43 protein-coding genes and 1 tRNA gene (1 of these 44 running past the window's edge) are annotated in these 57,671 nt (G+C 50.4%); 24 read left to right on the forward strand and 20 right to left on the reverse strand.

Annotated elements, in window-relative coordinates; genetic code table 11:
- The 7 genes from NT073_RS14600 to NT073_RS14630 all read right to left on the reverse strand — a co-directional run.
- Positions 1-723, reverse strand: a 723-nt coding sequence (locus tag NT073_RS14600) for a carboxypeptidase-like regulatory domain-containing protein (protein WP_297374799.1), incomplete at its 3' end; no start/stop codon positions are given.
- A 185-nt stretch (positions 724-908) separates the two neighbouring features.
- Complete coding sequence (gene recG / locus NT073_RS14605; RefSeq protein WP_297374802.1) at positions 909-3,017, reverse strand: ATP-dependent DNA helicase RecG; 2,109 nt, start codon at positions 3,015-3,017, stop codon at positions 909-911.
- A gap of 62 nt (positions 3,018-3,079) precedes the next feature.
- Positions 3,080-4,501: a DUF5723 family protein gene (locus NT073_RS14610; RefSeq protein ID WP_297374806.1), complete on the reverse strand. Its 1,422-nt coding sequence runs from the start codon at positions 4,499-4,501 to the stop codon at positions 3,080-3,082.
- A gap of 162 nt (positions 4,502-4,663) precedes the next feature.
- A complete protein-coding gene (locus NT073_RS14615) occupies positions 4,664-5,266 on the reverse strand; it encodes a NifU family protein (protein WP_012927033.1) in 603 nt (200 codons plus the stop codon).
- A 143-nt stretch (positions 5,267-5,409) separates the two neighbouring features.
- Positions 5,410-5,712, reverse strand: coding sequence for a 50S ribosomal protein L27 (gene rpmA / locus NT073_RS14620; protein ID WP_297374809.1), 303 nt, complete (start codon positions 5,710-5,712; stop codon positions 5,410-5,412).
- Positions 5,713-5,810: 98 nt separating this feature from the next.
- Positions 5,811-6,128, reverse strand: coding sequence for a 50S ribosomal protein L21 (rplU, locus tag NT073_RS14625; protein ID WP_012927035.1), 318 nt, complete (start codon positions 6,126-6,128; stop codon positions 5,811-5,813).
- Positions 6,129-6,218: 90 nt separating this feature from the next.
- Positions 6,219-6,983 carry an aldolase/citrate lyase family protein gene (locus tag NT073_RS14630; protein WP_012927036.1) on the reverse strand — a complete coding sequence of 255 codons (765 nt, stop codon included), beginning with the start codon at positions 6,981-6,983 and terminating at the stop codon, positions 6,219-6,221.
- A 211-nt stretch (positions 6,984-7,194) separates the two neighbouring features.
- Between NT073_RS14630 and NT073_RS14635 the strand changes: the two genes are divergently transcribed.
- Together NT073_RS14635 and NT073_RS14640 are read left to right on the forward strand one after the other, a co-directional pair.
- Complete coding sequence (locus NT073_RS14635; RefSeq protein ID WP_297374812.1) at positions 7,195-10,305, forward strand: sensor histidine kinase; 3,111 nt, start codon at positions 7,195-7,197, stop codon at positions 10,303-10,305.
- Positions 10,286-10,933, forward strand: coding sequence for a response regulator transcription factor (locus NT073_RS14640; protein ID WP_297374815.1), 648 nt, complete (start codon positions 10,286-10,288; stop codon positions 10,931-10,933). The genes NT073_RS14635 and NT073_RS14640 overlap by 20 nt, the downstream gene beginning before the upstream one ends.
- 150 nt (positions 10,934-11,083) lie before the next feature.
- Here NT073_RS14640 and NT073_RS14645 read toward each other — a convergent pair whose 3' ends face one another.
- Complete coding sequence (locus NT073_RS14645; RefSeq protein WP_297374818.1) at positions 11,084-11,986, reverse strand: histone deacetylase; 903 nt, start codon at positions 11,984-11,986, stop codon at positions 11,084-11,086.
- Between the two features lie 116 nt (positions 11,987-12,102).
- On the opposite strand from NT073_RS14645, the gene NT073_RS14650 reads away from it, so the two are divergent.
- From NT073_RS14650 to NT073_RS14660, 3 genes are all read left to right on the forward strand, one after another.
- The gene (locus tag NT073_RS14650; RefSeq protein WP_297374821.1) at positions 12,103-12,852 is read left to right on the forward strand and encodes an SDR family oxidoreductase; all 750 of its coding nucleotides are present in this window, start codon (positions 12,103-12,105) and stop codon (positions 12,850-12,852) included.
- 149 nt (positions 12,853-13,001) lie between these two features.
- Complete coding sequence (locus tag NT073_RS14655) at positions 13,002-13,439, forward strand: hypothetical protein (RefSeq protein ID WP_297374824.1); 438 nt, start codon at positions 13,002-13,004, stop codon at positions 13,437-13,439.
- Between the two features lie 62 nt (positions 13,440-13,501).
- On the forward strand, positions 13,502-13,822 hold the full coding sequence (locus NT073_RS14660) for a hypothetical protein (RefSeq protein ID WP_297374826.1): 321 nt from the start codon (positions 13,502-13,504) through the stop codon (positions 13,820-13,822).
- Between the two features lie 105 nt (positions 13,823-13,927).
- Here NT073_RS14660 and NT073_RS14665 read toward each other — a convergent pair whose 3' ends face one another.
- A complete protein-coding gene (locus tag NT073_RS14665; RefSeq protein WP_297374829.1) occupies positions 13,928-14,671 on the reverse strand; it encodes a ferritin-like domain-containing protein in 744 nt (247 codons plus the stop codon).
- Positions 14,672-15,012: 341 nt separating this feature from the next.
- On the opposite strand from NT073_RS14665, the gene NT073_RS14670 reads away from it, so the two are divergent.
- Positions 15,013-16,245 (forward strand): PQQ-dependent sugar dehydrogenase, encoded by a 1,233-nt coding sequence (locus NT073_RS14670; RefSeq protein WP_297374832.1) that lies wholly within the window; start codon positions 15,013-15,015, stop codon positions 16,243-16,245.
- A 45-nt stretch (positions 16,246-16,290) separates the two neighbouring features.
- Here NT073_RS14670 and NT073_RS14675 read toward each other — a convergent pair.
- Positions 16,291-16,362 (reverse strand) — tRNA-Glu (locus NT073_RS14675).
- Between the two features lie 181 nt (positions 16,363-16,543).
- Between NT073_RS14675 and NT073_RS14680 the strand changes: the two genes are divergently transcribed.
- From NT073_RS14680 to NT073_RS14690, 3 genes are all read left to right on the forward strand, one after another.
- Positions 16,544-19,126, forward strand: coding sequence for a M14 family metallopeptidase (locus NT073_RS14680; RefSeq protein WP_297374835.1), 2,583 nt, complete (start codon positions 16,544-16,546; stop codon positions 19,124-19,126).
- A 129-nt stretch (positions 19,127-19,255) separates the two neighbouring features.
- Complete coding sequence (locus NT073_RS14685; RefSeq protein WP_297374838.1) at positions 19,256-21,481, forward strand: DUF5916 domain-containing protein; 2,226 nt, start codon at positions 19,256-19,258, stop codon at positions 21,479-21,481.
- Between the two features lie 91 nt (positions 21,482-21,572).
- Positions 21,573-21,773: a hypothetical protein gene (locus NT073_RS14690; RefSeq protein WP_297374841.1), complete on the forward strand. Its 201-nt coding sequence runs from the start codon at positions 21,573-21,575 to the stop codon at positions 21,771-21,773.
- 81 nt (positions 21,774-21,854) lie between these two features.
- Here NT073_RS14690 and dapA read toward each other — a convergent pair whose 3' ends face one another.
- Both dapA and ligA read right to left on the reverse strand, forming a co-directional pair.
- Complete coding sequence (gene dapA / locus NT073_RS14695; protein WP_297374843.1) at positions 21,855-22,751, reverse strand: 4-hydroxy-tetrahydrodipicolinate synthase; 897 nt, start codon at positions 22,749-22,751, stop codon at positions 21,855-21,857.
- Between the two features lie 148 nt (positions 22,752-22,899).
- A complete protein-coding gene (gene ligA, locus NT073_RS14700; RefSeq protein WP_297374846.1) occupies positions 22,900-24,990 on the reverse strand; it encodes an NAD-dependent DNA ligase LigA in 2,091 nt (696 codons plus the stop codon).
- A 250-nt stretch (positions 24,991-25,240) separates the two neighbouring features.
- On the opposite strand from ligA, the gene rpe reads away from it, so the two are divergent.
- The 9 genes from rpe (at position 25,241) to NT073_RS14745 (ending at position 39,346) form a co-directional block, all read left to right on the forward strand.
- Positions 25,241-25,912 (forward strand): ribulose-phosphate 3-epimerase, encoded by a 672-nt coding sequence (gene rpe, locus NT073_RS14705; RefSeq protein ID WP_297374849.1) that lies wholly within the window; start codon positions 25,241-25,243, stop codon positions 25,910-25,912.
- A gap of 42 nt (positions 25,913-25,954) precedes the next feature.
- Complete coding sequence (locus NT073_RS14710; protein WP_297374852.1) at positions 25,955-27,358, forward strand: alpha-amylase family glycosyl hydrolase; 1,404 nt, start codon at positions 25,955-25,957, stop codon at positions 27,356-27,358.
- 110 nt (positions 27,359-27,468) lie between these two features.
- On the forward strand, positions 27,469-29,583 hold the full coding sequence (locus tag NT073_RS14715) for an OmpA family protein (RefSeq protein ID WP_297374855.1): 2,115 nt from the start codon (positions 27,469-27,471) through the stop codon (positions 29,581-29,583).
- A 60-nt stretch (positions 29,584-29,643) separates the two neighbouring features.
- Positions 29,644-31,440, forward strand: coding sequence for a glycosyltransferase family 39 protein (locus NT073_RS14720; protein ID WP_297374858.1), 1,797 nt, complete (start codon positions 29,644-29,646; stop codon positions 31,438-31,440).
- A gap of 2 nt (positions 31,441-31,442) precedes the next feature.
- Positions 31,443-33,236 (forward strand): hypothetical protein, encoded by a 1,794-nt coding sequence (locus NT073_RS14725; RefSeq protein WP_297374862.1) that lies wholly within the window; start codon positions 31,443-31,445, stop codon positions 33,234-33,236.
- Positions 33,237-33,316: 80 nt separating this feature from the next.
- Positions 33,317-34,477: an acyltransferase gene (locus NT073_RS14730; RefSeq protein WP_297375060.1), complete on the forward strand. Its 1,161-nt coding sequence runs from the start codon at positions 33,317-33,319 to the stop codon at positions 34,475-34,477.
- Between the two features lie 234 nt (positions 34,478-34,711).
- The gene (locus NT073_RS14735) at positions 34,712-35,473 is read left to right on the forward strand and encodes a glycosyltransferase family 2 protein (protein ID WP_012927099.1); all 762 of its coding nucleotides are present in this window, start codon (positions 34,712-34,714) and stop codon (positions 35,471-35,473) included.
- Positions 35,474-35,590: 117 nt separating this feature from the next.
- A complete protein-coding gene (locus tag NT073_RS14740; protein ID WP_297374866.1) occupies positions 35,591-38,308 on the forward strand; it encodes a hypothetical protein in 2,718 nt (905 codons plus the stop codon).
- Positions 38,309-38,344: 36 nt separating this feature from the next.
- Positions 38,345-39,346 (forward strand): hypothetical protein, encoded by a 1,002-nt coding sequence (locus tag NT073_RS14745; protein WP_297374867.1) that lies wholly within the window; start codon positions 38,345-38,347, stop codon positions 39,344-39,346.
- A gap of 145 nt (positions 39,347-39,491) precedes the next feature.
- Here NT073_RS14745 and NT073_RS14750 read toward each other — a convergent pair whose 3' ends face one another.
- From NT073_RS14750 to NT073_RS14785, 8 genes are all read right to left on the reverse strand, one after another.
- A complete protein-coding gene (locus NT073_RS14750; RefSeq protein WP_297374869.1) occupies positions 39,492-42,632 on the reverse strand; it encodes a CusA/CzcA family heavy metal efflux RND transporter in 3,141 nt (1,046 codons plus the stop codon).
- A 3-nt stretch (positions 42,633-42,635) separates the two neighbouring features.
- Entirely contained in the window at positions 42,636-43,715 is a 1,080-nt protein-coding gene (locus NT073_RS14755) for an efflux RND transporter periplasmic adaptor subunit (RefSeq protein ID WP_297374871.1), read from the reverse strand.
- A gap of 29 nt (positions 43,716-43,744) precedes the next feature.
- A complete protein-coding gene (locus NT073_RS14760) occupies positions 43,745-45,013 on the reverse strand; it encodes a TolC family protein (RefSeq protein WP_297374873.1) in 1,269 nt (422 codons plus the stop codon).
- A 127-nt stretch (positions 45,014-45,140) separates the two neighbouring features.
- The gene (locus NT073_RS14765) at positions 45,141-45,833 is read right to left on the reverse strand and encodes a response regulator transcription factor (RefSeq protein WP_297374875.1); all 693 of its coding nucleotides are present in this window, start codon (positions 45,831-45,833) and stop codon (positions 45,141-45,143) included.
- Positions 45,834-46,062: 229 nt separating this feature from the next.
- Positions 46,063-46,293: a hypothetical protein gene (locus NT073_RS14770; RefSeq protein ID WP_297374879.1), complete on the reverse strand. Its 231-nt coding sequence runs from the start codon at positions 46,291-46,293 to the stop codon at positions 46,063-46,065.
- Positions 46,294-46,472: 179 nt separating this feature from the next.
- Positions 46,473-47,570: a Gfo/Idh/MocA family oxidoreductase gene (locus tag NT073_RS14775; RefSeq protein ID WP_297374882.1), complete on the reverse strand. Its 1,098-nt coding sequence runs from the start codon at positions 47,568-47,570 to the stop codon at positions 46,473-46,475.
- Between the two features lie 80 nt (positions 47,571-47,650).
- On the reverse strand, positions 47,651-48,445 hold the full coding sequence (locus NT073_RS14780; protein ID WP_297374885.1) for a sialate O-acetylesterase: 795 nt from the start codon (positions 48,443-48,445) through the stop codon (positions 47,651-47,653).
- A 148-nt stretch (positions 48,446-48,593) separates the two neighbouring features.
- Complete coding sequence (locus NT073_RS14785) at positions 48,594-49,220, reverse strand: TetR/AcrR family transcriptional regulator (protein ID WP_297374888.1); 627 nt, start codon at positions 49,218-49,220, stop codon at positions 48,594-48,596.
- Positions 49,221-49,383: 163 nt separating this feature from the next.
- Between NT073_RS14785 and NT073_RS14790 the strand changes: the two genes are divergently transcribed.
- From NT073_RS14790 to NT073_RS14815, 6 genes are all read left to right on the forward strand, one after another.
- Entirely contained in the window at positions 49,384-50,454 is a 1,071-nt protein-coding gene (locus NT073_RS14790) for an efflux RND transporter periplasmic adaptor subunit (protein WP_297374890.1), read from the forward strand.
- A complete protein-coding gene (locus NT073_RS14795; protein WP_297374893.1) occupies positions 50,451-53,558 on the forward strand; it encodes an efflux RND transporter permease subunit in 3,108 nt (1,035 codons plus the stop codon). The genes NT073_RS14790 and NT073_RS14795 overlap by 4 nt, the downstream gene beginning before the upstream one ends.
- Before the next feature lie 2 nt (positions 53,559-53,560).
- Positions 53,561-54,898 (forward strand): TolC family protein, encoded by a 1,338-nt coding sequence (locus tag NT073_RS14800; protein ID WP_297374896.1) that lies wholly within the window; start codon positions 53,561-53,563, stop codon positions 54,896-54,898.
- A 96-nt stretch (positions 54,899-54,994) separates the two neighbouring features.
- Positions 54,995-55,870 (forward strand): carbon-nitrogen hydrolase, encoded by an 876-nt coding sequence (locus NT073_RS14805; RefSeq protein WP_297374899.1) that lies wholly within the window; start codon positions 54,995-54,997, stop codon positions 55,868-55,870.
- Between the two features lie 58 nt (positions 55,871-55,928).
- Positions 55,929-57,551, forward strand: a complete 1,623-nt coding sequence (locus NT073_RS14810) for a hypothetical protein (RefSeq protein WP_297374902.1) — start codon at positions 55,929-55,931, stop codon at positions 57,549-57,551.
- A gap of 91 nt (positions 57,552-57,642) precedes the next feature.
- On the forward strand, positions 57,643-57,671 hold the 5' end (the start) of the coding sequence (locus tag NT073_RS14815) for an ROK family protein (protein WP_297374904.1). 916 nt of this gene lie beyond the right edge of the window; only the first 29 of its 945 coding nucleotides appear in the window; the start codon lies at positions 57,643-57,645; its stop codon lies beyond the right edge, outside the window.

The following is a 57,671-nucleotide window of genomic DNA, read 5'->3' on the forward strand; positions in this document are numbered from 1 at the left end:
CCGTGAGCCGTAGATAGCGGCCGAAGCATCTTTCAGCACCGACATGCTTTCGATATCGGCCGGGTTCAACCGGTCGATCCCCCCGGCCCGGGCCGGTACGCCGTCGATAACGATCAGCGCGTCGTTGTTTCCCAGCGTGTTGGAACCCCGAATTCGAATAGTAGCCCCATCCGCCCCAGGCTCACCGCTGGCGTTGGTGGCAATAACGCCCGGCATCCGGCCCGCAATGGAGTTGGAGAGGTTAACGGCTGGCGACTTAACCAGATCGGTGCCCTTTACCGTGGCTACAGCCCCCGTAACGGTTTCTTTCTTCTGCTCACCGTAGCCGACTACAACCACCTCGCTCAGCATCTTATCGTCTGAAGCCAGGGTAATGTTAATACTACTGCGGTTATTGAGCGCTACTTCCTGCGTCAGGAAGCCGATGTAAGAAAAGACCAGCGTCTCATTACCTCTGGCTACGTTAAGGGTAAAATCACCCTCACTACCCGAAACCGTACCCGTTGTCGTGCCCTTCACGACGATACTCACCCCTGGCAGAGCCAGCCCCTGCGCATCGACCACCTTACCCGAAACTTTCGTCTGAGCATAAGCACCTACTGAGACCAGGAGACCCAGTAGGAATAACGAACAAAAAGCGACCTGTCGACTGACGGTCGCATAAAATGGAAAAGCATCATCCCGTTGAAAGGAGGCTTCCTGTTGAGTAAATTGTTTGTACATGTGTGCTTATGATTAAGCCTATATTGATTGTAGGCTAAAGTACCACACACAAATAATTATACTCAGCAATTCTTGACCAAATTTTAGTCTATTTTACCATTAAATAATAATATTATACAGTTTATGCACGTATTTAAATTTATAAATATACTCTTATTTTATTATGTTTACTTAAGACTATTTGCCTATGAAATTCTACCCCAATTATTCTCCGACTGTTTGATGGAGTCGACATGGTTTCGAATAGGTCCATGTTGGGGTAAAAGGAGTTCCGGGTCCTCAGCCAAAATGGCCTGAGCCGACTCTCGGGCAGCCGATAAAATGGCTCCGTCTTTGGCGAGATCGGCGATCATTAGGTCCATCACACCACTCTGCTGCGTGCCTGTTAGATCGCCGGGACCACGTAGTTGAAGATCTACATCAGCGATTTCGAACCCATTATTGGTACGTACCATTGTTTCGAGCCGGGTGCGGGTGTCGGTGCTTAATTTATAGCCGGTCATCATGATACAATAGGACTGGTCAGCTCCCCGTCCTACCCTACCCCGTAGCTGGTGAAGCTGTGATAGCCCAAAGCGTTCGGCGCTCTCAATGACCATCACACTGGCGTTCGGCACGTTCACGCCAACTTCAATAACCGTTGTGGCTACCAGTATCTGTGTTTCCTTCTTCAGAAACCGCTTCATTTCGTCGTCTTTCTCATACGGAAGCATCTTGCCGTGCAGCATTCCGATTTCGTATGTTGGTCGGGGAAACGCCCGCTGCATGCTCTCGAAACCATCCATCAAGTCTTTATAATCCAGCTTTTCTGATTCTTCAATGAGCGGATACACCACGTACACCTGCCGACCCAATTCAATCTGCTGCCGGATAAACCCGAATACTTCTGACCGATGTTTGTCGTACTTATGAACCGTTTTGATAGGTTTTCGGCCTTTGGGCAACTCGTCGATAGTAGATACGTCGAGATTACCGTACAGTGTCATCGCCAGCGTACGCGGGATGGGCGTTGCCGTCATGACCAAAATATGGGGCGGCACCGTTTCGTTTTTACGCCACAGTTTAGCGCGTTGGGCAACGCCAAAGCGGTGCTGTTCGTCAATGATGCAGAGGCCGAGATTTTTGTACTGAACGGCATCTTCCAGCAGGGCGTGTGTTCCAACCAGAATGTGCATTTTACCCGATTGCAATTCTTCGTGAAGTACAACCCGGCGCTTTTTATTAGTCGAACCGGTCAGAATACCCAGGTTCAGCCCCATAGCATCGGCAAAGGGTTTGAGCCCATTATAGTGCTGATCGGCCAGAATTTCTGTAGGTGCCATCAGGCAAGCCTGTGCGCCATTGCCAATGGCGATCAGGCAGGTGATAAACGCGACTATAGTCTTTCCGCTGCCCACATCGCCCTGCAACAACCGGTTCATTTGCTTGCCGCTCAAGAAGTCGGCGTAGATTTCTTTAATGACGCGCTGCTGCGCCCCCGTCAGTTCGAAGGGCAGCAGTTCATTATAGAAATGCTTCATGAGTGAGGTATCCCGAAATACCTGACCAGGAAACTCTTCTTTTTGCAGGAGTTTATTCTTAATGAGTCGTAGCTGGTTGTAGAACAGCTCCTCAAACTTCAACCGGCGTTGCGCCTGCTTAAGCCAGCCCTGATTCTGCGGCAGATGGATATTCCACATAGCCTCCCGTTTGCCAATGAGCCGATACTGCTGAATCAATGAGTCGGGCAGGGTTTCGCGGATGTGTGTCCAGGACTGTTCCAGCAGCACACGCATGGCTTTGCCCAGCACTTTACTATCAAGATGCCGCTTGCGAAGCTTATCCGTTAAGTTATAAACCGGAAAGAAGCCCGGTTCATTTTCCGAGGCCGCATTGGCGTTTTCCAGCTCCGGATGCACGATGCTAAACTGCCCGTTAAACGACTGCGGTTTGCCATAGGCGATGTATTCCCCTTCCCGCCGGAGTGTTTTCTCGATAAAGGTAATCCCCTGAAACCAGACAAGACTTATGGAACCAGTGCCATCGGAAAAGGTAGCGACCAGCCTTTTTTTGGGTCCTTCGCCTTCCAGGTACCAATCACGCAGCCGCCCGCGAATCTGAGCGGAGGGCATCGAATCCATCAATTCACTGATGGTATAGTACCGGGAACGGTCGTCGTATCGAAATGGATAGTACTGAATCAGGTCACCGTACGTAAACAGATTCAACTCTTTATTGAGCAGTTCCGTACGCTGCGGCCCCAAACCTTTAAGATAGGCAAGCGGGGTATCAAAAAAAGTAGCTCGTTCGGTCATAACAGACCCGGTAAATCCCGGTTTATAGGCAGGATTAGACCAAAATTACGCATTTCTGCCGATTACTCCTCCACTCGTCCAATACCAAACGCAACCCCCAGATAGATATCCAGTCCGCGCGGATTGATGCCATTGGAGCTGTTTCCCATCAACCCCAGCAGATTGTCGGTGCCGAGCCAGCCCGGTCCTACCCGAACGGCGGCTCCGGCAGTAAGGCTACCATTCAGGTACGTAATGGGCGTCGACAAACTAAGCCAGCGGGCATCGTACCGGGGTGTTATGGCAACAACAGTGGGTTGGTGAATAGCCCTTGCCTGTACCGATCGCATATCCTGCAGGTAGGTCAGATTGATGCCTAATCCACCAGGAAGTTGATAATCAGCCGTGAAATTAAAAGACGTTGGCAGACCAGCGTTGAATCTGTTTTTATCGGCAGCCCGACCCGTGTTTAGCTTCTCCTGAATAACCTGCGCAATGGCTTGTGGACGGCTGTTTCCATTAAAGTCGCTGGCGGCAAACCGCACCGGATTAACTCCAATGTCGGTAAAGCTATACTCTCCGCCCGTGTAACTAATCCCGCCAATATCTGTAATGGCCATTCCTACCCGCAGGGCAGGGCTGTCGTTATCATACTGATCGATATAGGTAAACCCAACATCAATACCCAAGCCTTTGCCAGGTGCGGATGTACTGAATAAAGTTTGCGGATTCAGGCTCCTGTCTTGCAAAAAAGTCGTATAGGCCAGTGTAGCATCAAGGTCAGTGACTTCCAGCAACGCGTTGTTAAGATTAGACGGATCGGTGATAATTCGGTAGTCTAACCCCCTGTTTATCAATTGCTGCGTATTATAGCCCAACAGAAATTTACCGGTGGCTCCTAACAAAAGCTTTCGCCCGTCGTTTTCCCAAATGGTCCCGGCATAGGTAACGCCTAGTTCGGCATAGGTATTTGTGTTGGCACTAAACTTATTGTCGCTGCTTGGAATACTATAAAACCCACCATTATTCAGGCTGGCGCGCAGGGCAGACAGAATGGATTCTGATGCCCCAATGACTTGACCTACTGCCCGGAAACGCGTTGTTACGGCGATGGCGGCCCGTTCGCCGGTACGCATTAAAAAGGATGGCCCCCGAACCTCGCCCCAGATCGTCCCGTTTTTAGGTCGTCCGTTCAGCGTTTCACGCGTATAGTCCGTTTCGAACCGAATAGAACCATCCGCACTTTTGTACTGAGCAGGTACATTGTCGGTAATTAGACGCAGTAATGAAAATGGAGCCTGATAACGAACGTAATTATTATCAACATGCCCGTTGCCCGTAGCGATATTCAGGTAAAATTTAGAAGGAGAATCGGCCGCTAATGCGGGATTGATATATAACCGATTAGTACCACCATAGCGGCTCGTCGAAATACCAAGGAGATTTTGAGAAAAGCCTGCTGTTGTATACAGAAAAAACAAACTAAAAATAAACGGGTACTTCATGCAGTGAACAGATGAATAAGATAGCATACTGCAAAAGAAACGCAAATCCGCCACCGGAGTTAACCGATAGCGGATTTATTTTTACAAAAATCAGCAGACTATCTAAATAAATAAGACTATAGGCAAGTTAACAGATTCTGAAAAAGGTGTTGACTAATTGATTTATACACCCTCAGCTTCAACCAGTTTTACTTCAGGCACTAAGCGGGTCAATAGATTTTCGATACCCGCTTTCAGAGTTAATGTAGACGATGGGCAACCGCTGCATGATCCCTGTAGCAGCACTTTTACCGTGCCGCTGGGCTCGTCGAACGAATAAAAACTAATGGCTCCCCCATCCGATTCTACGGCAGGCTTGATATACTGTTCCAGCACTGCCTTGATTTTCTGAACGGTTTCAGAATCCATATCCAGCTTCGTCGTATTTGTATCTACGGTCCGCTGCGAGAAAACGGGTTTCTGCTCGCCAAAATAATCCTTTAGAAATAGCTTCACTTCAAGCAGCACCTCATCCCAATCGGTTTCATCGTCCTTGGTTACGGTCACGAAGTTGGCCGAAATAAACACCCGCCGAACAAACTCAAATCCGAACAGCGCGACAGCCAAAGGCGATGCTTTTCCATCGAGAAGGGCATCGCCCGGTGTGGCATAGTCGAAGGAAAGACCAGTTGGTACGAGTTCGAAGTTAACGACGAACTTCATGGAGTTCGGATTGGGGCTTCCTTCCGTAAAGATGGATACGGGACGGTCTAGCGTAGGGTTCATTGTCGCAAAATTTTAGTTCACCGAAACGTTCGGTCTGTTTTCGTACTGACGTAACAGCCGACTCGTTTTTTTAGTTTTTGTACCCAAAAAAACCCGTTCAACGAATGTCGAACGGGTTTTTCCAGAAACCTATAAGGATTTACTTAAGCCGCAGCGACTTCAGCTACAGGTGCTGTTTCTACTGCCGATGGACCAGCAGGGATAATGTCTACGTAAGACCGGCTATCCCGACCTGGACGAAACTTCACCGTACCGGCTACCAGTGCAAACAGGGTATAATCTTTACCCAGACCGACGTTTTTACCGGGGTGATGTTTCGTACCACGCTGACGGACGATGATGTTGCCGGCAATTGCCGACTGGCCGCCGAAGAGTTTCACACCCAGGCGTTTGCTGTGTGAATCGCGGCCGTTTTTGGAACTACCTACACCTTTCTTGTGTGCCATTTTTTTGAGAAGTCAGGAGTTAGGAGTCAGGAGCGAGGAGTTTCTGGTACACTTGCGTCAGCCATTCTCACTCCTCGCTTCTCATTCCTACCTACTAGTTATAAAGTTATGTCTTCAATCATGACCTTAGTCAGATACTGACGGTGGCCGTTCTTCTTTTTGTAACCTTTCCGACGCTTTTTCTTGAAGATGATTACTTTCTCACCTTTCAAGTGTTCGACGATTTTGGCTGATACTGTCGCTCCAGCGACGGTTGGGGCACCGATGGTGATGCTCCCTTCGTTGTCAACAAGGAGAACTTTCACCTTGTCGGAGGCAAGTGCAGCGTCCACATCGCCCTCTAACCGGTGGGTATAGATGAAGCGACCTTTTTGGATCTTGAATTGCTGCCCTGCGATCTCTACGATTGCGTACATGTGTGATGTATGAAATTGAAAATTAGGGTGCAAAGGTAAGAAAAAAATTTACGATCTGCGAATGAAACCCAACGATTTTCTTATTCCTCTTCAGGCCGCCCTTCCTTTCATAAAATCACCGGCGGCCGATTTGAGCAGACCGGCAAAAGAGTTCAGACAAAATAAAACGCCCCGGTCGATCAATGCTCTGGCCTGGTCGCCGGTAGCGGCTGTGGTTCCGGCAATCAGACCAGCCTTTCTGATTTTTTCTACAACTCCGGCAATGGTTCGCTTTACTTCGTCATGGCCCGGCCCATCGTAATAGCCCATACTCATAGCCAGGTCGCGGGGGCCGATCACGAAGCCATCAATGCCTTCCACAGTCAACAGATCATCCAGGTTGTCGATGGCTTCTTTATCTTCCAGCTGGGGCAAAATCAGAATCTGTTCGTTGGCAAACGCAACGGCTTCTCCCTGGTTCATAGTGCCCAGCAGGTAGTCGTTGGCCCGCACGGGTCCGAAACCGCGAGTGCCCAGCGGTGGGTATTTTACGGCTTGCACTAATGCTTCGGCATCGGCAACGGTACTAATGGCGGGCATCATAATGCCCATGACGCCCGCATCCAGAAACTGTAAAATAAGCTTTTGGTCATTGCTGCGAACACGAGCCAGGGGTGTAATACCGGTTAGCTCACAGGCGCGTACGATGTCCTGAACCTGAGCCGTTGTGACGGGGCTATGTTCACCATCGATCATGTAAAAATCCAGCCCCGAAAAGCCACAAAGTTCGGCAACGGTCGGATCGCTGCTATTGGACAGAACACCCAGAACGGGTTGGCCGTTTTTAAGCCGGGTTTTAACGATATTTTGCTTCATAGTATAAGCAAAACGGGCACCTGGCCACGCTTTACTGCATTTTATCCGAAATATAGTAGGTTGCTACCTTACAACCGAATTGCCTTTAGCTGAAACCCGGATACCGGACGCGAATAATCATTTATAGCTGTTCATAAGTTGTTGATTTGCGTTATTTTACAGCGTCAAATCTACACAAAGAGCCAAATCAGGCTTTATCCCTTCTCGTTCTATGCGCTGGTTAGTTTTGATTCTTCTTTTGCTACCGCAGGTTGGACAGGCGCAGCCCCCCTTTTCGATTCGCCACCTTACCACAAACGATGGACTGTCGCAAGGTTCCTGCTTCTATATCCTGAAAGATTCGAGGGGATTTATGTGGATGAGCAGCCAGGATGGCCTAAACCGATACGATGGGAGTCGGTTCACGGTTTACAATTTTAACGAACAGGATTCAACTACACTCGGCAAAGGTGAGGTGCGTGGAGTGATCGAAGACCCAAATGGTGACCTCTGGATAGGCACCGAAGAATGCCTGAACCGCTATCGGCGGCATAGCGATTCGTTCGAGCGTGTATACGCTATGGATAGCCGGGGCAAACGTCTTCCTGCCCTTCAGGAACCTTTTTTTGCCGACGATTCAACCGTTTGGTATGCCAGCAATCGGGAGGGCATCATGAAGCTGAATTACAAAACGGGGCACAAAACAAGAATTAGCCCCTGGGTGAAGCCCAAATTCAGTATCAATACCGAATGGATAATCCATCAGCCAGACCAGCAGGCTTTGCTTTATCTGCTGCCAGTGGGCTTTGCCCGTTACAATTACCGGACCCATCAGCTTACTACCTTTCTGACCGGCAAGTCGACCGATCAGCCTTTCAAGGGGCTATCAACTGAACCCTTCAGAAGAGCATTCTTGTTTCAGTCCATACATCGCTGTCATGTACCGGGCGTTCACTATGGCCATTACTGCTTTGCCGGACCTCAGGGAATTTTTGAGTTCGACGCCAAGCTGACTCACTTGCTGCGGTATCATCCAATCCGAACCGGCCTTGGCCTATTTCGGCTAACGAGTATGGACGAAGACAAACAGGGGCGCTGGTGGATTGGTGCCGAGGGGTCTGGGGTGTGGCAGTATGACCCGGACACAATGACCTTAGTTCGCGAAATAACCCCCGGCCCTACCCTTTCCAATTCACTCATGACGAACCAGATCTCGGCTGTGTACGTCGATGACCTGGGGCTCGTTTGGGCAAATGGCGATCCGTTTGGCATCGATGTCATTTATCCAAACGCCTACACGGTGGAAACCTTTCCCGATGATCCGCTCAATGTCTATGACCTGAACAGACACCCGATTCGGGGCTTGTGCGAAGACAGGCAGGGGCGAATCTGGATCGGGACGGTAGATGGCGGCATCCGACGCTTTGATCCGGCTACCGGCCTTATGCAGGCCTACACCTCAGCACAGGGGGTACCCACCGAAGGCAACGTCCGGCATATATTTCGTACCCGAGACGGCCGAATCCTGGTGACAAATTTGCAGGGTTTACTGCGTTACGACCCTTTCCACGACCGCTTTGTTGAATTGCCGAATCCTCTCTGTTCCGACCCGGACTGCCGGTTTGCACGGGGTATCTGCGAGTTGCCTGACGGTCGATTTGTGATGGCTACTTTTGGCGGGCTTTTCATCCTGACAAACGACCTAAAACCCATTAGCCGTATCGATCCGGACGGTACTTTTTTCGGCTCTCTCCATTTCGATCCGGCTACTAACCTCCTGTATGCGGGCCGGCGCGATCAGGATCTGGCCGTCTATCGATACCGGCGTAATGGCAGCCCGACATCGGCGCCACGTAAAGACTTGTTGACACTTGATTACATAACTCTGTCGGGCCACAACGTCATGGATTTCTTTGTCGATTCGGTACGTCATTGCCTGTGGCTTTCTACGGATCGGGGCCTGGTACGGTTTGATCCGGTCACCCGGCGCGTCATTCGAACCTATACCATTCGCGATGGACTACCCAATAATGTGGTGTATGGCATGCTTCCCGACCGGAAAGGGCACTTCTGGTTAAGCACCAACAATGGTCTGGTTAAGTTCAACCCAACCAATGTGACGTTTGCTCCGGTTGTATCGACCAAGGGGCGGGAATACAACAGCCACGCGCTGCTGGCAGGGTCTGATGGGACGTTTTACGCAGGTGGTGTGCATGGGTTAGATCGATTCATACCCGAGCAGCTTGAAACTTACAAAGCCAATGTTCCAGTTCGAATCATTAGCTTCGACGTCAATGATCTTCCCTATCGCACGAATGGCTTCGTGGGCGAAACCGGCCGGGTCTCCCTATCTCATGAGCAAAATACGCTCTCTATTGGCCTGGCAACGCTGGATTACTTCAGCAATGGTAAAAACCAGATTGCCTACACACTGTCTGGTATTGATCGTGGCTGGGTCAACTTGAAAAATACCAATGTTGTACGCTATGCAGACCTGCCTCCGGGTGATTATACCTTCCGGGCCAGGGCCACCGATGCGCGCGGAAAGCTTACCCCAGCCTTACAGCTAGCCATTACCATTCATCCGCCCTACTGGCAACGCTGGTGGTTCCGCTTGCTCGGCACACTGGTTATTGTGGGTTGTGCAGCCATCTGGATAAATGCTTATAATCGGCAAAAACTTAACCAGCAAAGACGACTACTGCAGAATACATTGGCCACGCAGGAAGACGAGCGCCGACGAATTGCCCGGGATCTGCACGATGATGTGGGAAATACCCTGGCAGCAATAAAAGGTGTTCTTGGATTAGCGCGGGAACGCCTTGGCCAGGCCGAGCAGATGCCTGAAGTCGACAAGGCCTATACCATGATCGACAAAGCGGGGAATGACCTTCGTACCATTACCCACGACCTGATGCCCATCGAGTTCGAAACCTATGCGTTGCCCGACGTGGTGGGGCAGTTGGTTGACCGGGTAAATCAATCATCACGGACAGCATTTGCGTACATACTGTTTGGAGAAGTTAATCGACTAAAGCCCGAACGCGAACTGGTTGTTTATCGAATTATTGCAGAATTAGTACAGAATGCCCTCAAACATGGAGGAACAGGAATGGCGATTGTTCAGTTAGGTTACCACCCGAAACACATGAGTGTTCTGGTAGATACCCCCTTGCAGAACAAAGAGGTCACTCCTTATCAAATCAACCAACTTGTCACCGGTATCGGTCAAAAAAACATAAACTACCGGGCGGAATATCTGCATGCAACGCTCACTACCGACAGCAATGAAGACAGTTATATTGTAATGCTCGACGTTCCTTATGACACAAGCAGTTTCTAACCCCGTTACGATTCTGATTATTGACGACCATCGCCTGTTTAACGATGGCCTGGGACTTATGCTGGCCGATGTGCCCGATATGCGTATCGTAGGCCATGTCTATCATAGCAGCGAGGCCGTTCAGCAGGTAGAGAAGCACCACCCGGATGTGCTGATCATTGATTTTAACATGCCCGACATCGACGGCCTTGCACTAACCCGCCAGCTCATTGCGCAACTCGGTCAGCAACGAATCCTGATCCTGAGCATGTACGGTGAAGCCCGGCACATCAGTGACTTTAGAAAGGCGGGTGCCCTGGGCTATATGCTGAAAACCTCGACAAAAGAAGAACTACTAACGGCCATTCGGGCCGTTGCCCGGGAACTACCTTACTTCGATTCTAAACTCGCCGATAACAGGCAGTTCAGTAATCATTCTGATGACATCTTTCTGAAGAAATACAAACTTTCCCCCCGCGAGGTAGAAATAATCCGGCTCATCAAAGATGGCTTGAGTAGCCCACAGATTGCGGAGAGAATCAATTTAAGTCAACATACCGTCGACACGCACCGAAAGAATATTCACACCAAACTAGGCATCAATACGGTTGCAGACCTGGTTCGATTTGCCCTTGAAACAAGCATATAGCCTACTTAACATATAAATATACCCGGATTATGGTATTGTGCTCGTAATAGGTTTTCTCAAACTTTACGTGCTTTTATGCACACCATTAGTTTTTCTGAAAATCGCCCAATAAACGGTCGCCCCAATTGACAAGGGAGCGGCCGTTTATTATTAGAAGAATAAATTCGTTGCCACCCGAAACGTATTGCAATGCGCTTCCACAATATCGGTTAGCCGGGGGGAGTAGCCCCCACCCATCGACACCGTAATGGGCAGGTTGTTTTTTATGGCCTGTTCAAAGACGAACACATCACGTTGCCGACAGCCATCCCGGCTCACAGCTAGTTTACCCAACCGGTCAGAGGCCAGAATATCCACTCCAGCGACATAAAAAAGGAAATCGGGCTGCTGCTGTCTGATCAGGCGAGGCAATGAGTCGTAAAGGGTGTTCAGATAAAAGTCATCGGTGGTCCCGGTGGGCAGATCAATATCCAGGTCAGATGTCTCTTTTCGAAGGGGATAGTTATCAGCACCGTGCATACTGAATGTAAACACCCGCGATTCTGTCTGAAACATGACGGCGGTGCCGTTTCCCTGATGAACATCCAGATCTACAACCAGTATTTTTTTCGCCTGCCCCATTGCAAGAAGGTAGTTGGCCGCTATGCCTACATCATTGAGCATACAGAAGCCTTCGCCCCGGTCAGGAAATGCATGATGCGTTCCACCGGCGATATTCATCGCTACCCCATCCCGTTGCGCCAGCTGCGTACAATCGATAGTACCCTGCGTGATAATCCATTCGCGGTCGATGAGTTCAGGTGTCAGGGGAAAACCAATCCGGCGCATCATTCTTGGATCGACTGTACCGGATTTCAACGCCTGAACGTACTCAGCGGTGTGAACGCCCAGCGCCCAGCGGTCGTCAACCGGTTCAGGACCGAAGAAGTTAGTCTCCGTACAGGTGCCTTCGTAAAGAAGTTGTTCGTGAATCAGTTCATACTTAAGCATGGGGAAGCGATGCCCCTCCGGCAACCGTAACCGGTATACCGGCGAAAACGCAATCTGAAGCATAGAAGCAAACGAAGCCCGTCCCGTTCGATAAGAGATGTATTTTTATTAACCCGTTCAGCAGCGAATCTGTTACCCAACGTTGCATTTTCGTGGTTCTTAGGGTTTACCCCAGTACTATGAAAACAGCAATTATTACGGGCGGAGGTCAGGGAATTGGCCGGGTTACCACGCAATACCTGCTCACACACGGCTATAATGTAGCCGTGTGGGAAGCCGATAGCGATGCACTTACCGAACTTCAGGAGTCCTTTACAACCTCGTTAGCCCAGCTTCTCTTCGTTGCCTGCGATGTCTCCAGCGAGGACCAGGTCAAAAAAGCCGTTGAACAGACATTGTCACATTTCGGGCAAATCGACGTCTTAATTAACAATGCAGCGCTGATGACGGTAAAGCCTCTCGACAAGCTAACGTTCGATGAATGGAACACGGTTATTGGAACAAACCTTTCCGGTCCGTTTTTGTGTGCTAAATATGCAGCTCCTCACCTGGCCGAACAAAAAGGGAGCATCGTTAATTTGTGTTCTACACGGGCCTTCCAGTCAGAACCCGATACGTTTGCGTATTCGGCCAGCAAGGGCGGCATTTTGGCACTTACTCATTCGCTGGCGATTAGTCTGGGGCCAAACGTTCGTGTCAATGCCATTAGTCCAGGCTGGATTGATGTATCGGCAATAAAGAAAAAAGCAAATGCCAAAGCGGACAAGCTTCGACCTGAAGATCATAGCCAGCACCCGGCGGGGCGCGTGGGCCAGCCAGAAGATGTTGCCCGTATGATACTCTTTCTGATCAGTCCGGAGAATAGTTTCATTACCGGGCAGAACTTTGTGGTAGATGGGGGAATGACACGAAAGATGATTTACGCATGATCAACTATAAATACAGTCAAACATCCCTTCCCCTTATCTAGTTAGTATCGTCTAGTTGTTGGGATAGTTCTACTCTATTTGTTTCTTGAATCAGCGTTCCCATTCTGAATTGACGACCAAAAACACATTTTCAACCTTCTTCATCTCCTATGAATATAGAACTTACTACTGCTTCAGAAACCGCTCCACTCGAAGTGTTGGACTTGCAGGTTTCTTCTCTCCGGACGGCCGGTAAATCACTGCTATCCGTAAAGCTATTGTGCCGCAGTGAGCGGTATGCAAACCACTTGCAGATGCCTTCTTTATCCTGGTTCGACGCCAGCCAGTTGCAGCGTTTTTCTCAGGAACTGGCCACCGCTCAGTACCCGGAAACCAGTCGGATTGATCTGATTGATGCCGGCATTCGCCTGACGGGTTCCGTACGGCGGCTGGCCGGTATGTGGACAGCAGGCCGTACTATCCGTATCGAGCCGCTGCCCTCATCGGCAACTCAGTTTACTACTTTTACAATTCATGCCTCACCCAACGACATCAAGACGTATGCGAGTACATTATACAGTCGGCTGTGGGAATTGTTCACCAAGTAAAAAACTGAACCTTGCTTTTCGGGTTATTCAGATAGAGATACCCCAAACTTTCAGGCTCACTTATGGAAAATACGAACCAGGATGCTATGCTCAATGAGCAATCGCGCACATTCGATCCCGGCACTGGCGGAACGGCTCAAACGCCAGACGACAGTATTCTAATCAATCAGGATTATAATCCGACCGATTTAGCCGGCGATGTTAACGCGCCCCCTACTACCCCAACAGACGAAGAAGAGGCCGCTACTGGCAACGACGGAACCGGTGCCTTTTCGGGCAGCCCCAACATGGAAGTAGATTCTGGTAATTACGGTAATGGAGACACACTAGGAAATAACGATGGAACGGAGCCCGACCCGGAATTAACTGATCCAATAAGTTAAGACAGTGGCAGCATCCCAAACTAATTTCCGTTACTAAAAATGGCTCACCAATCAAGGTGAGCCATTTTTAGTAACGGAAATTTCTATTTGAAATCTGGTTCTGGCTTAGATTAAACTGGAACCACTCGTTGATGAACTGCTACCGGTATTGTAACCCGTTGTCGACGAACTATCCCCATAGCGAGTACCATCAGGATTTACTGAGCCATACTGATCTGCACTGCTACCGGTACCGGCATATTGGCTACCACTATATTGACCCTGAGTACCATACTGGCTGGAACCCGAAGACGAGTTATCATCTTCCGAAGCAGCGCGCTGGTTGATGAACGATTCGGCTAATTGAGTCAATTTTCTATCGGTATTTTTTTCTTCGTCAAGCGTTTGCTGTAACATACGGGCGGCATCCGAATAACCCAGCACACTAGCTAGCGTTACGGCTGATCCATAGGCGGCAATTTCGTGGTGCTCGATTTTCTGTCCGGCTATAATTAGTCCGGCATCACGGGTTAAGGAGCCCGATTCGGTTTCGGAGACGACCATCTGAGCGTCGTCGACCAGACCGTCTATAGCCGCACAGGTTTTGTCATCCACTTCTACTCCGATGCTGCGAAATACATCCTCCAGACGAGCAACCTGCCCACGGGTTTCTTCCTGGTGTTGTAGAAACGCGTTCCTCACTTCATCGGTTGTAGAAGCATCTGCCTGCTCGCCAAGAGCGTCTACTGCTTGCTTTTCAGCATAATAAATTCCCTTCAATTCACTAACGAAAAGGCTTTGCAGGCCTTCCCGCGTATCGTTGTCATTACCACTAAAGAAATTTGCGATTTGACTTCCTAGAGATGCCATGATTTTGTTGGGTTAGTTACTAATGATTTGCCCACCATATGACTAAAACCATGCCATGCACTGATACTGTGCAGCTTACGAATCAGGCCATTTCAATGTTGACTATGTTTTTCTACAGAATCTGTAGAGTAGTGTCCCTTTTACCACAAATTGCCCCATAATCAGGCAATTAACTTATCCAGACCATAGTCTCATTAACTGTTTTTATTTAAAACACGGGGTCTCCTGCTTGGTTACTGACTTGTTTAAGCCTTTAATTCCGAGCAAACAGCGATCCCTCGTTTCCCGAACGTTAAGGGCGTAAACAATAAACTCAACGTATTATAAATTAAATTCTTCACATGAAAAACGTAGTCAAGCCGACTATCTTATCAGGGCTGATTGCCGCAGGTTTTCTTGTTTCCTGTAGTAAAGATGAGGTCTTCAATGCCCAGATTCCTGAGACAAACCAGCAACCGACCACCGCTCAGGTGAATGGTAATGTTTTTGAACCCGCTCTGGTAGCCGCAACCGATGCGCGGATTGCTCAACTCAAACTCCCAGCTGGTTTCACCATCGCCAAATTTGCCGATCAGCTTGGCAAACCCCGAATGCTGACGGTTAGCGCAACAGGCAATGTATATGTTACCAGCCGCGATGCCGGGACCGTTACCTTACTTCGCGATACAAACAATGATGGCAAATCAGATCAAAGTCAGGTAGTAGCCAGGATCAAGGATGTTCACGGTCTGACAATTTTTTCGGGCAAAATGTATCTGGTAGCCATCCACGATGTGTATTCGGCAACGATAAATGCAGATGGTACGCTGGGAACTCCGCAACAGATTATGACCGGCCTTCCTGATGCGGGTCAGCACCCAAACCGTACCATTGGGTTCGGCCCCGATGGGTTCATGTATATCACCGTGGGTAGTACCTGTAACGCCTGTGCTGACTCTAATCCCGAAAGTGCAACCATCCTCCGGGCCAATCCAGACGGGACAGGACGGCGGATTTACGCGAAAGGGCTGCGTAATACCATTGGCTTTGGCTGGCACCCCGAAACGAAAGAACTGTACGGATTCGACCATGGCATTGACTGGCTCGGCGACGAACAGCAGAAGGAAGAATTGAATCTGATCAAAGACGGGGCTTTTTACGGATGGCCTTATATTTATGGCGACGGCAACTACAACCCCCATCCAAGGCCCATGGGCGACACCACTTACGCGCAGATTCTGGCTAAAACGACCTTACCTTTCTTACAATACGATGCGCACGCAGCTCCGCTGGGAATGGTATTTTACACAGGCAGTGGCGCATCGGGAGGCTTTCCCGCCGAATACCAGAACGATGCTTTCGCTACCATGCGTGGCTCCTGGAACCGCAGTCAGCCTTCAGGCTATAAAGTAGTGCGGGTACATTTTGACGCGGGTAAACCCACGCGCATTGATGATCTGGTAACGGGTTTTGTTGTCGATAACAACCAGGCTCAGTTTGGGCGGCCCGTGGGCATTGCCACTATGCCCGATGGGTCTCTGCTATTTACTGATGACAACAACGGAATTATTTACCGGGTAAGCTACACCAAGTAAAGCAAAAAAGCCCACCTTCCAGGTGGGCTTTTTCATTCTTGTTAGTGACCGATACGGGAATCGAACCCGTGTTACCGCCGTGAAAGGGCGATGTCCTAACCGCTAGACGAATCGGCCGTCTTGTTTAAAAGACCCACCCTTTTGACTTTCTGTCGCTGTGGTGGCGAATCGTGGTGCAAAGGTAAGGCAAGAATTTTAAAGTGCAATAGTAGGCATCAAAAAAAATTAAAAAAAAGGGTTCCTGAGCGTTTTAGTGCTATTTTTGAGGAGGTTAGCATTCAAATTTTTTTTCGCCTTCATGAAACATTTTTTGCTGCTGGCGGGCCTAACGGTCGCGTCACTGTCGGCTTCAGCACAGTCAACATCCTCTTCGTCAACATCTTTATCCCCATCTGCTGCGATTGATTCGCCCGCAAAATTTCTGGGTTATCAGATTGGTGAACGCTTCACACCACATCATCGGGTGCTGGCCTATGCCGAGCAGGTAGCTCGTCAACTGCCCAGCCGGATAAAATTAATTCCGTATGGCACTTCTTACGAAGGTCGCCAGCTGATGGTGGTGGCTATCGGCTCGGAAGCAAACATGAGTCGTCTGGAAGAAATCAGGACCAATAACCTAAAGCGCATTGGTCTGATGGATGGAACGCCAACAGCTTCTTCCCAACCGCCTATTGCCTGGCTCAGCTACAACGTTCACGGCAACGAGGCCGTCAGTTCCGAAGCCTTCATGGATGTATTGTATCACCTGCTTAGTTCATCCGATGCCGTGGCGAAAAAAATTATGAGCACCACGGTTGTCATTCTCGATCCCGGCCTTAACCCCGATGGCCACGATCGGTATGTGAACTGGTATAACCAGATGCAGGGTCGCGTGGCCGACCCTATCCCCTCGGCTCGTGAACACAACGAACCTTGGCCGGGCGGGCGCTATACACACTACCTGTTCGACCCAAACCGTGACTGGGCCTGGCAAACGCAGGAAATCACCCAGCAGCGTATGGCGCTCTACCAGCAATGGATGCCCCAGCTACATGGCGATTTCCACGAAATGGGCGTTGAAAGCCCCTATTATTTCGCGCCATCGGCCAAGCCTTATCACGAAGACGTTACCCCCTTCCAACGGCAGTTTCAGCAAACGATTGGTCAATATTGCAGCCGCTACTTCGACAAAAACGGCTGGCTCTATTACACCCGTGAACGGTTCGATCTGTTCTACCCAAGCTATGGCGATACCTACCCGACCTACAACGGCGCCATCGGCATGACCTTTGAACAGGGCGGCAGCGGCCGGGCTGGACTGGCTATTGAAAAAGCCGATGGGGACACCCTCACGCTTCGCCAGCGAATTGATCACCATTTTGCCTCCAGTATTGCCACGCTCGAATCCGTAGCCGACCGGCCCACTGAAATCGTGAAGGAGTTTGGCCAGTTCTTTGATAAATCCCGGAATACACCCATTGGTGCGTACAAAAGTTACGTCATCAAATCCAGTGGCGATGCCGGGCGTATTAAAGCACTGCAACAACTGCTGGAACGAAACAAAATCAGTTACGGCTACGCAGGCAAAGCTCAGAATGTAGCCGGCGGGTTCAACTACACGACTCAGAAAACAGATAAAACGGTAGCCATCACAGCCGACGATATTGTGATCAGCGCGTATCAGCCTAAATCGACTCTATTGAAGATCCTGTTCGAGCAGAATTCAAAACTGGAAGATTCGGCAACGTACGATATCACAGCCTGGTCGCTGCCGTACGCCTTTGGCTTACAAACGTATGGCCTGACCACCCGGCTCAATCCGGGAAGCACGCAACTCGCTACGGCTACACCAGCCGCTGCGGTAAACCCACAAACTCGCCCATATGCGTATGTGGTTAAGTGGCAGTCGCTTCCGGCGGTGCAAATGCTGGCTGGGCTCCTGAAGCAGAAAATACGCGTACGGGCCGCCGAAAAGCCCTTCGAACTGGAGAATAAAACCTACCCGTCGGGCACGCTGATCGTGACACGGGCAGGTAACGAACGCTTTGGCGACCGATTCGATGCATTAGTTCGGGCGGAAGCTACCCGGACGGGGGCTGATTTGACACCAGTGCAGACAGGTTTTGTCACGACGGGTTCCGACTTTGGGTCCGATTTCGTTTCGGGCCTGAAAGCCCCACGTGTGGCGGTGGTTGTGGGCGAAGGTACTCCTCCCCCATCGGCGGGCGAAGTGTGGCACTACTTCGACCAGGAACTTCAATACCCCATTACGCTGGTTGACGGTAATACACTGGGCAATGTGCAGTGGAACAAGCTGGATGTGCTGATTCTGCCGACAAACTACAATTACAGCCGCTTTCTGAATGAAAAAACCCTGAACGCCATCAAAGAGTGGGTCCGGGCGGGTGGAAAACTCATTGCCATGGAACGGGCTGCGTCGTTTTTGGCCGGTAAGGATGGGTTTGAGCTAAAAGAAAAGGAAGATAAATCAGCTGATAAGAGCAAAAAGGGAGATAATACCGACACGCTCAAACGCTATATCGATCGGGAACGAACCGCTGTTTCTGATGATATACCAGGCAGTATCTACCGGGTAAACATAGATACCTCGCACCCGCTGGGTTTTGGTTTGTCGGGCGGTTATTATTCCCTGGTACAAAATGCTTTTAACTTTGATTACCTGAAGGAAGGCTGGAACGTTGGCTATCTGAAAACGGATAACTACGTCGCTGGTTTTTCGGGCAAAAACGCCAAGGAAAAGTTAAAAAATACCCTGGTGATGGGTGTTCAGTCCCTCGGTCGGGGCAGCGTTGTTTACCTGGCCGATGATCCGCTGTTCCGGGGTTTCTGGTACAACGGAAAGCTTCTGTTCGCCAATGCCGTATTTATGGTCGGCAATTAATTCATTTGTTTTATTTAAAATGCATAAACGCAACGGCCGATTGGTCGTTGCGTTTATGTTTTTATGTAGTATCGGGGTAAATTTGCACCCTTCTACTCTTTTCGTATTGCTTTATAACGCATTTACTTGGTGAAATTTTTACTGATTTTTTCGCTGTTCTTTTCACTCATCTATTCTTTACCTGTACTGGCTCAAAAGAAAAATGAGCAGTATCAGTTGCATATTAGCCAGGCAACCTCGTCGGTTATCGTAGATGGTGCGGTTGATGAACCAGCCTGGCAAGCAGCCGAAGTGGCAACCGATTTCTGGATGGTGTTGCCCATGGACACCAGCCGCGCCAAGGTTCGTACGGAGGTCCGTATGACTTACGACGACCACAATATGTATCTGAGCGCCGTATGCTACCACGGTGATGTACCTGGCCCATATATAGTCGAATCACTCCGGCGAGACTGGGCATTCGGGAAAAATGACAACTTCATTTTCTTCATGGACACCTTCGACGACCAGACTAACGGGTTTACGTTTGGTACCAATGCCGCCGGAGCCCAATGGGATGGTTTGTTGTACGAAGGTGGCAAAGCGAACCTGAGCTGGGACAACAAATGGACATCGTCCGTCCGCAATTACCCAGACCGTTACGTTCTGGAGATGGCCATACCGTTTAAAACCATCCGGTACAAACGGGGCATTTCGCGCTGGGGGATTAACTTCAGTCGGCAGGATTTAAAAACCACAGAGAAGTCATCCTGGACACCCATTCAGCGGCAATTTCCGACGGCCTCTCTGGCCTTAACGGGCGTACTGGTCTGGGACCAGCCCCCACCACAGCCCGGCCCGAACATCTCACTCATCCCCTACATGCTGAGCGGTGTCACGCGTGATTATCAGCAAAATATTCCTAACAAAAGTCGCTTCGATGCCGGACTCGACGCTAAGGTGGCCGTTACCTCGTCATTGAATCTTGACCTAACAGTAAATCCCGACTTTTCGCAGGTTGACGTTGACCAACAGGTAACGAACCTCGACCGTTTTGAGTTATTTTTCCCGGAAAGACGACAATTCTTTCTGGAGAACGGCGATCAGTTTACCAATTTTGGCTATGCCACGATTCGACCATTTTTTAGTCGGCGGATTGGTTTGGGTGGAGTACCCATTCGGTTTGGGGCTCGCCTGAGCGGGAAGCTGAATAAAGACTGGCGACTGGGCGTAATGGATATGCAAACGGGACGGGTCGAAGATATGGGGCCTGGTGTAGAGTCGCTTCCGGCACAGAATTTCGCCGTTCTGGCGTTACAACGTAGGGTTTCGGCGCGGTCGAACATTGGCATGATCTTCGTCAATAAAGAATCGCTTTCCTACACCCCAACGTCCGACAAACCGCTTTATACGCGTTACAACCGAAACCTGGGGCTGGAGTACAACCTGGCCTCGGCTAATAATTTCTGGTCGGGCAAGGCGTTGTACGTTAAATCATTTAGTCCTACCCAATCGGGTGAGGATGCCGTTTACGCGGCCAACCTTCAGTATAACACGCGCCGTTGGCTCATTAGTGGTCAACTGGAATCAGTTGGAAAGAATTACACGGCCGAAGCCGGTTATGTGCCCCGTCGGGGGTATGAACGCGCGTTGGCAACCGTTGGTTATACGTTTCTCCCAACGGGCAGCGGAGTGCTCAGCCACGGTCCAACGGCAACATCGACGTATTTTTTTGACCCGGCCGGGCGACAAAGCGATAATGAATCTGTTCTTAGCTATGTTGTCACTTTCCGCAGTAAAAGCGTTTTTACGGGCTGGATCGCCACAGACTATGTACGATTACTACAACCCTTTGACCCAACGAATACGGGTCGGCAAACGCTGGCAACGGGTACTGAACACCGCTGGACGGCCTGGGGAACGGACTTCGACTCTAAACCACAGAGTGTATTCACCTATGGTTTTTCGTCCCGTTACGGCGGCTACTATGACAATGGCACCCGTTTAAACCTGGCAGCCGATATTGGCTACCGTTTTCAGCCTTACGTGAGTTTAGCGGCTAGTGCCAACTACAACGATATTCGGTTGCCCCAACCCTGGGGCCAAACGACGTTCTGGCTTGTAGGCCCGCGTTTCGACGTAACCGTGACCAATACCCTGTATCTGACCACGTTTGTCCAGTACAACGAGCAGCAAAAGAACATGAATGTCAATGCGCGCGTACAATGGCGCTACAAGCCCGCATCCGATTTTTTCTTGGTGTATACGGATAATTATTTACCTAATTCAGCACAGATCGGCCAGGATGTGGCGGGGTTTTTCTCGGTCAAAAACCGCGCGTTGGTATTAAAGTGGACTTACTGGTGGAATATCTGATTTTGTGCCGTAAACAAACGGTGCCAATGTCAGTTGTTTAAGCAATCTACCAGCGGTAGTCATGACTACTACACACTTAAAACCAACGATTATGAAAACGCTTCTGCGCTATTTCCCCACGGCCCTGGTCGCCGTACTCCTGACGCTCACGCTGACCAGTTGCGCAGCTATTGGCGACATATTTAAAACCGGTGTCTGGACAGGCGTTATCCTGGTTGTTGTCGGTATCGGCGTTGTCATCTGGATTGTCTCAAAGCTATTTGGCGGTGGTGGCGGCAACAGCAATGTTTAGCCGGTTAGCATATATAGCCTTACGCACAAAAAAGCCGAATCCATTCAGGATTCGGCTTTTTTGTTATTTATTAAAGCTGGCTTAGGCAACCAGTTCCAGTAAGCCATCACGTTGAAGAACCGCGCGCTGCCGTTCGGCTAAGTCGTCGGATGCGCGCATGAGCGGCAACCGAACCTCGGCCGAAATTATGCCCATAATCTCCAGAATACTTTTTACCCCTACCGGATTGCCTTCCTCGTAGAGGAGCGGGTCGATACGCAGGAAATGGGAAAGTTCTTTACGGGCAAAAGCAAAATCACCCTGTAAAGCAGCATCGATCAGGCCCGTAAATTTAGCCGGGAATGCATTGGCAATCACCGACATTACGCCTACACCACCAATGCTGATGATGGGCACAGCCTGCACATCGTCGCCGGAAATCAAAAGGAAATCCTCGGGTTTATCGCGGGCAATTTCCATGCACTGCTCAATCACACAAGACGCTTCTTTAACACCGATTATGTTGGGATGCTGGGCCAGTTCGCAAATTGTTTCGGCTGACATGTTGATGCCCGTCCGAAACGGAATATTATACAGGATAACCGGAACTGGACTGGCGTCGGCAACGCGGGTAAAATGCTCAATGACGCCCCGCTTGCCGGGCTTATTGTAGTAGGGACAAACCGACAGAATAGCATCGACACCATCAAAATCAATATCCTTCATGCCCGACACGACATCGGCAGTGACGTTACCCCCCACCCCAAAAACGATAGGCAGATTCTTTGGATTGTTTTCCTTAAGGTATTGGAGTAACTGTTTCTTCTCCTGCTTCGTCACCGTTGGCGATTCGCCGGTGGTGCCCTGAAGGACGATATAGCGAACGCCCCCATCGGAGATGTGGCGAACGACACGGCCGAAGCCGTCGAAATCAATTGATTGGTCAGCGGTAAAAGGCGTCACGATAGCAACACCCACGCCGTGAAATTTGGTATCCATTAGGGGAAACAGGAATGTATATTATGACAAAGTTACGGGAATTTATAGAGCCGTCATGCGTTTAGGCTACCATAATGAACGAGAAATCTTGCGGCACGATGTCAGCGGGTGTTTTAACGCATACACCTCATCGTGAATCGCAACCGGTTTACACAACCAGCATCGCCATAAACTCGTCTTCGCCAATCATGGGGACGTTCAGTTTCTTCGCTTTTTCAACCTTGGATGGTCCGGCATTTTCGCCTACGATCAGGTAATTTAGCTTTTTCGAGATTCCACTGAGTAGTTTACCACCATTGGCCTCAATCCGGGACTCCAGTTCCTCACGGCTGAAATTGGCAAAGGTTCCGGTATATAGAAATGTTTTGCCGGTCAGGGTGTCGCCTTCCTGTTCCACTACTTTTTTCTCTCCCGCGAATTGCAACCCTGCCGCCCTCAGTCGTTCCACAAACTCCCGGTTGTCGGCATCACCAAACCAGGCGACGACACTCTCTGCAATACGCGGGCCCGTATCCGGAACGGCCAGCAACTGCTCTTGTGTCGCATTCATAATGGCATCCATCGACCCGAAGTAATCAACCAGCTTCTCGGCGGTGGTATTGCCCACGTAACGGATACCCAACCCAAATAAAACATTGGCAAAAGGCTGCGATTTCGAGCGCTCTATGGCCGTGAGTATGTTCTCAACCGTTTTTTCGCGAAAACTGACGACACGTTTTTTACCGGTCTCCTCCATTAAAAACACCTTTTCAATCCCCAGTAGGTCCGTCGCCTTCAGGTCATACAAATCGGCGGGGGTCTGTACCAGCCCACGGTCGATCAGGAGTTCAATTTTTCCCTCGCCCAGGCTTTCGATATTCATAGCCCGTCGCTGAATGAAATGCTCAAAGCGGGCCTGCCGCTGGGGCGGGCACCCCTGCTCATTGGGGCAGTAAAAGTGTGCTTCCCCTTCTTTTCGGATAAGCGCTGTTCCACAAGCGGGGCAGGTGGTAGGGTAAATAATCGGCTGGCTTTTATCGGTACGCCGGTTCAGGTCGACACCTGTTATTTTCGGGATAATTTCCCCTCCCTTTTCCACAAAAACGGTATCATGCATCATTACGCCTAACCGCTCGATTTCGTTGGCGTTGTGTAGCGAAGCCCGTTTCACAACAGTGCCCGCCAGCAATACGGGAGTCAGCAGGGCAACCGGTGTGACGGCTCCCGTACGGCCCACCTGATACTGAATGCCGTTTAGCTCCGTACTGGCGGCCATTGCCTTGTATTTAAAGGCAATAGCCCAGCGTGGACTTTTGGCGGTGTAGCCCAAATCCCGTTGCTGATCGTATCGATTCACCTTAATCACGATACCATCGGTACCAAGGGGCAGATCGAATCGTTTGGTTTCCCATTCGTTAATGTACGCCATTACCTCCTGAATGTTTGTACACTTCCGCCAGGTTGGCGACACATTGAACCCCCAGTCATTCATGGCCACCAGGCTCTCTTCATGAGTTTGAAAAATATCTGTATCGGATAAAAACGAATACAGATAACAATCGAGCCGACGTTTGGCGACCGCGCCGGAGTCCTGTTGCTTAAACGTTCCGGAGGCTGCATTTCTTGGATTTGCCAGCAGCGGCTCACCAATATCCTCCCGCTCTTTATTAATCCTATCGAATTCAGCTAACGGCAGAAATCCTTCGCCACGTACTTCGAAAAGGGTTGGAAGGGCAGCTACAACTGGGTCAGATTCTGGTTGCGTGTGTGTGGCCTTGTGTCCAGCGCCTATACGCAGAGGGACAGTCCGGATGGTTCGAATATTATTGGTAATATCATCACCCCGGACGCCGTCGCCACGGGTTGCACCCTGTACCAGTACTCCATTTTCGTAAGTTAGGCTAAGGGCTACACCATCAAATTTCAGCTCACAAATGTATTCGTACGTTTGCCCGTTCAGCCCTTTCTGTACGCGTTTGTCGAACTCGATGAGGTCTTCTTCAGAATACGTATTCCCCAGCGAAAGCATCGGGAAGCGGTGATAAACCGTCTTGAATTCCTTGCTGATAGTCCCCCCCACACGAGCCGTTGGCGAGTCGGGCTGCCTAAATTCGGGGTACTGATTTTCCAGAGCCGTTAAGTCGGCAAGTAACTTATCGAAGGTAAAATCGTCTACTTCCGAGATGCTGTTCTGGTAGTATTGAAAATTGTACTGATTCAGTCGGTTCGTTAGGTCAATGATTTGTTCTTCCGGATTCATAATATACTTCTCAATCGTTAGGCAGCCGTTCTCAGCTTTTGTTCACTGGACATCAGTTTAGCCGTTATCCAAAACTTCCTTTGTTCTAAACGGGCAACATCGTTATTGTTTCTTCGTTCATCCAAAAAAAAGTATTTTTACGGGATAAAAAAGTTGTGTGTTTAGAGTGGTCAGTTTTCAGTTAATTGTTTTTTTGATTCAATATACTCAGAAGTGCTGACTATTAGGCCTCAACTATTGCCTTACGTCCATGATAAAGCCTCTTATTGCTCCATCGCTGCTTGCGGCCGACTTTGCTAACTTGCAACGCGATCTTGATTTAATTAACCGGAGTGAGGCTGATTACCTTCATTTTGATGTCATGGATGGCGTCTTTGTGCCAAATATTTCGTTCGGTTTTCCCCTCCTTAAGGCGGTTCATGAACATTGCAAAAAACCGCTGGACGTCCATCTGATGATTACGGACCCCGACCGTTATCTGGAAGCGTTTGCCGAAGGGGGTGCCTCCACTATCCATGCCCATTACGAAGCCTGCCCCCATCTGCACCGGACGCTTTCCCGCATTCGTGAATTGGGTTGCCGGGCGGGGGTTGCCCTGAACCCACACACGCCTGTTTCCGGACTGGTCGACGTGCTTGAGCAAATTGACGTTATCCTGATCATGTCCGTCAATCCCGGTTTTGGGGGGCAGGCATTTATCCCGCACACAATTCAGAAAATTGCGGGACTCAAACAGTTTTTGCAGACAAATCAATGCCCGGCCTTAATTGAGGTTGATGGTGGCGTTAGTCTATCCAATGCTCAGTCCCTGCTCAATGCCGGAGCGGATATGCTGGTAGCGGGTAGCTCCGTCTTTAACGCGCCCGACCCCTTAGTGGCCATTACTCAGTTAAAAAATAGCCATCTACCGTTGATGGCTTAATCTATCCGTAACATATACTTTACCTGATCTGGTCTAATTTTCATGAATAAATCGTACCTGCACGTCCTGTTAAGTGCGTTGCTACTGGCAACGGGCTGTCAACAAACAAAAACGGACCAAAGCGGAACAGTCATTTCCGATACGACAAAACAGTCCGCTCCCCCCTCTCCCGAGTGGGCTAAAAATGCGACGATTTATGAAGTGAATATTCGCCAGTTTTCGCCAGAAGGAAATTTCAAAGCCGTTGAAGAGCAACTGCCACGACTCAAAGAGTTGGGGGTCGATATTGTTTGGTTGATGCCGATTTATCCAATCAGCCAGAAAAATAAGAAGGGAACACTCGGTAGCCCTTATGCCATTGCGGATTACAAAAACGTTAACCCGGCCTATGGTACACTTGCCGACTTCAAATCCCTCGTTAATCGGGCCCACGCCCTGGGTCTGCGAATCGTGCTGGATTGGGTAGCTAATCACACCGGCCGGGACCACGTTTGGGTAAACGAGCACCCGGACTGGTACACCAAGGTGAACGGCAAAATGATAGCACCCATTGACCCTAAAACCGGAAAGCCTACCGACTGGACCGATGTCGTTGATCTGAATTACAATAACCCCGATATGCGCAAAGGCATGATCGATGCCATGCAGTACTGGGTTAAAGAATGCGGCATTGACGGCTACCGCTGCGATGTAGCGGGGTTTGTTCCGAATGATTTCTGGGCTGAACTACGGCCCCAGCTGGATAAAATAAAAACCGTATTCATGCTGGCCGAATGGGAAGATGAGCCAGACCACTTCAAGAGTTGTTTCAACATGAATTACGGCTGGAGTATGCATACCATGATGAAAGCTGTAGCAAAGGGGGCCCGCACCGCCGACAAAATCGACTCCCTGCGCGAAGCCAACCAGAAACGGTTTCCCAAATGGTACTATCAGATGCTGTTCACGCAGAATCATGATGAGAACGCCAATAATGGCACCCTGGCAGAATCATTCGGTCCCGCAGCCGACGCCCTCGTTGTCCTGAGCAGCACGCTGGAAGGCATGCCGCTGATCTACAATGGTATGGAGGCTAACCTAAACAAACGGTTAGCGTTTTTCGAAAAAGATACCATTGTCTGGAATAATTACCCCAAGAGCGATTTTTACAAAACACTGCTCACACTGAAACACCGTAACCGGGCACTCTGGAACGGATTGGATGGCGGCAGAGCGGTTAAAATCCCGACTGATCACGATGATAAAGTATACGCTTTTTACCGGCAACGGGACAACGACCGCGTCACAGTTTTCCTGAACCTGAGCAATGAGCCCCAAACCGCTCGGCTAACAGGCGATGGGTATGCCGGTACCTATACCGATGTGTTCAGTCATCAGCCGGTTGAACTGAAACCTGAAATCACGATTACGCTAAAACCCTGGGAATACCGGGTCATGACAAACTAGCCATCACTGTTTAACCTTCAGAACGATCCTCAGAGGGCTCCGTTCGACAAATACTGCTTTTTTCAATAGGATTTGCTGCCTATATTAGAGCTTATAGAGCGTTTAATCTTATGCTTACGCGACGTATCCTTTTCTTTAGTTGCCTTTTAATCAGTCCATTCAGTGGCCACACTCAGTCGACCGGGACCCGTTCGGCCGAGTCCCAAAAGCGACCAAACAATCTGGCAGACACTCAGCAGCAATCCAATGGCAATGTGCAGTGGGCCAGTCGGGCAATTGGGGTGTCTTCCGAAAAGAAAGGAGAGCCCTACGGCGAACAGTATAAAGCATCTCAGGCCCTGGGTCGCCCCAGCAAATTACCGAATACGGGCGAAAGTCCCTGTGCCTGGGCACCCTTTTATGCCGATGGCACGGCCGATGAGTGGATACAGGTAGGCTTTGCTAAACCCATGCATGCCCGCCAGGTTGTTATTGCCGAGAATGTAAATCCGGGATCGGTGGTGCGTGTCCTGGCCATCGACTCTAAAGGGACCGAGCACCTGATCTACGAAGCAACAACGATTCAGGCACGACCCGACCCGCTGCTTCGCCTGTTCCCGAAAGATACCGCCTTTCTGTGCACTCAGCTAAAAGTCTTTATCAATGGCGCAGCCCTGAAAGGTATTAACCAGATCGATGCGATTGGTATTTCTGAAGATAGCAAACCCGTTTCGGTGAACTTGAGCATTTCGAAAGACATACCGAAAGAAATCAAGAAAGAGAACCTGGGCAAAACGGTGAATTCAGCCGGGCAAGAGGTGGCTCCCGTCATTTCGCCCGATGGCCGAACGCTTTATTTTACCCGCAATTTCAATAAAGCCAATATTGGTGCATCAGACCGGCAGGACGTCTGGTATTCGACCCTGGAGTCGGGTGTTGGCGGAAATCCATCCGGCTGGAGTGAAGCGGTAAATATCGGCTCTCCCATCAACAATACCGGCGACAACGCCATCAGCGGCATGGCTACCGACGGACGGACGGCCTACCTGATCAATGTGTACCGCCCTGATGGGGGTATGTCGTTTGGTATTTCCAAATCCATCCGGACCAAAACGGGCTGGTCGCAACCGGTCGAATGCCGCATTGCCAACAATTATAACCTTCACGAGAAAAATCAGCTCGAGTTCTGTGTCTCGCCCGATGGGCACGCCATTATTCTGGCCGTACAGCGAAAAGATACAAAGGGCGACCGCGACCTGTATATCTCTTTTCAAAAGGCAGACAACAGCTGGCAGGAACCCGTTTCGTTGGGCAACGTCATCAATACCGCGGATTTTGAGAGTTCTCCCTTTCTGGCAGCCGATAGCCGCACGTTATACTTTACGTCGGGGGGGCATCCCGGTTATGGCAATGGGGATATTTTCGTGTCGCGTCGGCTCGATGATTCCTGGAGTAACTGGAGTGAACCCGAAAACCTGGGGCCAGCAATCAATACAAACGAATGGGATGGATATTTTACCATTCCGGCGTCCGGCGATTATGCGTACCTAAGCTCCCGGTCGGGGTCGCTGGGTGAAGATGATATATTCCGGCTGAAGTTATACCCTGCCATTAAGCCTGACCCTGTTGCCATTATCTCCGGGTTAGTACTGGACTCAAAAACGAAGAAGCCCATTGCCTCGGAGATCGTGTCGACCTTGTTTGGAGAACAGAAACCCCTGACCAAAGTTGACTTCAGCCCCGAAACCGGCGAGTTCAAACTTATTCTGCCAACTCAAAAAACGTACGTGCTGACGGCCACTAAAGAAGGGTACTTCCCAACGATAGAAACCCTGGACCTGAGCAAAGACAAGCGTTTCCGCGACATAAAAAAGAACCTTTACCTCGCTAAAATCGAGGCCGGTCAGACAATCACCATGCGCGAGGTCTTGTTCCAGCAGAGCCAGTTTACTCTTTTGCCCGGTGCCGATGCAGAGCTCGACAAGATGGTTGACATGATGGAAACGCATCCAACGATGGAATTGCTCATCGAAGGCCATACTGATAATCAGGGCGACTGGGAGCCAAATATGAAACTGGCCGAAGACCGCGTGCGGGTGGTAAAAGAGTACCTACTGAAGAAGGGGATCAAGCCCGACCGTATCCAGACCAAAGCTTGGGGACCCAGCAAACCGATTGCCAGTAACGAAACCGAAGAGAAACGTAAACTTAACCGAAGAGTAGAATTCACCATCCTTAAATTGTAAAACCGGTGGGTAGTGGCTTACATTTGTCCCCAAATGCCGAATTCTATCACTTCTGACCGCATGATTACCAATAACCGTTCCGGTTTGTTTGCCCAGTTGAGTTCTCCACGCCTGCTCATTTTTTTGATTCTCCTGTTTGCTTTAGGCCTCCGGCTCTATAAATCCAGCGTTCATGGCCTGTATCTCGATGAAAAATTCACATTAATCAATACCTCAGGCATCTCTCTCGAAGGATATAACCAGCACGATGTGTTTTTTACACCGGGCAAGACCTATTTCACCCCCAAAGAATTCTGGAAAGAAAAGCCCCTAAAAGATTATATCAGGGCCATCATCCAAACCGACATTGGGAATAGCCCCTCTCATTACGCGCTGCTTTGGGCCTGGATACAGGTTTTCGGACTTAGTGACCTTTCCATCCGAATGCCGTCCATTTTGTTTAGTACGCTTATTGTAGGACTGGTCTTTTTGCTGGTTCGACGATACCTGCGTTCCGACTCACTGGCGCTGCTATGTGCCTTTCTGACTGCCATTGAACCTTTTTTCATTGCCTACAGCCACATGGCCCGCAATTATTGCATGACCATATTTATCAGTCTGCTGGGCACTTATCTCTTTCTACGGATTCTGGACCGACGGGCTGAAGGCAAGCAACCCGTTGGCCTCTACATTGGATACGGCTTATCTTTCGCGCTGGCTACGCTCGGCCATTACCTGGCCGTAACTATTTTTTTATGCCATGGGCTTTATCTGGTACTGTTCAATCGCGACCTGAAAACATACATTGGCCTGGGGCTTAGTACCATCGGAGGAGCCGTTAGCCTGATTATTCCCTGGTTCGTGTTTGGCGGGGGGAAGTACACCTTTCAAACCTTAGCGTATCAGGCCAAACTGTATGGCGGGCTAGCCCTGACGAACCCGTACAATAATGGGTTTGGCATCATTCTGCCCGCTACGGTGGGCAATGTGGTGAAGAAATCAATTCCTGTTCTGGCCGATTTGTTTATGTTCTCCAACGGTCTTTCAACAGATACACTCGCTTTCCGGAATCTGGTTATTGCCTTCGCATTGGGCTGTGTGGCGGTGGTGATCATCCACCGGTTTGGCCGGGGGCGCTCCGTACCTGTATGGGTTGGCATTCTGACACCACTGTTGCTGGTGGTCGGATTTGCCTTATATTCCGTACAATCGCCCCGGCTGATTGTGGCTGCCGCTGTTCCTCTATTTTATTACCTGCTGAGTCAGGCATTCATTGGGTACACAAATCGACCTGAGCGCCGGTTTCTGTTTCTGCTGGTGCTGATGAGCACAATACCCACCCTGTTTTTGATTGCCATCGCCTTTCGGAACGGGCATACGTATGGTATTACTCAACGGTATTCCGGCTTTTCCTTCCCCTATGCGCTCATTCTGGTGGGCCTGACCGTTCGGCAGGTGTTCCGCCAGCCGACTTACCTTCGGCTGACACTGGCAGCAGTTCTGCTCTTGCAGGGTTATTACATAGCCGATTTGCTGTACCGCATTTACGAGGATCAGGCGCCAAAATACACGTACTACGGCCACTACCGCATCGAAAACCCGTATGTCACAGCCGCTAACCGCATAAAGAGTATGTATACGCCGGGCGACACCGTTTTATATCCGTCTCCCCGAACAGCGCCACGCGACGAAGTAGAGAATACATATACAACGCATTCAATCATCGACGCACAGTACACAAACCTGTATCTGCCCAAAGACGCTACGTATTACCAGCGTATGGATACCACCCAGACCGACCGTATCATTCTGGTAAAAGGGAAGACAAAACAACGCGTGACAATTTTCGATTTTGAAGGCACCAAATACCGGTACTAATAGTGATCACACAACAGCCCATAACGGATAAATCACGACAACCCGAATTGCCACAGCCAGTGCTGCGCTGGCTGCCGGGTATTTCGTGGGTATTGCTGGGGCTACCAATCCTGTTTTTTGCCTTCGTCTGGCAGTATTATGCCATAGCTATTCCTAAATGGGACGACCACGCCCTGCGGGCTTTTTTGTATTACTCCGATCAGGAATCGACCGTTTCGGGTAAAATCTACCAGCTTTTCCGGCAACATAACGAACACCGGATTGTGTATGACCGGCTCATCACGAGACTCGATTACACGCTGTTTGGGAAGCTCAACTTTGTCCACCTCATGCTGGTTGGCAACCTGAGTCTGGTTGGTTTGCTACTGGTGTTCACCGCTGCACTGCGCCGGTCGATGCCTGGTTCACTAACCGCATTTTATGCCCTCCCGGTTGCCCTATTGCTTTTCAACCTTTCGCAGTGGGAGAATATGTATTGGGGGATGGCCGCTCTGCAAAACTTCTCCGTTGTGTTATGGGTACTGGCGGCTTTCTATTTTTTGAGTTACACCCCTTTATGGGGGCTGGCGCTGGTATCGGCAACACTGGCAACGCTAACCAGCGGTAATGGTCTCATGGTATGGCCAATCGGATTTGTTATTCTCGCACTGCGTTTACCGACTTACGCGCCTACAACCAGTCGACAACTTTACCGACCTCTGCTCGGCTGGCTGACTGGGGCTGTACTCGTAATCGGCCTTTATTTCACCGGCTTCGAAAAACCGGATGGCATTGCTTATGTAAAACCAGGGTTCACCGATCTGTTAAAAGGCTGGTTTGCCGTTTTGGGAGCAGCCGCCGAAGCCCTCCCGGCTCGCGCTCCGCTTCGTACATGCCTTTTGCTGGGCGCTATCCTGTTTGCGGCCATCGTTTGTGTGATCGTCCAGACGCTCTGGACCAACCGAGTTCTTATCGGTAAGTTATTCAACGCGCTGGCAACGCGTAACACAAACGCACTGAAAACGAAAAAAGTAATGGCTTCCGGTACACTCTTCTTCTGGAGTAGTGCCGCTTTCATTTTGGGAACAACGCTCGTTGTCGCCTGGGCTCGGACGGGCTTTGGGGTCGATTTACTCATTACGAGCCGGTACAAAATGTACTCTCTTACGGGTTTATCATTGATGTATTTTTACATGGTGGCGAATCTGCCAGGGCGTCTGGCCCGGTGGTGGATGATGGGAAGTGTGCTTGGCAGTTGCGTATTTGCAGGTCTGACATATTATGCGTTTCTGGACGAAACCATCTGGTGGCGGCATTGGCTGACAACCAATCAGTTCAACTGGACGTTTACAACCAACCGGCCCGTTATTTCCTCCGATTCTGTATCAAAGAAGTATACGCCCCCCTCTCCAGCCTTCTATGACGCGGCATTACCGGTGTTATTCGGCCCCGCCCAACAACCGGTTATCGACTTAAAACTGACCCAAATCAACGGTGGCTTCTCGATTGAAAACGCAACCTTTCCTTTCCAGGGTTTGCGTGATGAAGGGGCTTATGTGGTCGCCCGGTCGGCAAAACGGATGTATTTGTTTCCGGTCTGGCAAAACCAGCAGTCTGTTCTGACGGCACGATTCAAACCGGCCAGCGTATTCACGAATGGATTTAGAGCAACCCTTCTCGATTTGGAGCTGGAAGCAGGCAGTTATCGACTGTTTGTGTTGAAGGTGACGAGTCCAACTACCTTTAGTTTGTATCCTACCAATCAGCAACTAATTTCAAAAGGCCCACCGGCTACCGTAAGTACCAAAAACTGGTAGCTTCCAGAGTGGTTCGTTCGAGTTGATTTTTGGTTTAATTCAACACACACTTGATTCATCAGCAGCACCCTTCGTCCAATTTGTCTAACCAATCGTCTATACCAGCCTCTGTCCCTGCCCGTTCAACGCTGAATCACCTTCGGCAGCTGGACGGCATCCGGTTCATTGCGGTTGGCATGGTTCTGTTCGACCACTGGATGGTTGGCCGGGCCGATGGGCTGGCATTGGGGGCATTGGGCGTTACGATCTTTTTTGTACTAAGCGGTTTTCTGATAACCCGTATCCTGCTGTCGAGTAAAGACAAGCTAAGCAACCAGCCAAACGGAGGGTTGGGCAAGTACCTCAAGACGTTTTATATACGCCGTACCCTGCGTATTTTCCCAATTTATTACCTGACGCTTTTTGTTCTATACCTGATCAACGAACCACCCGTCCGCCGAACTTTTGGGTGGCTGGCTCTTTATGCATCCAACATATACATAGCCCGTTATGCTACCTGGATGGGCACCGTCGATCACTTGTGGTCACTGGCCGTTGAGGAGCAGGTGTATCTTATTTTCCCTTTACTCCTCTTTATCATGCCGCGCCGGTGGGTTCCGCTCACCTCCGTGCTTATGATCATTGGCAGCGTTGGGTTGCGGTATATTCTGTTTCATAAGCAGTTGCCCTGGTTTATCGGGTACGTGTCCATGCCCACATGCCTGGATGCGTTTGGTCTGGGTATGCTGATGGCCTTTACCTGGCTGTATCGACGTGAGTGGTTTACCCGCTTGTTTCAATCGTCGACCTGGGTTGTTGTCAGCCTGCTGGCGTTTCTGGGGGCGGTATGGCTCACAAACTGGCTGGCCCAGACACCATCAATTGGGTATCATAACGAGGTGGCCGATGTGTGGGAACGGCTGATCGGCTCCCTGTTTGGCTTTTTTCTCATTGGCCGGGCAGTTGTTGGATTCAGGGGGCCAATGAAATGGGTGCTCGAAAATCCGGTCAGTCAATACATGGGCCGCATCAGTTACGGACTATACCTTTTTCATAATTTCGTCTTTAACTTTTTTCACACGCAACCAACTCATTTTACGGTTCGAGCCTGGAAACGCCTTTCCGAAATGATGCCTTTCCTGACAAGTTCCTATTTTTTCCAATTTTCATTTTATCTTGCATTAACTGTCGCATTGGCAACAATTTCCTGGTTTTTGATTGAAAAACCGATTAATAATCTGAAAGATCGCTTTTCGTATTAATCCCTTAACTCCTTGTACCCTACTCCCGGAATGATTGTCAATCAGCCACTCGCTAAGGTCAGGTTAGTTTACACATTTCACCGATAACAATTTCCTATATTTGCGAATCCTCTTAATCAAAAACATAGTTACCACTATTATCGTCTCTGAATATCGGCTGCATCGAATACTATCCCACTCAATCAAGATGCCGATTTCAATGTCTGTTAATGAGTTTTCACTAATTAGCCAAGTATGAGTCTCCTGCTGTCAATTGTAATGCCGGCTTACAACGAAGAAGAAGTGATCGAAACTGTTGTTAAGCAGTGGACTGATTTGTTGACCCGCCAGTTTCCTACCGAAAATACGCGTCTGATAGTTGTTAATGATGGCTCCCGCGATAAAACGGGCGCTATACTGGATCAAATTAAAGACCTCTACCCAAAACTGCTGGTTGTGCATCAACCAAACGGTGGGCATGGTAACGCCGTTGTGAACGGGTATCGGCAGGCGGTAGCCCTTGACTCAGAGTATATATTTCAAACGGATAGCGACGACCAGTTCATTGCCGACGATTTTGAAAAGCTTTGGGAGAAGCGCAGCAAATCGCCGTTTATTCTGGGCTACCGGGAAGAGCGTTATGACGCCCCGGCCCGCCTACTCATCACCCGCATTCTACGCTGGAGCATTGCCTTTATTTATGGCACATACATTATGGACAGTAATATTCCGTTCCGGCTCATCCGGGGCACATTCCTGCGGAAGTTACTGGCTCAATTGCCCGATCCAACTCCGTTTGCACCTAATATATTTTTGGCCGTCATGGCAAAAAAGGCCGGATACAATACTTTCGATATTCCAATTACCCACAAAGAGCGGGTTACAGGTACGGTTTCAATCCTGAAATGGAAGCTACTGAAAGTATGTATTCAAAGCTTTAAAGAACTGGCTCAATTCCGTTTTGAATTAGGCGGTAAAGTGAAAGCTCTGAAGAAACCGGAACCGGTAATAGCCTAAAAATGTAGGGTATACGTCAGTAAGTGGTCCGTTAATACATGATAAGTGGCTGACGCGAAAGCAATACTCGTGCATCAGCCACTTATCATATATTGACGCACCGATTCACTATCAATTATGAAACGAAGTCTCTGGATTGCTCTTGGTGCAGTGGGGCTGCTGATTGGTGGCTGGCTGGGTTACCGACAGTTTTTTCCAGCGAGTCGTACGGTTGGATCGCTGGTGCCGCCGGGAGCGTTGCTGGTGCTGGCAAGTGATCGTCTTCAGGATACCGTATCAGCGCGCACGCTGCGTACCCAGATGTCGCTTCGGCAGGTACCATTTTTTGATGAGGCTCGCCAGAAACTCGACCGGTTCCTGTACGCAACGGCCGATACAGCGACCGTTCTGAAATTTGTGTCGGGCCGGAATATCCGATACTCCCTCCACTCGATTTCAAAAACGACGCTCGACTTTATTTTCTATATTCCTATCAGTTCGGCTGATCAGGATTTTCTAAATCGGGTAACCAACCCTGACCCACGCCGGTACCGTGTCTTGAACCACACATTTGCCGGTGAAAAAATCCTTGACCTGGTCGCCAGAGGAAATGAACCGGTTGGCTCATTCATTTTGACCGATAACTTTTTAGTAGGCAGTGTATCGGGCATTCTGATTGAGAATGTTGCCAAACGAATGCATCAGCCCCTGAGGTTTGTATCTGACGAACCCGATTTTCGTTTGGACGACGATCATCTGGCGGGTTTGTCAGTTCGACCGGAAGTACTCCAATCGCTTTTCAGCAATGCGGCCTCACTAGTAAAACTTTTTCTGCCGGAAGAGTTGAACCTTCAATTTCGGCAATCGGCTTCCCGCTCGCATTTAATTGGGTATGCCGTCGACCAAATTGGAAATCGACGGGATGTGGCGGCTTTATTTGCCGGTCAGGCTCCCCGTCGTATTCAGCATGCCTATCTGATTCCTCAATCGACATCGACACTATACCACATTGGCATCAGTGATGCAGGGCAGTTTGGTCAGTCTCTCAGCAAGCTGCTAAGTTCGGCATCCGGTGACTTCCTCCGCGAGCGGTTCCGGCAGATACAAGTCGACACAAAACCGTTGTATGAGTCGCTGGGCAGCGATATTTTGCTGTGTCGACTCGAATCCAGGACGGGGGCTCCACGGCAGGTTTTGGTACTGACGGCCCAAAATGGTAAACAACTTGCCAACATGTACCAGCAGGTTGCGTACCGATCAGGAGCTAAGGCTGCGTCGTTACCAAAAAGTTACCTCGGCCATAAGATACTGCTCCTCAAAGTCTCTGAGCTGCCGGCATCCCTTTTCAGCAGTCTATTTTCGGGGTTTCCGCAAAGCTGGATCACCCAGCATGGTTCGTCGCTGGTTATTGCCAACAGTGAGGATGCCATGCTGGATTACTTACAGCAGATTCAGCGCGGTGCCGTCTGGTCGACCGACGCACGCCAGGCCGAGTTATTGAATGAAACCCTTCGACCGGCCAATTTTACGGCCTTTGCCCGACTAAATCGAGGACAAATGAGCGTTCTCAACACCTGGCCACTGGGTTGGCAAAACTTACTCGACAAAGTTGACCCTGCCACCGGAACATCGGCTTTGGCTAATCTGGAAAATATGGCTTATCAGGCTAGCTATGGCAACGAGAATATCCAATCGACTGTAATATTGGGCCGTACCACCCGCCGGGCTAGCCGGGCCGTACTTAATAAACTTCTGCTTCAAAAGAAAACCGAATTTAATGCTCCCCTCGTTTCGGCCCCGATCGTAACGGGCTCGCTGAGCGACAGTTCTGCCCAGTTTTACGCCCAGAATAATGCTGGGCAGTTTGTACTGGTAACTCCGGAAGGCGACAAACTGGTGCAGAATAACATTGACGGTCCCATTCGCAGCAATGCCCTTGGCGTTGATTTCCTGAACAACGGGCGACTACAGTACCTGTTCATGACCGACCGAACCCTGTACATTGCCGATCCGGTTCGTATCCGAAAAGAGGTTGCCCTTCAATCCATTCCTCTCCCGGCGGGCATCGACGCATCCTTTCTGGCTCGCCCTCGGGGAAGTCAACAGCGCAACCTGGTTGCACTGGCTGCGCATCAGGATGGCCATATTTATGCCCTCGACCGACAGCGCCGAACGTTTATCCGGCTTTTAACGGCCTCGCACAAGGGAGCTTTGCAGTTGCCTTTTCAGGTTATGACTACCCCAACGGGTATGGATATTCTGGCGATCCAGGCCGACGGTACCCTGAACCACTGGCGCGAAAACGGCACCCAGTATCCGCATTTCCCAACCCATGTAGAACGAACCAATGAAGAAGAGCCAGAAATACGTTTCATAGGTCCCGCTTTGTTACCTCCCGACCAAACCCAGATCCGAACCATTACCGATGAAGGGCAGCTCCTTACGCTGACCAGAAACGGCCTGATTGCCAAACGTATTCAGTTATACCGCCCGGTACGGAATGGTAAATTCCGGCTGTTTCCCGATGAGGATCAGACGAACTGGTTGCTGCTACGAACGACCGATACAGAAATAGCGGTATTGGACCAGCAGGGTAAACGCCGGTTCGACGTACGGGCCTTACAATCGGGGCGCAACAATGTTCGTTACCATCGACTCGGATCAGGAATTGAGTTGATTAGTGTTAAATCGGGCGGCTTCACCATGCTCTACGACCTCAATGGCCGTATTCTGAACGACCGCCCTATTCCAAGTGATTTCCCGGTTGCCGTTCAGTTCGACGACCGAACAAATGAGCTATATATTTTAAGTGGAGCCCAGCAGGCTGTACAGTTATTCAGCATTCGACTTCGGTAAGGGATTGCCTGTCCTCTGCCCAACGCCCTGTGATCTATGCGTTTTCTTCGGTATATAATTATTCTTTTTGCGCTCCTCCTGTGGAGTGGAGGCCTGTCGAGCACAGTTTCTCACTGGCTTTATCAGGTTGGTATCATTGCCGACGACTATCGGTTTGGCGATCTATATCGCCTTTCCGCGCTGCCTCAATTTAAAGAACCAAAGCCTGTTTGCTCACCGTCAAACCGGTCGACCGACACGGCATCCACGCACCTATATTTGATTGGGGATAGCTTTTCGGAACCCGAACGGCTCAGTCAGGACGATTTCCGGGTTAGCCGTTATCAGCGGGTGCCCTGGGACTTCCGGCAACGGGCCCAACTCGATCCGACCAAACGGAATGTCTTATTAATTGAATCCATCGAACGGCACGTTCGGGAGCATTTCGCCGGAGACGTACAGGAGCTTGTCGTTGAGAAAGATACCGCTCAACATCCCAGCCTGCGCCCGTCTTTCTGGCAACGTTTAAGCAACGAATTTCACCGGAGCGACATGGAGGAACGGCTCGAATCGACCCTGTTCAGCCGCGATTGGGCCTTTTGGTTTAAAGAACTAAAAGCCAGCCTGACGCTAAATTGGTTCGACCGGGCAAGTAGCAGCGTGAGCCTGTCTGAAGACAGAAAACATGTATTTCTACGCAGTGACACCGATACCGGCAAACCATTAAATTCATCGTTTTCGAGCCTGACCGATGCTGAGGTAAACACGCTTGTCGACAGTATAAATTCGGTCGCCAGTCGATACAAACAGCTTGGTTTCGATGCGGTTTATTTGTCGATCATCCCCAACAAAGCCAGTATTCTGGAGCCTGAGCGAGCGGCTTATAATCACCTCATCGAACGAATTCAGGCAAATCCAGCTTTACAGGTGCCGTTTATTGATACCTACGAAGCGTATAAAAATAGTCCTGTACCGCCTTATCTGAAAAGTGATACGCACTGGAGTTGTGAAGGCCGCGCCCTCTGGCTTGACCTTGTGCGGCAGAAAGCGCAGATTTAAGTAAACGGTATGCTTTTGCTCAGCGGATCGGCCTAGTCTGTAACTATGCCCCACCACCCATGCTTATTGGTAGTGATTTACAGGTAAAAGCCAAACACCGTTTCTCAAAGAAACGGCGTTTGGCTGACTGTCCACTGCGTACCATTTACACTTCACTGTAGGCTAGCCGCTTACTCGATTTGGGTGTTTGAGACCGATAAAATAATCGGTAAATGATGGGGAAGATAAGCAGGGTTAACACCGTTGCGGTTATCAATCCGCCGATGACAACAATAGCCAGTGGCTTTTGTGTTTCGGAGCCAATTCCGGTGGAGATGGCGGCCGGAAAAAGACCGATAGCTGCCATCAGGGCGGTCATGACTACTGGACGGATTCGCGATTGAACCCCCGTTCGAATGGCCTCATCGAGCGGCATTCGTTCTTTTCGATTATTGTTAAATACCGACACCAGGATTACGCCATTCTGGATACAGATGCCGAACAGGGCAATGAAGCCAACCCCCGCCGAAATTCCGAAATTCATACCCGTGGCATGCAGGGCCAGAATGCCGCCAATGAGCGCAAAGGGCACATTCAACAGAACTAATCCAGCATCTTTGGCATTTCCAAAGGTGATGAACAGGATTACAAAAATAGCCGCCAGACTAACCGGTACAACCTGTCCGAGCCGCCCTGTAGCCCGGACCTGGTTCTCAAACTCCCCTACCCAATCTACTGAATAGCTTTTCTCCGGACGAAGTTTTTCCTGTACCCGCTGTTGCGCTTCGGCAATGGTACTGCCCAAATCGCGCCCACGCACGGAAAACTTCACACCAATAAACCGTTTGTTGAGATCACGGTAGATGAACGCTGGACCCGTAATTTGTTTGATGGTCGCAATTTCTTTCAACGGTATTTTGCCACCACTCATCGTGGGTACCATTAGTTGCATGATGTCCTCTTCGCTTTTTCGATACTCGGGTTGAAAGCGCACCCGAATGTCAAACTTCCGTTCTCCTTCGTACAAAATAGAAGCGGTTTTACCCCCGATAGCCATTTCGATTACCGCCTGGGCATCGGCCGTCGATACGCCGTAAAGCGCCATCTTATGATCGTGGAACATCACACTCATTTCGGGCTGTCCCACGTTGCGAATAATTCCCAGGTCTTTGATCCCTTCCACGTTCCGGATGGCTTCCATAGCCTGGTTGGCGTACTTCTCCAGCTCGTACACATCCGGACCAAAAATCTTGATCCCGTTACTCGCTTTATAACCCGCTACAGCCTCGGCCACATTGTCGATAATCGGTTGCGAGTAATTGTAGAGCACACCGGCATAATTTTTCAATTTGGCGTCCATCTCGTCGGTAAGCTGCTCGTCGGTTAATCGGCGTCCGAGCCGTCGTTCGGGCCACTCCCCTTTCTGTTTTAGATCGACCTGAAACTGGCAGAAATAAAAGCCGTTAGGGTCCGTACCGTCGTTGGAACGGCCCACCTGCGAAAGCACCTGTTTCACCTCGGGAAAGGTATTCAGGTCTTCCCGAATGGTTTTGGCCATATCCACACTTTCGGGCAGCGACATACTCATGGGTAATTCTGCCGTTACCCAGAGCGCTCCCTCGTTGAGCTGGGGCAGAAACTCGGTACCCAGCATACTGGACGAAAAAAAAGTAGCAATCATAAAGCTGATGGCGCCAACCAGACTCAGCCGACGGTTGCGATAGCACCAGCCAAAACCGGCCATAACAATACGGTCGAAGAAGTTGACAATGGGGTTCTTTTTTTCCCGAACGTTTTTCTTCAGCAGCATCGAGCACAGTACCGGCACCAGCGTCAGGGTAAACAATAGCGCACCCAGCAGCGCAAAGCCGAGCGTCCACGCCAGGGGCGAAAACATTTTTCCCTCCACTTTCTCGAAGGAGAAAATAGGCAGTAAGGCCGTTATGATAATCAGTTTCGAGAAGAAGACCGCTTTACCCAACTCTCCGCCCGTTTTTCGAATCAGACCCAGCTTAGCCATGCGGTTATACCGGTTCATACCCACCCGGTGCGCCAGGTGGTCGAGCGTGACGAATATCCCCTCGACCATGACGACGGCGCCGTCAATGATAATTCCGAAATCAACCGCCCCCATAGACAGCAGGTTGGCCGACATGCCCCGCAGCCGTAAACACATGAATGCAAACAGGAGGGCTAACGGAATAATGATGGATACGATCAGGGTCGTGCGCCAATCGGCCATGAACAGGAAAACAATAACCGTTACGAGGACAATACCCTCTGTAAGGTTATGCAGCACCGTTTGGGTACAAAACTCAATGAGGTTATCGCGGTCATAGAACGTCACCATCTTTACATCAGACGGCAGTACACGCGTGTTCAATTCCTCTATTTTGTCTTTTACCCGAGTCAGTACCTCACTGGGGTTTTCGCCTTTCCGCATCACGATGATGCCTTCAACTACATCGTCGTTCGTATCCAAACCCACCTGCCCCACACGGGGCAGATTCGATTCGGCCACTTCGGCCACATTCTTTACCAGCACCGGGTTACCACCGGCTTCTTCGATCAAAATGTTCTCAATGTCCTGAATGGACGTCAGGAGTCCAACACCCCGGACAACATACGCCTGCCCATTCCGCTCGATGACATCGCCCCCCACATTGATATTACTTCGGGTGACGGCCTGATAGACATCCAGTGGAGTAATGTCGTATTTGGCAAGTTGAGTGGGGTTGACGCGCAGTTCGTACATTTTCTCGCGTCCGCCAAAGGCAACGATATCCGCAACACCCGGTACACTGCGCATCTGCCGGTCAACGACCCAGTTTTGCAGGGTAAGCAGATCGCGGCTGTCGCGGTCTTTGCTTTCCAGCGTGTACCGGAAAATTTCGCCCGTTGGCCCGTAGGGCGGCTGTACCTCCGGCTCTACCCCTTCCGGCAGGGATACATTGCGCAGTAGATTGTTGACCTGCTGACGGGCGAAAAAGTCCTCGACATCATCATCGAAAATAATCTTCATCACCGATAACCCAAACATGGTCGTTGACCGGACATTACTCTTTCGCTGCACCGAGTTCATGGCCACCTCAATGGGTACGGTCACAAATCGCTCTACCTCTTCAGCTGAGCGCCCATTCCATTCGGTAACCACAATAATTTGCGTGTTTGTTACGTCCGGGAAAGCCTCAAGGGGTGTTTTTAAGTAACTGACGATGCCGGCAATAACCAGCCCCGCTGTCATGAAAAAGATAAAGAAGCGGTTCTTCAGTGAAAAACCGACTACATTACTGATGAATTTATTCATGAATTAGTTATTCAGGGCGTTGTAAACCAGTAACTGGCTTTTGGAGATAACTTTTTCGCCGGGTTTGATGCCCTGACTGATATAGGCGACATCGCCGAGCGATTTGAGGACGCTGACCTCACGTGTTTCAATGTGGGAACGGCTTTTGAAAACCAGCACGTACTGCTTGGAGCGATCGAAAATGACGGCTTTAGCGGGTACGGTGGCTAATTGTCCACCTTCTTCATAGCGCAGGGTCACGGTAGCGTGCATTTCCGGCCGGAGTTTCATGCCCGTGTTGTGCAGCCGAATCCGAACGGTCATGGCTTTAGTTCTCGGGTCAAGCACAGTATAGATTTTATCGACATGCCCGGTAAAACGTTCATCGGGGTAACTCAGCGTTTGTATGCTCGCCTGCATGCCGGTATGCACCCGCCGGATATCACTTTCGTTGACATTGGCCAGCACCCACACATCACTGATCTGCCCGATCGTAAACAGGTTATCAGCGTTATCGGAGCGGAGCTGCATGTCGCGGTTAACATTCTTTTCGATCACATAGCCATCGATGGGTGCTTTTACGGTGTACATCGACGCGTTGTTGATGCCGTATATCTGCGACACTTCGCTGATCCGATTTGCTTCGGCCTGCGCTTTCTCGACCTCTTTCTGGGCAGCAACTACTTCGCGCTGAGACGTGAGCTTCGTTTCGAGCAGGTCCTGTGCTACCCGGAGGTTCTTTTCGGCAACCAGCAAATCGGACTGAGCCTGTATGGTCTGCCGCTTGAGATCGGCCACTTCGCCTGAGCGGATAGCCGCCAGCGTCTGTCCTTTCCGCACGAAATCGCCCAGTTCGACCTTTACATCTTCTACATTGCCCCCTACTAGCGGGAACACTTTGACAACCCGGTTTTCGTCGGCAACGATCTTGCCAACGAGCGTCAACTCACTCCGTACAGGCTGGGTAAACGCACTATCGAGCCGAATACGGCGCAGCATCGTATCGGAAAGCATAAAGGCCTGTGCTTCCTCAGGTGCTGGCTTGGGGGCGCAGGAACCCAGGGCAGTCAAACTGCCAATTACCAGGAGAACGTGAATTTTCATTTGTTTACGCGCCAGACAAATGGCTTTTTTTAGTTGAATAAATCGTCGCCGAGGAGGTAGTTCAACTCTTCGTATGCACTCACGCGGTCGGCGCGCAGGCGGTTGAGATTGCTGATACTGTCGTTATAGGCTTCGACCAGATCGACAAACTCCAGTAAGGTGATATTACCCTTTTGAAAACTTAGCAATACCCCCTGATTCAACTGATCGAACTGAGTAGTAAATGCTTGTTCAACAGCCTGCACCCGGCGTTCTACCTCCCGCACTTTTTGCAGGGCCGTTGCTACTTCGTTCCGAACCTGCATGACTTTTTGCTGCTGCAACTGCGTCTGATAGCCAATCTGACTTCGGGCAGCCTTAATAGCGCCCTGATTCCGGTTGAACAGAGGAATATCAGTAGATAAGGATAGGCCAACGTAGTTCTGAATATAGCTTCCTGCCTGATCGTAGTTGGCCCCTATACGAACATCCGGTACGGCCAGGGCACGTTGCAAGGTATGGTTCAGTTCTGCCTGACGTGTGAGTGAGACGGCTGCTTTAAGATCAGGCCGATTACGTAATGCCATCTGCTGCAACGTGTCGTCCGGCTGGCTCGGTATATGGTATACTGCCAGCGTTTCGTCTGGAAGTATGGGCTTAATGGGTTGATCGACTGTGAGTAAGGTACGTAATGACCGCTGATCATCGGCCAGTTGAAACACGATAGCCGTACGGTCATTGCTCAGTTGAAACAACAATGCTTTTAACCGGAGCAGCTCTCGAAGCGACACATTCTGGCGACCATACTGAACCTCGTAAGCCGCCACAGTCGACTGAAGGGTAGCTAATTGCTGATCAAAACGAGACAGTGTTTTTCCCAAAAAATAGATGGAGTAGAACCGGGTCCGCAGGTCGAACCGCAGTCCACGCACCAGATCGAGGAGTTCGAACTGGGTTAACTGAGCTGACTCCGACGCTAGTGCTATACGTTTGTTTCGTTTACCGGCGGTATAAAGCAGTTGCTCAATGGCGAGGATTTTTTGACCCTGTCGACCCACATCCAGCACACGTCGGGCTTCGGGGTTGTACGTGCTTAGCTCAGCTGTAACCGTGGGGTTATCGTATAAGCTTGCCTGCAACACTTGCGCCTGGCTGGCGTCGATCCGAAACCGCTCGGCCAGCAGCAGCAGGTTATTTTTAATAAACAGACTGTCGGCCTGTTTAAGGGTAATTTGGAGTGAATCTGCCCGACTGGACGTTTGTGCCAGAAGTTGTCCTGTATTCAGGAAAAGGAAAAAAAAGAAAAGTAACAGCCGCATGCCTTAAGTAATGTACGGCTACAAAGGTCAGTCAGGCAAATTACAGCAGGCTTACAATCGGGTTAGAAGAGTTTTAGAAAATGATTAGAAAACGCTTAGAGCCGTGCTTCGAGCCAGTCTGTAACGGTTATTCTTCTTTAAGCACGTAGCCCATACCCGGCCTCGTATGAATAAGCTTAGGTTCAAAATCCCGATCGATCTTTTTTCGGAGGTAGTTGATATACACCTCCACAACATTGGTAGTAGGGTCGAAATTCAGGTTCCAGACCTGCTCGGTAATGTCTAGTTTTGCCAGCACCCGGCCCCGGTTACGAATCAGGTATTCCAGCAGAGCGAACTCGCGAGCGGTCAAGTCGATGGTAGTTTCTCCCCGTTTCACCTCGCGGGAAGCTGAATCGACGGTTAAATTGGCTACCCGCCATACCTTTTCCGGCTCGGCAGTCATTTCCTCCAGCAAGGTTGACCGGCGCAGGCAAGCCTCCACACGGGCAATCAATTCCCGAATATCAAAGGGTTTGACCAGATAGTCGTCAGCGCCCAGCCCCAATCCTTCTACTTTATCTTCGATCTCACCCAATGCCGTCAGCATAATAATGGGGAGATTGGGCTTTTCGGCCCGAACGCTGCGGCACACTTCAAATCCGTTGATACCGGGCAGGTTGATATCCAGAATCAGCAGATCAACGCCCGGCAGCAACGCCATCTGACGACCGTTAATCCCTTCATAAACCACCTCCGTTGTATACCCATCTTCCTGTAGCGTCCGGCTAATGTTCTGGGCAATACGACGATCGTCTTCAATAATTAGTATTTTCTTCATTCCGCTGACCTGTCCGAAAGCTTTCTCTGCACTGAACATCCGTCAAGGTGCAGATAAGCCTGGAGACCTAGGGTGTACTTGATAATGAGCGCTAATTACTGAAAGATTTACCGACAAGCCAGCCTATCAGTAAATTCTAATCTTTTTCTAAGTTGGTCGTAAAGCAGTAAACGGTTCCCTAGACTGGCCGGGGACTTGAATAGTAATCGGGAAAGTAGAAGATCAGGGCTTATGCCAGGTAAGGCAGGTAGGGTTCCAGCTTATCGGTTTCGCGGAAAGCCGTAACCTGATGTAGACTATTGGTGTAGGCGTCGTACTTGAGTTCGACGTAAAAGCTGTGAAGATTATACAGCAGGAAAATGTTCTCGCCTTCATAGCGGTTGGCAAGAATGTCACCCGTAAAGTAAAGGGTATCGAGTTGCTGGTCGGCGGGCAGGCAGGTAAAATCGGCAGGTTGCATAGCTGTACGGGGTTGACAGGCGAAATAAACAAAAAGCGGGCGGCTCACCAAATGAACCGCCCGACTTTATATAGCACAAGAAAAACACTAATACAATACAACTAAAACACTACCTAAAGTAACACCTTGCGATACAGTATACTTGTAGAGCAAAGCAGTTAGTATTGAATTATATTTTTTTAGGCAATTTTTACCTGCTTGCCTGTCTTGGCAGCCTGGTAGATAGCCTCTACAATTTTTATATCACGTAAGCCTTCTTCGCCGGGCACCATCATTGGCTTTTTATTCATAATAGCTTCGGCATCGTCGTCCATTTGTTTTGCCTGCTGCCAGGTCACTTCGTAAGGATGGTCTATCTTACCTCCGTTACTCCATACGCCTTTCACATTGTTATAGCCCGAATATGGCTCTACCCGCAGCGTGCCTTTACTACCAATCACGTCCATAAAATTCATGTTCATGCCGTAACTCGACTGAACCACCGCCCGTGCCCCGCTTGGGAAGATCAGCTGAGCCATGGACGTTTCATCCAGACCGTTCTTATAAACTTCCGGCCGGGATGTGTACTGCTGGGCCGTAACGGCAATGGGTTCTTCGCCGGTTGCCAGCCGGGCACCCTGCAACACGTACACACCCATGTCGTACATGACGCCACCGCCCATCTCTTTCTTTTGCTTCCAGTGATCAGTCCGGGCGTCGTAATAGGCCGCTGAACAGTTCACCATCTGTATTTTACCGATCTTGCCATCGCGCAGCCCTTTTACATACTCCTGCGTGTTGGGGTCGTGGTGCAACCGGTAGCCAACGGCCAGCGATACCTTGTTTTTGTTACAGGCATCGATCATATTCTGGCATTCTTTAGCGGTAACAGCCATTGGTTTTTCAACCCATACCTGTTTGCCCGCTTTAGCCGCCCGCACTACGTATTCTTCGTGCATGGAGGGCGGAAGCACCACATAAATTACATCGATATCGGGGTTGTTGGCGATCTGATCGAACGTCTGGTACGAGTAGATATTCTTATCCGGAATATTGTACTGCTTCTTCCACTTTTCGGCCTTTTCGGGCGTTCCGGTCACGATTCCGGCGAGGTAACAGTTCTTGGTTTTTTGCAGAGCTGGTGCCAGCAGATCGGTGCTGTAATAACCCAGACCCACCAGAGCTACACCGAGTTTATCTTTGGCTGGTTTTGTCGATGCCCAAAGCGCATTGGGCGAAATGGCAGCAGCTGCGCCTGTCAGTGCTGTTGTTTGCAGGAACGTTCTGCGAGAGGTCATGAGTGTCTAGTTAACGGTTTATTTGATAAAATTCAGGAATTGAAATTGAAAGGACAAGTTAATCGGTATCTGTTCGATTTTTACTTGTGTTTCTTCGACTGGGCAAGATAAGCATCCGCAAACCGACGACCCAGGGTTCGGGCAGAAGACGTGTCGAAATGAGTCGTATCGCCTTTATCCGTCAACCCCCTTGCCAATACAACGTACATATTAGGCACTGTCTTGGGCAAATCTTCCAGAACTGTATTGATCTGAGCCGCGGCCGGGTGCTTTTTCACGTAAAAATCACCCAGGGTGCCAACTAGAAACGGGACGTTTTCAGCGTGTAAATCCGTTCGGATACGACTCACCAGAGCGGTTAATTTCTGAGCATAAACAGCCGCTTTCTCAGGCTGGCTATCCGATTCGCCCTGGTGCCAGAGTATGCCTGCCAACTCACCATTTTCCAACGCTTTTTTGGCTCGTTTAATCGCATCATCGTACGGATAGGACTTTGTGGCCGCATAATAGGCATCCGGCACCCAGACGTCAATTCCTGACCCACCCTGAGCACATGGAATTAGCCCAACATTAACTTCTTCATCAGAATCGACCAGTTTTTGGGCAAACGCCAGTCCGGGCCCAACACCAATTACGGCGGGTTTATCAAAATGAAGCGGATCGCGGGCGGGGACCCAGGTTTGTTCCTTGGTGAGCATCCAGATACGACCGTGCGGTTGCTTGTCTTCAGCTTCGGGTATACCCCGGCCAGCCATATTCGACTGACCAATGAGGAGAAACAGTTTCAGCCGGGGCGGCACATCCTGCCTAAAGGCAACACATACCCCCAATAGCAGCAGAAACAGAAGTGGATTTAACCGTAGCTGGATTTTCATAACTGGCATTTATGCTAAAAGGCATTTTGCCCATCATTATACGGTTGCCTACGGCACAAAATCTTCGTTGAGTTGGAAGTGACTAAAAATAACAAACTCAAATGATCAATAATTACACTAATGCTCCAAATAAAGTATTAAAAATCAATCAAGTGCCCTCGTTATAGAACCGAGGTGTCAACAGTCCGTGCAGAAGCAGATGAACGATTTGATCGGCTCGTTCGGGAAGCTCCTGTGAGAGCGCTGATGTGATGGATTCAGGAAACTGATTCAGGAAGTCCAGATCGGTAAGTTGCTGAATAGCGGCTATATAGGTCAGCATGGCGATGTGCCGGGACGAATCATCACGTAGGTATCCCACCCGAACACCCTCATCCATCAACTGACTGAAATGTTTCAGCGGTATATCCCGCCTGATCTCGCATGCTTTTCGCCACGCATCTGGTTCTGAACGTTTTATATCCGTCCAGAAACCCTGATTGATGTTGGCAAAACTTACACCGATAAACCGCAGATAAGCCGCTACCTTCTGCCGTAAGGTTAAATCAACATCATTCAGAATAGCATCTGCCTTTGCCTGGTATTCAAGAGCAAATTGCTCTATGCCAGCCATTAACAGCTCAGACTTGCTACTAAAATGATTGTAAATCGTCTTCTTGCTGATACCAAGTTCGCGGGCCAAGTCATCGACAGACATGTTACTATACCCATGCTGTAAGAACAATTTTTGAGCGGCTTCTATAATATGCTGCCTTGTTTTCGCTTTTGCTGACACAGTTTCTTGCCCTAATGGAAACTAAAATTAATAAAATAGTGTAAATTATACAAAATAAAAATGCAGGTACTTACTAAAAAGTACATAGCTTTCTAAACAAAGCCGGTACTGATCTATTATACCTGAAAAAGTAAGTCTTTTTTAAACTTATTCACCCTTCATTATGACTACTAACTTTATACGCTCCCTTACGTTTTTCCTGTCGATTCTGACGCTGTCGGCCTGTCAGTCTTCATCCGACAAAAAACAGAATCAGACGGCTGCAGTCACCGAAACACCAGTTGCTATCCCGGTGGTTGTTAGCCGTGTTCAGGATACAACCGAAGGTGGGCAATTGATTCTAAGCGGTTCCACCGAATCGGAAACGACCGTAAATTTAGGGTTTATGGTGGCCGGAAAACTAAATCGGGTCACAATTCAGGAAGGGCAAACCGTTCGGGCAGGGCAATTGATTGCTTCCATCGAACCCACCGACTACCAGTTAGGCGTCACCATCGCTAACGCCAATGTAGCCCGGGTGCAGGACGAATACAACCGGCTGACTATTCTGAAGGAACGGGGCAGTGTGACGCCCAGCGATTATGAAAAGGTCGTAACGGGACTCGAGGAGGTAAAAGCCCGTCAACAACTGGCGGCCAAAAACCTTCGCGAAACCAAACTTTACGCTCCTATTTCTGGCATCGTGGCCCGCAAAGGAGCCAATCCGGGCGAGATCATCCCGCAAGGGCAACCCCTCTTCCAAATCGCCGACATTCAGCCAATCAAAGTAAGGGTATCGGTGCCGGAATCGGAAGTCGGGCAGCTTCGACTGGGGCAGTCGGCGCAGATTACGATTCCGGCCATAAACGGAATCTTCACCGGTAAAATTTCGCTCATCGGTGCCGTAGCAGACCCCGCTTCCCGCGCTTATTCGGTCAAGATAGACCTCCCTAATCCGAAACTTCAGATTCGCCCCGGCATGATTGCCGATGCCCGGATCACATCAGCCCGCCGGGCTAAAGCCCTGAGTTTGCCGGGCAATGCCGTGTTGCGCGACGACGACCAGTCAACCTACGTATTTGTGGCGGACTCGCTCAAAAAACAGGCGTTCAAACGGAAAGTGACCATTGGTAAGATTTTCGCCAGTAATGTCGAAATCACATCGGGCCTTACCCCCAGCGACCTCGTTGTAACCGGCGGTCAGCAGAAACTACAGGAAGGTGCTTCGATTCAATTTAACCAACCCGCTCAATGAATCCCATTCAAGGCTCGTTAAAATACCCGCAGGTAACGCTCAGCGTTGTCTTTCTGGTGGCGGCATTGGGCATCTATTCCCTGCTGACCATGCCGCGTCGGGAAGACCCGAAAATTACGATTCGTACGGGGCTAGTTGTCGCCTTCTTCCCCGGTGCCAATTCCGCTCAGGTCGAAGATCAGGTGACCCGTAAACTGGAACAGTATTTGTTCGGATACGCCGAAGTTCGTAAAGAAAAAACGTACTCCACCACCCGCGACGGTGCCGTGGTCATCAACGTTGAACTGGAAGAGAATGTCAAAAATCCGGACATCTTCTGGTCCAAGCTTCGCCACGACCTCAACCAGGCCAAAGTGCTGGATTTACCGCAGGGCGTTCAGGGGCCAATCGTCAACACCGACTTTGGCGATACCGTTGCCCTGCTGATTGGGGTTGAATCCGATCAGCTTTCCTACACTGAACTGGACGATAAGCTCAAACGAATTGAAGACGGGCTGCGCACTATCAAAGCTGTGTCGAAAATAAGGCGGTACGGCGAACAGAAGGAGCAAATCACCATTACGGCCCGTTCTGAGCAAATTGCCCAGTATGGCATCAAATGGACGCAGGTCGTTCAGGTTCTCCAGGCGCAGAACGCGATCAAAGCAACCGGAAACGTCAAAACCGACCAGTCGCAGGTGCCGTTGTACGCTCAAGGCTCTTATAATTCGGAGCAGGAAATAAGCAATCAGGTGATTGGCACCACGCCAACCGGGTCCGTTATTCGGCTGGGCGATGTGGCAACGATTAGACGGGAAGGTACGGAGCCAACATCGACCATCAACGTGAATGGTCATCGGGCCCTGATGCTGTCCGTCGAAATGCAGGAAGGCAATAATATCGTCAGGTTTGGCCACGATGTAGCCGCTAAACTGGACGATATCCGACACTATCTGCCCAGTTCGGTGAAGCTCACTACCGTTGTCAACCAGCCGCAGGTTGTTCAGCATAGTGTGAGTGATTTTATCCGGGAGTTCTTTCTGGCTATCGTCTCCGTCGTTGTCGTCACCATTGTTCTGCTGCCGTTCCGGATTGCGGCCGTGGCCGCCATGGCCATTCCAGTTACGGTAGCCGTTACGTTTGCGCTGCTGCATACGTTCGGGATTGAGCTGCACCAGGTGTCTTTGGCCGCATTGATCGTAGTATTGGGCATGGTTGTCGATGATGCCATCGTGATTGCCGACAACTACGTAGAACTGCTCGATGAAGGTATTGACCGATGGACAGCCGCCTGGCGCAGCGCCAGTGACCTGGTTGTTCCGGTACTGACGGCAACGGCCACGATTATCGCTTCGTTTTTGCCGATGGTTATTCTGACCGGATCGGTGGGTGAGTTTATTTTTTCGCTACCCATCACGGTTTCCATTGCGCTGGCCTCGTCGTTCATCGTGGCCATGCTGCTTACACCTTTTCTGTGTTACACATTCATCAAAAAAGGGCTGCATCAAGTGATTGCCCCCAGTGATCGTCCTGAGAAACGAAAGCGAAAATCGCTGCTCGACTACATGCAGGACGGCTACGACAAGGCTATCAACTGGTGCATCGACCACCGAACCGCCACGCTGGTGTTTGCCGTCATCTCCATTGCGGCATCGGGTCTGTTGTTTAAGGCCATTCGGCAGAAATTCTTTCCGGCGGCCGAGCGCAACCAGTTTGTGGTAGAGGTATGGATGCCAACCGGCACCAAACTCGACCGAACGAAAGAGGCCCTCGCCAGACTGGAAGGGTTGCTCAAAAAAGATGGTCGGGTGGAAACCTACGCCACCTTTATCGGTACCAGCGCCCCCCGTTTTTATTACAACTTTTCGCCCGAGCCCCCCGTCACCAACTACGGACAGATTCTGGTGAACACGACAACCAATGAAGAAACGGAAACCCTGGCAGAGGAACTGACCGAGAAGGTGGCCGCGCTGGTTCCCGATGGCACGCCCCGCGTGCGGCTGATGCAACAGGGTGCGCTCACGATTGCGCCAGTTGAGGTTCGGATTATTGGTAACGACCTGAACGTGCTGAAACGGCTTGGCTCGCAAGTGCAGGACATTGTCCGGAAAGCGCCCGGCAGCGCCCTCGTCCGCACAGATTTCAAGGAAGATTACTATGGCGTTGGGATTAGCCTGACTGAAGAGGCCAACCGGCTTGGTTTTACAACCACCGGTATCGCTACCAGCATTTACACGGGTTTCTCGGGAGCGCCGATCTCGGTAGTATACGAAGGTGACCAGCCCGTCAATCTGGTATTACGGCTCGACGAAGAAAGCCGCCAGAACTTTACGGACCTGGAGAATACGTACCTCACCTCCCCCGTAACAGGCAGCAGTGTACCACTCCGGCAAATTGCGACGTTACGCCCCGAATGGCAAACCGGGCGGATTATGCACCGAAACGGCGTTCGTACTCTGACGGTTCAGTCCGAAACGAGTGGTAATACCCTCCCGTCGGAAGTGCTGAAAGCCATTCAACCGAAAATTGCCAGCATACCCCTGCCCGTGGGGTACAGCATTCAATACGGCGGTGAGGACGAAAACCGGAAGGCCACGTTCAGCCAGATGGTTGGCGCGCTGGGCATTAGCCTCGTACTTATTTTCCTGATCCTGCTCTTTCAGTTCCGCAACCTGAAAGAATCGCTGGTGGTCATGGCCTCCATTCCCTTGAGTCTATTTGGCGCGTTGCTGGGACTGGTTCTAACGGGGAATCCCTTTGGCTTTACGGCGTTCATGGGCCTAATCAGCCTGTCGGGTATTGTGGTCCGAAACGCCATTATTCTGGTCGATTACGCCAATGAACTGATTCGAAAAGGCATGAACATTCGGCAAGCGGCTATGGAAGCGGGTAAACGACGACTGCGGCCTATTTTCCTGACAACGATGGCCGCAGCGATTGGCGTCGTCCCTATGATCCTGTCCGGTTCACCCATGTGGAGCCCGCTGGCCAGTGTCATTGCCGTTGGCGTTATTTTCTCGATGGTGATGGCACTGCTGGTCATTCCGGTGCTGTTTGTGATGACCGTCAAACCCAAAGAGGCCAACACAGAAGTCGCTTCTTTACCAACCACCCAGACTCACTGACGATGAATTTACCTCTCAAATTATCCTTTTTCTCAGTCCTCCTGACCGGCTCGGCTATAGCTCAAACCACCCAGCCACTCCAACTAAAGCAGGTACAGGACCAGGCCGTTCAGCAAAACCGGCGATTAAAAATTGCCCGCTATAAAGTAGACGAGAGCGATTATAAAATCGCGGAAGCCCGCAGTAGGCTCTACCCGCTGGTTGTTGCGAATGGCAGCTACACCTACAATGGCGTCACCCGCGATCTGACCCTGCCTCGCGGTTCTATTGGCGTATTGCCTGGCGCAACACCCATTCCGCTGCCCCAGCAGGACCTGACACTGTTTAAGGCCAAGCATAACCTGTTTTTCGGTAATGTGCTGGCCTATCAACCTATCAGTCAATTGGGGAAGATCAAGGACGGTATCAAAGTAGCCGAAACCGATGTAGCGTTGGCCAAAACGCAGGTAAGTCAGGCAGAGCTGGCTGTTAGGCAGGGGGTTGAAAAGCTTTATTTTGGTTTACTGATTGCCCAGCGCCAGCAGCAGCAGGTACAAACAACTATTGAACTGACTCAGGCCAAGTTGTACGATGTAGAAAGCGCACTGCTGGCCGGAAAAACCGACCCCGTCAATAAAGTTGGCCTGCAAGCCGATCTGGCCAATCAGCAGCAGCAGTTACTCCAGCTCACGAATCAGGTAGAAGATTATACTGCTGATCTGAATGAGTTGCTCGGCCAACCCGCCGAAACGCCGTTGAACCTGAACCCGGTTTCGGATTCGCTACCCGCTCTACCGGAACTGGCAACTTTTCTGGAGGGTGCTAAAAGTGGGAATCTAGAGGTTCGTCAGGCCGATCAGACCAGTCAGAAAGCCACGCTGGGAGTACAGGCGGCCCGCAAGGATTACATACCAACGGTTGGCGCACTAGGCGGCTATCTGTTCCAGAATGTGATCTCTGACCTTCCCCAAAGCAATTATTTCGTAGGTCTTCAACTGAGTTACAATATTGTTGATTTTGGCCGTCGCCGGTCTGCGCTCAACCAGCGATTGTCGCAGGAGAAGCAAGCCAGCGAAAATGTTCAATATACGCGGGAGCATATTGCCGGTGAGGTGCAGAAAGCCCATCGCAAAGCCCGTCAGGCACAATCCTTATTGCCGATTGCCGCTCAGGCTGCCCAATATCGGCGCGACGAGCTGAAGCTAAAAACTGACCGCCTTGCCGCCGGGCTCGCCCTTAAACGCGATGTGCTGGAGACACAGGCCGCGCTGGCAAAGGCCGAAGCGGACTTGTATTCGGCCCAGTTGGCTTACCGGCTGGCTCTGTCCGATTTAGAAGCACTCACGGGCATTAGCCGGTAAGTTCCATTCCGGAAAGCTTATCGGGGGTCGAACCCACCCGATAAGCTTTTTGTTGACAAATGGGACCATCAACGAATTACCGTCTATTTTTGCCCCATGTCTAAGAACGTCAATATCGGTTTAGTGCAGATGAGTTGCTCGGCAGATGTCGAGACGAATATCCAAAAAGCCATCAGCGGCATTCGTGAAGCAGCTGCGAATGGGGCTCAAATCGTTTGTCTACAGGAATTATTCACGTCGCTGTACTTCTGCGATGTGGAGGACCATCATAATTTTAGTCTGGCCGAAGCCATCCCCGGCCCCACCACCAACCGCTTAGGCGAACTGGCGGGCGAGCTGGGTGTGGTTATTGTAGCCTCTCTTTTCGAGAAGCGGGCGCAGGGATTGTACCACAATACGACGGCGGTGCTGGATGCCGACGGGGCGTATCTGGGGAAATACCGGAAGATGCACATCCCGGATGATCCGGGTTATTACGAGAAATTCTATTTCACCCCCGGCGACCTTGGTTATAAGGTTTTCGACACGAAGTTTGCCCGAATTGGTGTGCTCATTTGCTGGGATCAGTGGTACCCCGAAGCGGCCCGTATTACGGCTTTGATGGGAGCCGAAATTCTGTTTTACCCAACCGCCATTGGCTGGGATACCAACGAACCCGACCCGGCGCAAAACACGGAGCAGTATAACGCCTGGCAAACGATCCAGCGGAGCCATGCCATTGCCAATGGGGTTCACGTGGTAGCCGTCAACCGGGTTGGGCGCGAAGCCGATCAGCAGTTCTGGGGTGGTTCGTTCGTTGCCAACCCATTTGGTTCGCTGCTTTATCTGGCCCCGCACGATCAGGAACTCGTCCACGTGCAAACGGTCGATCTGGCCCTTTCCGAGAAATACCGCACTACCTGGCCCTACTTCCGAGACCGCCGGATTGATTCGTACCAACCTATCACCAGACGGTACATCGACCAGGAGTAACTGGTCTGGGTTCGGTTTTTCGTTGCGTTCTTAAACTCACACCTTGTTGAAGTCGGTTATGAAATTAGTTGCATTGGGCCTGCTGGTCAGTTTGGCGGGTACTGGATACTGGTACTGGCAATCGACCGACGCTCCGTCGGTTGCAGCGGTGCAGTTGCAGGGACCTTTACCGGCGCAGACATCGTTGGTGCCCACGCCCCGCTCCCGGTTCACGCCAACGCCGAGATCTCGAAAAGGGTATTATAGCCTCGATGTTGTCGGTGACTTCACGCTGCCAGCGACGAAAACCATTACTTTCTGCGGAGCTGGGCGCAACCTGCACGTTCAGAAAGACCGCACGAAGATTTTCCGGCGGGGGTTCTCGGCGGTAGATCAAAGCCGTATGGTCTCCAATGTTGAGATCTGGAAAGACGGTTTTCCGGCGAATGGCTGGAAATCTGCGCTTCAACCGAGCCAGCGGTCGGTTATTCTGTATCAGGGCTATTTTAGAGATGCCTTTGGTCTGTCCTGGGCACAAAATAGCGAAAAGGCTGGTGAGACGATCTACCGCGCACCCTCCAGCGGCAATGCTGCTGGAGCGGCTCGCCCCATCAATCGCAATACCCTGTATCAGGCCTGTGCGGAGTTGAGCGGAGGATGTTTTGGTTTCGGCGACTGCCCGCCCGGCGGCATGAAAAGCACGTACGGGTTCATTTTCCTGGATATTGAGAACGATGGTGCCAACATGACCAATCGGCAGGAACAGGCTAACCTGTATGCTTACATGATCAAGACGATCAAGGAAAACGTTAGTCCGAAAACGCAGGTTGGGTCTATTGCGCCGGTTTTACACAACAGCGTTGGTTATTCAAAAGCTGAAGATTATAAAGCCACCCCCGACTGGCTCTGGGCAATGACCGCTCAGCACACGGCTACCAGCCGCCAGCGGGGTATGCCGAACGACCTGGTGGGCAAATCGTTCGGTGACTATGCTGATTTTCAGATGCCCGGTACGTATTACGCCTATCCTGACTTTGACTACTCAATCCGGCACAACGGAGACAACAGCCGCCATTGGCTAGCGTCTTTACTGGGCGAACAGGAAGTCAACATGAAGTTGTCGCCAAAGAAGCGGATAGCCTGGCAATGGCTGTTCAATACCCAGAGCGAACTTCCGAATAGCAGTAAAGCGGAACACGCGGCTCCCCCCGTCGTGGCCGAGGGCATGGGCATCTTTTACTGGTTCACCGGAGCCTACGGCGTATTATTCTGGGATGATCATCAGGACCTGGTACCCGATTCGCCCCCGCCCGCCGATCCGAGTCAGAAAGGGCTGGGCAATGATCGGAATTATGCCTGCTATGAGCATTACGTTCACGGACTCTGGCGGCTATTCAAGCATCACAGCGATTTGTTCAATGGACGGGAAACCTACCTCAATGAATCGACGGAATGCTCCTACGACGGTGGGCAGACGTGGTATAAATACAATGCCAACCAACTCAAAGTGCGTGATTTGCCCGTTGTTCGTGCCATCGTGAACGGCAATCAGGTTCTGATTGCGGCTACCAAAGCCTACGCCCAACCAAATCAGACGAGCCGGGTCATGATGCGGTATGTGCAGAACGGCTTTAAATTTTACACGACTATTACCCTGAAAGGCGACGAAATTTACCTGGGCCGGGCCACCATGAACCGGTGAAATAACCAGGCGCTGAACAGTAGATTTTCAATGCACCCGCGTTACTCTCACGCTGCTCAACGAGTACGTCTTTGTCAAAATAACCCCATACATGACTCTTGGTATTGAAATTGGCGGAAC

This window comes from Spirosoma sp. (genome assembly GCF_026391055.1).
Taxonomy (GTDB): domain Bacteria; phylum Bacteroidota; class Bacteroidia; order Cytophagales; family Spirosomataceae; genus Spirosoma.

Coding starts and splice junctions, on each gene's coding strand:
- recG (WP_297374802.1), bottom strand. CDS start 3,017: ATGACCGAACGAGCTACTTTTTTTGATACCCCGCTTGCCTATCTTAAA.
- NT073_RS14610 (WP_297374806.1), bottom strand. CDS start 4,501: ATGAAGTACCCGTTTATTTTTAGTTTGTTTTTTCTGTATACAACAGCA.
- NT073_RS14615 (WP_012927033.1), bottom strand. CDS start 5,266: ATGAACCCTACGCTAGACCGTCCCGTATCCATCTTTACGGAAGGAAGC.
- rpmA (WP_297374809.1), bottom strand. CDS start 5,712: ATGGCACACAAGAAAGGTGTAGGTAGTTCCAAAAACGGCCGCGATTCA.
- rplU (WP_012927035.1), bottom strand. CDS start 6,128: ATGTACGCAATCGTAGAGATCGCAGGGCAGCAATTCAAGATCCAAAAA.
- NT073_RS14630 (WP_012927036.1), bottom strand. CDS start 6,983: ATGAAGCAAAATATCGTTAAAACCCGGCTTAAAAACGGCCAACCCGTT.
- NT073_RS14635 (WP_297374812.1), top strand. CDS start 7,195: ATGCGCTGGTTAGTTTTGATTCTTCTTTTGCTACCGCAGGTTGGACAG.
- NT073_RS14640 (WP_297374815.1), top strand. CDS start 10,286: ATGACACAAGCAGTTTCTAACCCCGTTACGATTCTGATTATTGACGAC.
- NT073_RS14645 (WP_297374818.1), bottom strand. CDS start 11,986: ATGCTTCAGATTGCGTTTTCGCCGGTATACCGGTTACGGTTGCCGGAG.
- NT073_RS14650 (WP_297374821.1), top strand. CDS start 12,103: ATGAAAACAGCAATTATTACGGGCGGAGGTCAGGGAATTGGCCGGGTT.
- NT073_RS14655 (WP_297374824.1), top strand. CDS start 13,002: ATGAATATAGAACTTACTACTGCTTCAGAAACCGCTCCACTCGAAGTG.
- NT073_RS14660 (WP_297374826.1), top strand. CDS start 13,502: ATGGAAAATACGAACCAGGATGCTATGCTCAATGAGCAATCGCGCACA.
- NT073_RS14665 (WP_297374829.1), bottom strand. CDS start 14,671: ATGGCATCTCTAGGAAGTCAAATCGCAAATTTCTTTAGTGGTAATGAC.
- NT073_RS14670 (WP_297374832.1), top strand. CDS start 15,013: ATGAAAAACGTAGTCAAGCCGACTATCTTATCAGGGCTGATTGCCGCA.
- NT073_RS14680 (WP_297374835.1), top strand. CDS start 16,544: ATGAAACATTTTTTGCTGCTGGCGGGCCTAACGGTCGCGTCACTGTCG.
- NT073_RS14690 (WP_297374841.1), top strand. CDS start 21,573: ATGAAAACGCTTCTGCGCTATTTCCCCACGGCCCTGGTCGCCGTACTC.
- dapA (WP_297374843.1), bottom strand. CDS start 22,751: ATGGATACCAAATTTCACGGCGTGGGTGTTGCTATCGTGACGCCTTTT.
- ligA (WP_297374846.1), bottom strand. CDS start 24,990: ATGAATCCGGAAGAACAAATCATTGACCTAACGAACCGACTGAATCAG.
- rpe (WP_297374849.1), top strand. CDS start 25,241: ATGATAAAGCCTCTTATTGCTCCATCGCTGCTTGCGGCCGACTTTGCT.
- NT073_RS14710 (WP_297374852.1), top strand. CDS start 25,955: ATGAATAAATCGTACCTGCACGTCCTGTTAAGTGCGTTGCTACTGGCA.
- NT073_RS14715 (WP_297374855.1), top strand. CDS start 27,469: ATGCTTACGCGACGTATCCTTTTCTTTAGTTGCCTTTTAATCAGTCCA.
- NT073_RS14720 (WP_297374858.1), top strand. CDS start 29,644: ATGATTACCAATAACCGTTCCGGTTTGTTTGCCCAGTTGAGTTCTCCA.
- NT073_RS14735 (WP_012927099.1), top strand. CDS start 34,712: ATGAGTCTCCTGCTGTCAATTGTAATGCCGGCTTACAACGAAGAAGAA.
- NT073_RS14740 (WP_297374866.1), top strand. CDS start 35,591: ATGAAACGAAGTCTCTGGATTGCTCTTGGTGCAGTGGGGCTGCTGATT.
- NT073_RS14745 (WP_297374867.1), top strand. CDS start 38,345: ATGCGTTTTCTTCGGTATATAATTATTCTTTTTGCGCTCCTCCTGTGG.
- NT073_RS14750 (WP_297374869.1), bottom strand. CDS start 42,632: ATGAATAAATTCATCAGTAATGTAGTCGGTTTTTCACTGAAGAACCGC.
- NT073_RS14755 (WP_297374871.1), bottom strand. CDS start 43,715: ATGAAAATTCACGTTCTCCTGGTAATTGGCAGTTTGACTGCCCTGGGT.
- NT073_RS14760 (WP_297374873.1), bottom strand. CDS start 45,013: ATGCGGCTGTTACTTTTCTTTTTTTTCCTTTTCCTGAATACAGGACAA.
- NT073_RS14765 (WP_297374875.1), bottom strand. CDS start 45,833: ATGAAGAAAATACTAATTATTGAAGACGATCGTCGTATTGCCCAGAAC.
- NT073_RS14770 (WP_297374879.1), bottom strand. CDS start 46,293: ATGCAACCTGCCGATTTTACCTGCCTGCCCGCCGACCAGCAACTCGAT.
- NT073_RS14775 (WP_297374882.1), bottom strand. CDS start 47,570: ATGACCTCTCGCAGAACGTTCCTGCAAACAACAGCACTGACAGGCGCA.
- NT073_RS14780 (WP_297374885.1), bottom strand. CDS start 48,445: ATGAAAATCCAGCTACGGTTAAATCCACTTCTGTTTCTGCTGCTATTG.
- NT073_RS14790 (WP_297374890.1), top strand. CDS start 49,384: ATGACTACTAACTTTATACGCTCCCTTACGTTTTTCCTGTCGATTCTG.
- NT073_RS14795 (WP_297374893.1), top strand. CDS start 50,451: ATGAATCCCATTCAAGGCTCGTTAAAATACCCGCAGGTAACGCTCAGC.
- NT073_RS14800 (WP_297374896.1), top strand. CDS start 53,561: ATGAATTTACCTCTCAAATTATCCTTTTTCTCAGTCCTCCTGACCGGC.
- NT073_RS14805 (WP_297374899.1), top strand. CDS start 54,995: ATGTCTAAGAACGTCAATATCGGTTTAGTGCAGATGAGTTGCTCGGCA.
- NT073_RS14810 (WP_297374902.1), top strand. CDS start 55,929: ATGAAATTAGTTGCATTGGGCCTGCTGGTCAGTTTGGCGGGTACTGGA.